Annotated in this window: 44 protein-coding genes and 2 pseudogenes (1 of these 46 running past the window's edge); 14 read left to right on the forward strand and 32 right to left on the reverse strand. The window is 69.7% G+C overall.

The genetic code is table 11. From position 1 onward, the window contains the following. Positions 1-606, forward strand: a pseudogene (locus WAE60_RS15245) (peptidase M56); the annotation flags it as partial. A gap of 138 nt (positions 607-744) precedes the next feature. Here the strand turns inward: WAE60_RS15245 and ligD are convergent. Both ligD and WAE60_RS15255 read right to left on the reverse strand, forming a co-directional pair. Beyond that, entirely contained in the window at positions 745-3,390 is a 2,646-nt protein-coding gene (gene ligD / locus WAE60_RS15250) for a DNA ligase D (RefSeq protein ID WP_337687428.1), read from the reverse strand. Positions 3,391-3,442: 52 nt separating this feature from the next. Continuing rightward, positions 3,443-3,817 carry an MmcQ/YjbR family DNA-binding protein gene (locus tag WAE60_RS15255; RefSeq protein ID WP_337687429.1) on the reverse strand — a complete coding sequence of 125 codons (375 nt, stop codon included), beginning with the start codon at positions 3,815-3,817 and terminating at the stop codon, positions 3,443-3,445. A gap of 151 nt (positions 3,818-3,968) precedes the next feature. Here WAE60_RS15255 and WAE60_RS15260 point away from each other — a divergent pair, with 151 nt between their 5' ends. From WAE60_RS15260 to WAE60_RS15275, 4 genes are all read left to right on the forward strand, one after another. Then, positions 3,969-4,784 carry a fumarylacetoacetate hydrolase family protein gene (locus WAE60_RS15260; RefSeq protein WP_029912615.1) on the forward strand — a complete coding sequence of 272 codons (816 nt, stop codon included), beginning with the start codon at positions 3,969-3,971 and terminating at the stop codon, positions 4,782-4,784. 146 nt (positions 4,785-4,930) lie between these two features. Continuing rightward, a complete protein-coding gene (locus WAE60_RS15265) occupies positions 4,931-6,205 on the forward strand; it encodes an MFS transporter (RefSeq protein WP_029912612.1) in 1,275 nt (424 codons plus the stop codon). Between the two features lie 240 nt (positions 6,206-6,445). Next, positions 6,446-7,483: an oxidoreductase gene (locus WAE60_RS15270; protein ID WP_337687430.1), complete on the forward strand. Its 1,038-nt coding sequence runs from the start codon at positions 6,446-6,448 to the stop codon at positions 7,481-7,483. Beyond that, positions 7,480-7,947 (forward strand): heme-degrading domain-containing protein, encoded by a 468-nt coding sequence (locus WAE60_RS15275; RefSeq protein ID WP_029912608.1) that lies wholly within the window; start codon positions 7,480-7,482, stop codon positions 7,945-7,947. Before WAE60_RS15270 ends, WAE60_RS15275 begins: the two co-directional genes overlap by 4 nt. 159 nt (positions 7,948-8,106) lie before the next feature. On the opposite strand, the gene mrdA is transcribed toward WAE60_RS15275, so the two are convergent. The 3 genes from mrdA to WAE60_RS15290 all read right to left on the reverse strand — a co-directional run bounded on the left by mrdA (position 8,107) and on the right by WAE60_RS15290 (position 11,435). Then, positions 8,107-10,089 (reverse strand): penicillin-binding protein 2, encoded by a 1,983-nt coding sequence (mrdA, locus tag WAE60_RS15280; protein WP_029912605.1) that lies wholly within the window; start codon positions 10,087-10,089, stop codon positions 8,107-8,109. A gap of 196 nt (positions 10,090-10,285) precedes the next feature. Beyond that, positions 10,286-11,062: a hypothetical protein gene (locus WAE60_RS15285; protein ID WP_337687431.1), complete on the reverse strand. Its 777-nt coding sequence runs from the start codon at positions 11,060-11,062 to the stop codon at positions 10,286-10,288. Positions 11,063-11,243: 181 nt separating this feature from the next. Next, a complete protein-coding gene (locus tag WAE60_RS15290) occupies positions 11,244-11,435 on the reverse strand; it encodes a hypothetical protein (protein WP_029912599.1) in 192 nt (63 codons plus the stop codon). A 237-nt stretch (positions 11,436-11,672) separates the two neighbouring features. On the opposite strand from WAE60_RS15290, the gene WAE60_RS15295 reads away from it, so the two are divergent. Both WAE60_RS15295 and ppk2 read left to right on the forward strand, forming a co-directional pair. Next, positions 11,673-12,935, forward strand: a complete 1,263-nt coding sequence (locus WAE60_RS15295; protein WP_337687432.1) for a DUF4010 domain-containing protein — start codon at positions 11,673-11,675, stop codon at positions 12,933-12,935. Positions 12,936-12,946: 11 nt separating this feature from the next. After that, positions 12,947-13,798, forward strand: coding sequence for a polyphosphate kinase 2 (gene ppk2, locus WAE60_RS15300; RefSeq protein ID WP_337687433.1), 852 nt, complete (start codon positions 12,947-12,949; stop codon positions 13,796-13,798). A gap of 17 nt (positions 13,799-13,815) precedes the next feature. Here ppk2 and WAE60_RS15305 read toward each other — a convergent pair whose 3' ends face one another. The 9 genes from WAE60_RS15305 to WAE60_RS15345 form a co-directional block, all read right to left on the reverse strand. Beyond that, positions 13,816-15,732 (reverse strand): polysaccharide lyase family protein, encoded by a 1,917-nt coding sequence (locus WAE60_RS15305; protein WP_337687434.1) that lies wholly within the window; start codon positions 15,730-15,732, stop codon positions 13,816-13,818. Between the two features lie 56 nt (positions 15,733-15,788). After that, positions 15,789-17,429, reverse strand: a complete 1,641-nt coding sequence (locus tag WAE60_RS15310; protein ID WP_337687435.1) for a DUF5597 domain-containing protein — start codon at positions 17,427-17,429, stop codon at positions 15,789-15,791. A 1,013-nt stretch (positions 17,430-18,442) separates the two neighbouring features. Next, positions 18,443-19,549 (reverse strand): sugar kinase, encoded by a 1,107-nt coding sequence (locus tag WAE60_RS15315; protein ID WP_029912585.1) that lies wholly within the window; start codon positions 19,547-19,549, stop codon positions 18,443-18,445. 6 nt (positions 19,550-19,555) lie between these two features. Then, on the reverse strand, positions 19,556-20,230 hold the full coding sequence (locus WAE60_RS15320) for a bifunctional 4-hydroxy-2-oxoglutarate aldolase/2-dehydro-3-deoxy-phosphogluconate aldolase (RefSeq protein WP_029912584.1): 675 nt from the start codon (positions 20,228-20,230) through the stop codon (positions 19,556-19,558). A 572-nt stretch (positions 20,231-20,802) separates the two neighbouring features. Beyond that, on the reverse strand, positions 20,803-23,538 hold the full coding sequence (gene ppc / locus WAE60_RS15325) for a phosphoenolpyruvate carboxylase (RefSeq protein WP_337687436.1): 2,736 nt from the start codon (positions 23,536-23,538) through the stop codon (positions 20,803-20,805). 195 nt (positions 23,539-23,733) lie between these two features. Continuing rightward, positions 23,734-24,504 (reverse strand): 2-dehydro-3-deoxy-D-gluconate 5-dehydrogenase KduD, encoded by a 771-nt coding sequence (gene kduD, locus WAE60_RS15330; protein WP_029912580.1) that lies wholly within the window; start codon positions 24,502-24,504, stop codon positions 23,734-23,736. Between the two features lie 153 nt (positions 24,505-24,657). After that, positions 24,658-25,500: a 5-dehydro-4-deoxy-D-glucuronate isomerase gene (gene kduI / locus WAE60_RS15335; protein WP_029912577.1), complete on the reverse strand. Its 843-nt coding sequence runs from the start codon at positions 25,498-25,500 to the stop codon at positions 24,658-24,660. Positions 25,501-25,518: 18 nt separating this feature from the next. Continuing rightward, the gene (gene uxaC / locus WAE60_RS15340) at positions 25,519-26,985 is read right to left on the reverse strand and encodes a glucuronate isomerase (RefSeq protein ID WP_337687437.1); all 1,467 of its coding nucleotides are present in this window, start codon (positions 26,983-26,985) and stop codon (positions 25,519-25,521) included. A 117-nt stretch (positions 26,986-27,102) separates the two neighbouring features. Then, positions 27,103-28,158 carry a LacI family DNA-binding transcriptional regulator gene (locus WAE60_RS15345; protein ID WP_029912571.1) on the reverse strand — a complete coding sequence of 352 codons (1,056 nt, stop codon included), beginning with the start codon at positions 28,156-28,158 and terminating at the stop codon, positions 27,103-27,105. Between the two features lie 200 nt (positions 28,159-28,358). Here WAE60_RS15345 and WAE60_RS15350 point away from each other — a divergent pair, with 200 nt between their 5' ends. Both WAE60_RS15350 and WAE60_RS15355 read left to right on the forward strand, forming a co-directional pair. Then, positions 28,359-29,867, forward strand: a complete 1,509-nt coding sequence (locus WAE60_RS15350) for an altronate dehydratase family protein (RefSeq protein WP_337687498.1) — start codon at positions 28,359-28,361, stop codon at positions 29,865-29,867. Next, positions 29,864-31,306, forward strand: a complete 1,443-nt coding sequence (locus tag WAE60_RS15355) for a mannitol dehydrogenase family protein (protein ID WP_337687438.1) — start codon at positions 29,864-29,866, stop codon at positions 31,304-31,306. Before WAE60_RS15350 ends, WAE60_RS15355 begins: the two co-directional genes overlap by 4 nt. On the opposite strand, the gene WAE60_RS15360 is transcribed toward WAE60_RS15355, so the two are convergent. The 3 genes from WAE60_RS15360 to WAE60_RS15370 all read right to left on the reverse strand — a co-directional run bounded on the left by WAE60_RS15360 (position 31,303) and on the right by WAE60_RS15370 (position 35,203). Continuing rightward, on the reverse strand, positions 31,303-31,863 hold the full coding sequence (locus WAE60_RS15360) for a sugar transferase (RefSeq protein WP_337687439.1): 561 nt from the start codon (positions 31,861-31,863) through the stop codon (positions 31,303-31,305). The two genes, WAE60_RS15355 and WAE60_RS15360, sit on opposite strands and share 4 nt — an antisense overlap. A 1-nt stretch (position 31,864) precedes the next feature. Then, the gene (locus tag WAE60_RS15365; RefSeq protein WP_337687440.1) at positions 31,865-34,828 is read right to left on the reverse strand and encodes a polar localization protein TipN; all 2,964 of its coding nucleotides are present in this window, start codon (positions 34,826-34,828) and stop codon (positions 31,865-31,867) included. Positions 34,829-35,002: 174 nt separating this feature from the next. Beyond that, a complete protein-coding gene (locus WAE60_RS15370; RefSeq protein ID WP_156035765.1) occupies positions 35,003-35,203 on the reverse strand; it encodes a hypothetical protein in 201 nt (66 codons plus the stop codon). Positions 35,204-35,493: 290 nt separating this feature from the next. Between WAE60_RS15370 and cysD the strand changes: the two genes are divergently transcribed. Both cysD and cysN read left to right on the forward strand, forming a co-directional pair. Continuing rightward, complete coding sequence (cysD, locus tag WAE60_RS15375; RefSeq protein ID WP_029912553.1) at positions 35,494-36,411, forward strand: sulfate adenylyltransferase subunit CysD; 918 nt, start codon at positions 35,494-35,496, stop codon at positions 36,409-36,411. Next, entirely contained in the window at positions 36,412-38,325 is a 1,914-nt protein-coding gene (gene cysN / locus WAE60_RS15380) for a sulfate adenylyltransferase subunit CysN (protein ID WP_337687441.1), read from the forward strand. 97 nt (positions 38,326-38,422) lie between these two features. Here the strand turns inward: cysN and WAE60_RS15385 are convergent, their stop codons facing one another. The 7 genes from WAE60_RS15385 to recO all read right to left on the reverse strand — a co-directional run bounded on the left by WAE60_RS15385 (position 38,423) and on the right by recO (position 49,223). Next, positions 38,423-39,607, reverse strand: coding sequence for an MFS transporter (locus tag WAE60_RS15385; protein ID WP_337687442.1), 1,185 nt, complete (start codon positions 39,605-39,607; stop codon positions 38,423-38,425). Position 39,608: 1 nt separating this feature from the next. Continuing rightward, positions 39,609-41,318 (reverse strand): methionine--tRNA ligase, encoded by a 1,710-nt coding sequence (metG, locus tag WAE60_RS15390; RefSeq protein ID WP_337687443.1) that lies wholly within the window; start codon positions 41,316-41,318, stop codon positions 39,609-39,611. A gap of 1,067 nt (positions 41,319-42,385) precedes the next feature. Next, complete coding sequence (locus WAE60_RS15395; protein WP_337687444.1) at positions 42,386-42,736, reverse strand: UrcA family protein; 351 nt, start codon at positions 42,734-42,736, stop codon at positions 42,386-42,388. Positions 42,737-42,890: 154 nt separating this feature from the next. Further along, complete coding sequence (locus tag WAE60_RS15400; protein WP_337687445.1) at positions 42,891-44,261, reverse strand: serine hydrolase domain-containing protein; 1,371 nt, start codon at positions 44,259-44,261, stop codon at positions 42,891-42,893. Positions 44,262-44,344: 83 nt separating this feature from the next. Further along, positions 44,345-46,621, reverse strand: a complete 2,277-nt coding sequence (gene parC, locus WAE60_RS15405) for a DNA topoisomerase IV subunit A (protein WP_029912539.1) — start codon at positions 46,619-46,621, stop codon at positions 44,345-44,347. A gap of 88 nt (positions 46,622-46,709) precedes the next feature. Next, on the reverse strand, positions 46,710-48,299 hold the full coding sequence (locus WAE60_RS15410) for an alkaline phosphatase D family protein (RefSeq protein ID WP_337687446.1): 1,590 nt from the start codon (positions 48,297-48,299) through the stop codon (positions 46,710-46,712). Positions 48,300-48,491: 192 nt separating this feature from the next. After that, complete coding sequence (recO, locus tag WAE60_RS15415; RefSeq protein WP_337687499.1) at positions 48,492-49,223, reverse strand: DNA repair protein RecO; 732 nt, start codon at positions 49,221-49,223, stop codon at positions 48,492-48,494. A 162-nt stretch (positions 49,224-49,385) separates the two neighbouring features. On the opposite strand from recO, the gene WAE60_RS15420 reads away from it, so the two are divergent. Both WAE60_RS15420 and WAE60_RS15425 read left to right on the forward strand, forming a co-directional pair. Then, positions 49,386-50,378, forward strand: a complete 993-nt coding sequence (locus WAE60_RS15420; protein ID WP_337687447.1) for a hypothetical protein — start codon at positions 49,386-49,388, stop codon at positions 50,376-50,378. 210 nt (positions 50,379-50,588) lie between these two features. Continuing rightward, on the forward strand, positions 50,589-51,830 hold the full coding sequence (locus WAE60_RS15425; protein WP_337687448.1) for an MFS transporter: 1,242 nt from the start codon (positions 50,589-50,591) through the stop codon (positions 51,828-51,830). On the opposite strand, the gene WAE60_RS15430 is transcribed toward WAE60_RS15425, so the two are convergent. Next, positions 51,827-52,702, reverse strand: coding sequence for an arylamine N-acetyltransferase (locus WAE60_RS15430; RefSeq protein WP_337687449.1), 876 nt, complete (start codon positions 52,700-52,702; stop codon positions 51,827-51,829). The two genes, WAE60_RS15425 and WAE60_RS15430, sit on opposite strands and share 4 nt — an antisense overlap. Before the next feature lie 47 nt (positions 52,703-52,749). On the opposite strand from WAE60_RS15430, the pseudogene WAE60_RS15435 reads away from it, so the two are divergent. Next, positions 52,750-52,896, forward strand: a pseudogene (locus WAE60_RS15435) (hypothetical protein); the annotation flags it as partial. A gap of 12 nt (positions 52,897-52,908) precedes the next feature. On the opposite strand, the gene era reads toward WAE60_RS15435, so the two are convergent. From era to pyrE, 7 genes are all read right to left on the reverse strand, one after another. Beyond that, positions 52,909-53,865, reverse strand: a complete 957-nt coding sequence (era, locus tag WAE60_RS15440) for a GTPase Era (protein ID WP_029912524.1) — start codon at positions 53,863-53,865, stop codon at positions 52,909-52,911. Positions 53,866-53,909: 44 nt separating this feature from the next. Then, positions 53,910-54,191 carry a hypothetical protein gene (locus tag WAE60_RS15445; RefSeq protein ID WP_337687450.1) on the reverse strand — a complete coding sequence of 94 codons (282 nt, stop codon included), beginning with the start codon at positions 54,189-54,191 and terminating at the stop codon, positions 53,910-53,912. Between the two features lie 5 nt (positions 54,192-54,196). Further along, positions 54,197-54,898, reverse strand: a complete 702-nt coding sequence (gene rnc / locus WAE60_RS15450) for a ribonuclease III (protein WP_337687451.1) — start codon at positions 54,896-54,898, stop codon at positions 54,197-54,199. Beyond that, a complete protein-coding gene (lepB, locus tag WAE60_RS15455; RefSeq protein ID WP_337687452.1) occupies positions 54,895-55,743 on the reverse strand; it encodes a signal peptidase I in 849 nt (282 codons plus the stop codon). Before lepB ends, rnc begins: the two co-directional genes overlap by 4 nt. A 378-nt stretch (positions 55,744-56,121) precedes the next feature. Continuing rightward, positions 56,122-56,523, reverse strand: a complete 402-nt coding sequence (acpS, locus tag WAE60_RS15460) for a holo-ACP synthase (protein WP_029912514.1) — start codon at positions 56,521-56,523, stop codon at positions 56,122-56,124. Continuing rightward, positions 56,520-57,275, reverse strand: a complete 756-nt coding sequence (locus WAE60_RS15465; protein WP_029912511.1) for a pyridoxine 5'-phosphate synthase — start codon at positions 57,273-57,275, stop codon at positions 56,520-56,522. Before WAE60_RS15465 ends, acpS begins: the two co-directional genes overlap by 4 nt. Before the next feature lie 5 nt (positions 57,276-57,280). Next, positions 57,281-57,671 carry the 3' portion of an orotate phosphoribosyltransferase gene (gene pyrE, locus WAE60_RS15470; protein ID WP_029912509.1) on the reverse strand. It continues 194 nt past the right edge of the window, so only the last 391 of its 585 coding nucleotides appear in the window; the start codon falls outside the window, past its right edge; it ends in the stop codon at positions 57,281-57,283.

The following is a 57,671-nucleotide window of genomic DNA, read 5'->3' on the forward strand; positions in this document are numbered from 1 at the left end:
CTTCCGCCGCCGCCTCCGCCCCCTCCTCCGCCGCCGCTGAACGCGCCCGAACCGCCGCTTCCGCCGCTTCCGCCCGCGCCGCCGCCGCCCCCCGCCCCTCCCGCGGGCGCCGCCTACAGCTACAGCTACTTCCGCTACGCCACGCCCGAGGAGCAGCAGGCCGCGACCGAGGCCCGCGCGGCCGCCGCCGAAGCCCGACGCCAAGCGGCCGACGCGCGCCGCGAAGCCCGCCACGCCGCCGAGCGGGCGCGTGTGGACGCGGAACAGGCGCGGGCCAACGCCGAGCAGGCCCGCGCCGACGGCGAATGGGCCCGCCGGATCGGCGAACAGGCCCGCGCCGAGGCCGCCCGCGCCATGGTCAAGGCTCGCGCCCAGATGGCCCAGGGCGCCGTCCAGATGCGCCAGGGCGCCCAGCAGATGCGAGAGGAAGCCGCCCGCCTGCGCGACCCGGCCTATCGCGCCAAGCAGATCGAGGACAACCGCGCCCGCGGCAATACGGTGACCGACGCCGAGCTGCGGGACCTGTCGAACCGCCTGCCGGAACAGGCCGATGACCTGGAGCGCCAGGCCGACAAGCTGGCCGCGGAAGCGCGGCAGGCCAGCTGAACTGTCGTTGTCATCCCGGAAAGCGCGCAGCGCTTGTCCGGGACCCAGGTGAGCCGCAAAGCGCCAACCCAGTCCCCTGCGTCCCGGACAGCCCCTGCGGGGCTTCCGGGATGACACCTGTTTGGGAATGCGGTGAGTTCACCCCAGCCGCTTGATCGCCGCCTTCAACGGCTTGGCGGCGTCGAAATAGTCCTCCCAGGCCGTGCTCTTGGCGATCAGGTCCGGGGCGGTGCGGATCGTGTACTTCTTCGGGTCCAGCCCCGCCTTCACCTGGGTCCAGTTCAGCGGCATCGACACCGTGCCGCCGGGCCTGGCCCGGGCCGACAGGGGCGCGACGGCGGTCGAGGTGCGGTCGTTGCGCAGGTAGTCCAGGAAGATCCGCCCCTCCCGCGCCTTCTTGCTCATGGTGATCAGGTACTTGTCCGGCGCGTCGGCGGCCATGCGGGCGCAGACCTCGCGGGCGAAGGCCTTGGCCGCGTCCCACGGGACCTTGTCGGACAGCGGCGTGACCACGTGCAGCCCCTTGCCGCCGGTGGTCTTGCAGAAGCTGACCAGGCCCAGCTCCTCCAGCCGGTCGCGGATCTCGCGGGCCCCGGCGATGACGTCCTCGAAGGTGACGCCCGGCGCCGGGTCCAGGTCGAACACCAGCCGGCCGGCGACCTCCGGATCGTTCGGCTGGCAGTTCCAGGGATGGATCTCGACGGCGGCGATCTGGGCGGCGGCGACCAGGGCCTCGACCCGGTCGAACCGCAGGTAGGGCTGCTTGTCGCCCTTCACGTCGACCTGCTCGATCAGGGACGACATGCCCCGCATGGCGTGGCGCTGGAAGAAGGTCTGGCCGCCAATCCCGTCCGGGACCCGGATGATCGAGGCCGGCCGGCCCTTGACGTGCGGCAGCATCCATTGGCCGACGGCGGCCATGTAGCGGGCCAGGTCGATCTTGCTGGCCGGCGCGCCGTCGACGTCGGGCCACAGCGGCTTGTCGGGGCTGGAGATCGTCACGCCCAGCACGACGCTGTCGACTTTGGCGGTGGCAGACGCCTTGGCCGCCTTGGCCGCGCGCGGCGTCGGTTCGGCCAGCTCGGCGGTCTCGGCCGACGCCGGGACCTCGGCCTCGACCTCGGCGGCGGGCTTGTCCTCGCGCAGGCCCTTGAACGCCGCCTGGCGGATCGCGCCGTCGCCGGTGAAGCCGGCATATTCGATCTCGGCCACCAGCTCGGGCTTCACCCAGTGGATGTTGTCGGCCTTGCGCGGCGCGTCCTTGCCCTCGAACGGCGACTTGGTCGTCTCCAGCGCCTTCAGCCGGGGCAGCAGCCTGGCGACCTTGTCGCGGCCGAAGCCGGTGCCGATCCGGCCCACATGGGCCAGCCTGCCGTCGCGATAGACCCCGGCGATCAGCGAGCGGAAGGCCGTTCCGGTCGTCGTCCAGCCGCCGATCACCACCTCGTGCCCCGCCCGGCACTTGGACTTGACCCAGGTCTCGCTGCGGCCCGAGCGATACGGCGCGTCCAGCCGCTTGGAGATGATGCCCTCCAGCTCCAGCTTGCAGGCCGACATCAGCACCGCGTCGCCGGCGGTCTCGAAGTGGTCGACGAAGCGCAGGCGCGGCTCGTCCTGGCCCATCAGCGCCTTGAGCCGCGCTTTGCGCTCGCGAAGCGGCAGGCCACGCAGGTCCTCGCCGCCCTGCGCCAGCAGGTCGAAGGCGAAGAAGATCAGGTCGCCGCTGTCGCCGTCCGACAGGGCCGCCTGCAGGCCGGCGAAGTCGGGCTGGCCGGCGGCGTCCAGGGCCACGACCTCGCCGTCCAGGATGGCGTCGGGCAGGTCGGCGGCGGCCTCGGCGATGGCGGCGAACTTCTCGGTCCAGTCCAGCCCCTTGCGGGTGCGAAGCACCGCCCGGCCGTCCTCGATGCGCAGCTGCACGCGATAGCCGTCGAACTTGATCTCGTGCGCCCAGCCGGGTCCCGACGGCGGACGCTCCACCGACTTGCACAGCTGGGGTTCGATGAAGTCAGGCAGTACGGCGGGCTTGGCGGCCTTCTTGGCGGGAGCCTTGGGCTCGGCGAAGGTCCGCGTCTCCAGCGCCTCCTTCTGCAAGGCCTCGCGTTCGGCCTTGGTCCGGCTCTTCCACACGGCGTCCCCCTTGCCCTTGGACTTGAGGATGAACGGCTTGGGTCCCCGGCCCTTCCCCTCGGCGATCTGCGCCATGGTCCGGCCCGAGGCGATCGAGGCGTCCTCCTCCAGCACCAAGGTCCCCTCGCCCGGCCGCGCGGCCTCGTCCTTGTGCTTGATCAACAGCCAGTTCGACCGCTTGCCCTTCCCGTCCTTGGCGTTGCGGTCCCAGTTCATCCGCACCAGCACCCACGAGCCGTGCAGGCGCTCGCCCTCCAGCACGAACTTCAGCTCGCCCTTCTTCAGCGCCTTGGCCACGTCCTCGAAGCCCGGCTCGGGCGACCAGTAGCCGCGGTCCCACAGCTGCACCGTGCCGCCGCCGTACTGGCCCTTGGGGATCGTGCCCTCGAAGTCGCCGTAGTCGAGCGGATGGTCCTCGACCTCGACCGACAGCCGCTTGTCGGCCGGGTCCAGCGACGGGCCCTTGGTCACCGCCCACGACTTCAGCACCCCGTCCACCTCCAGGCGGAAGTCGTAGTGCAGGCGGGTGGCGTCGTGCTTCTGGATCACGAACCGGGCGTGCGGCGCGGAGGCCACGGCGGTGTCGCCGCTGGGCTCGGCGGTCTTCTGGAAGTCGCGCTTGCGGCGGTATTCGGCGAGCTGTCCTTGGGCCATGGGAAGGCTCCTGTCGTGCCTGGATGAAGGCGCGCGACGGGCTGGCGGTTCCTTAAGCCCCCGCGTCGAAACGCTTGACCAGGCTCTTTGGCGCGACCACCCGCCAGGCGTCTTGAAGCAGCGCGCTCAATTCGTCGGTCTCGACCGCGTCCAGCCGCACCAGCACCGCCGGATAGCCGCGATAGTGGTCGTCCTCGAAGAAGGTCTCCGGCGCGGCCTCGAGCAGCAGCTCCTTCTTCTCCATCCGGCAGCGCACGGCCAGGACGCCGGGCACCAGCTGGCGCGGCCCCTTCGGCGTGGCCCGCGCCAGATAGGGCCAGGACAGCCCTTTGCCGCGCACCGAAAAGCTCAGCGAATCCTCGGATTCGCCCGCCTCGGCCTCGGGCAGGGCCAGGACGGCGCGGCGGATTTTGGGATGATCGATCATGGAACCGGATGAAATCCCTACGACAGGGGCATGACAATCCATTGTCACCGGTGTCGCGGGACCGATTGTCAATGACACCGGTTTCCATTATGCACGACCAAAGCCCGTTTAACGGGACTGTAGTGTGTTTTCGCGAGGGAGGATTCGCGGCGTGACCGTTTCCGAGGCCGAGAGCGAGGTGTTCGCACCGGCGTCCATCGCCCCACAATTCGTCGAGGCGCGTCTGAAGGGCGTGTCGGTTCCTGGTTATCCCGGCGGCGTGCTTCCCCAATCCATGGCCGAGGGCTACGCGGTCCAGGACCTGGCGATCGACCTCTGGCCCGACGAGCTGGTCGGCTGGAAAGTGGGCCTGGTGCCCCCGCAGCACCGCGAACGCCTGGGCGCCGAACGCCTGGCCGGCTGCATCTTCAAGACCAAGGTCTGGGATGCGGGCGACCAGCCCACCCCCTTCCGCGCCATCGCCGGCGGCTTCACCGCGGTCGAGGCCGAGTTCATCATCCGCCTGGGCAAGGACGCCCCGGCCGACAAGACCGAATGGACCGCCGAGGAAGCCGCCGAATACGTGGGCGAGCTGATCGTCGGCATCGAGATCGCCGGCAGCCCCCTGGCCACCATCAACCAGCTGGGCCCGCCCATCGTGGCGTCGGACTTCGGCAACAACGACGGCCAGATCCTGGGCCCGGTGATCGAGAACTGGCGCGAGATCGCCTGGGAAGACATGCCGGCCGAGACCTTCATCGACGGCGTGTCCGTCGGCAAGGGCGGCGCGGCCTCGATCCCCGGTTCGCCCCTGGCGGCCCTGGCCTTCCTGCTGGGCCACGTGGCCTCGCGCGGCCGACCGCTTAAAAAGGGAATGCTGGTGACCACCGGCGCCAGCACCGGCATTCATGACATTGCCGCCGGCGAGAGCTCCCGCGTAGACTTCGGTCCGTTCGGAAGCGTCGCCTGCGTGGCCGTGCCGGCCTAAAGCCAAAGTCGTGCTTCAGGGCCGATTATTCTATACGCGTAGCCTTCGAGCGAGCCGGTATCCGGTTCGCCTGAAGGTGTCTAACGATCGGAAACCGGCGGGGGCGTCGGAATAACTACAAGCCTAAGGGTGAGGATGTGACGTCCATGGACGCTCCAACGATGCCGGCTCCGTCCGCGAAGATCGGCCGGTACCGGTGGGTCATTGTCGGCCTGCTGTTCCTGGCGATGGTGATCAACTACGTCGACCGCCAGACCATCGGCCTGCTGAAGGCCGACCTGAGCAAGGAATTCGGCTGGGACGAGACCCACTACGCCGACCTGGTGTTCTATTTCCAGCTGGCCTACGCCGTGGCTTACCTCGCCTGGGGCAAGATCATGGACAAGATCGGGGCCCGCTGGGGCTTCGGCATCGCCTTCCTGATCTGGCAGGGCGCCCACATCGCCCACGCCCTGGCGCGCAGCTTCGGCGGCTTCGCCTTCGCCCGCATGGGGCTGGGCATCGGTGAGGCCGGCGGCTTCCCGGGCGGCATCAAGGCCGTGGCCGAGTGGTTCCCCAAGAACGAGCGCGCCCTGGCCACCGGCATCTTCAACGCCGGCACCAACATCGGCGCCATCGTCACTCCGCTGGTCGTGCCGGGCATCGTCATCGCCTTCGGCTGGCAGATGGCCTTCATCGTCACCGGCGTCGCGGGCCTGCTATGGCTGCCGCTGTGGCTGATCGTCTATCGCCGCCCGCGCGAGCAGAAGCGCCTGTCGGCCGCCGAACTGGCCCACATCGAGCAGGATCCGGCCGATCCGGTCGAGAAGATCGGCTGGGTCAAGCTGCTGGGCAAGAAGGAGACCTGGGCGTTCGCCCTGGGCAAGTTCCTGATCGACCCGATCTGGTGGATGTTCCTGTTCTGGCTGCCCGACTTCCTGGGCAAGCGCTATCACCTCGACCTCAAGAGCTTCGGCCCGCCGCTGATCGCCATCTATCTGATGAGCGACGTCGGCTCGGTGGCCGGCGGCTGGCTGTCCTCGCAGCTGATGAAGATGGGCTGGAGCATCAACAACGCCCGCAAGACCACCATGCTGGTCTGCGCCCTGCTGGCCATGCCCGTGATCTTCGCGGCCAATGTCGACAACCTGTGGACCGCCGTCCTGATCATCGGCGTCGCCACCGCGGCCCACCAGGGCTTCTCGGCCAACCTCTACACCCTGCCGTCGGACGTGTTCCCGCGCGGCGCGGTGGGCTCGGTGGTCGGCATCGGCGGCATGCTGGGCGCCGTGGGCGGCATGGTGTTCTCCAAGTACATCGGCCAGGTCCTGGACCGGATCGGCACCTACACGCCGATCTTCATCGTCGCCGGCAGCGCCTATCTGGTCGCCCTGCTGGTCATCCACCTGCTGAGCCCCAAGATGGAGCCGGCGAAGATCTAGGTCTTCGTCAGCCCCTGGACAGACGAGCCCCCGATCGAAAGGTCGGGGGCTTTTCTTTGCGCCCTCTCTCAGAGGGAGAGGGGATCCGCGTCCGCAGGACGTGGGAGGGTGAGGGGTTACGCCCTTACCGCTTTCCCGCAAACGCCCTGCCGGCACGTCGTCGAGCATTTTACCCCTCACCCTCCCACGACTTCGTCGCGGGCCCCTCCCTCTCCCCATGGGAGAGGGTTATAAGCGGCCATGTCCTCTCCCCTCCCCTTCAAGGTCGCCCTGGTCGGCTACGGCTTCGTCGGCAAGGTCTTCCACGCCCCGCTGATCGCCGCCACGCCCGGCCTGCTGCTGCACACCGTGGTCTCCAGCGACCCGGCCAAGGTCCATGCCGACCATCCGAACGTGAAGGTCGCGCCCGACCTCGACGCCGCCCTGGCCGACGCCGAGATCGACCTGATCGTCATCGCCACCCCCGACCCGCTGCACGCGGCCCAGGCCCACGCGGCCCTGGACGCCGGCAAGGCCGTGGTCATCGACAAGCCGTTCGCGGTCACCCTGGACGAGGCCCGCGCCGTCGCCGAGCACGCCCAGCGGGCCGGCAAGCTGCTGAGCATCTTCCACAACCGGCGCTGGGACAGCGACTTCCTCACCCTCAAGGCCCTGATCGCCGACGGGACGCTGGGCGACATCGTGCAGTACGAGAGCCATTTCGACCGCCACCGCCCGGTGGTCCGCGACCGCTGGCGCGAGAAGCCGGGCGCGGGCGTGTTGCTGGACCTGGGCCCGCACCTGATCGACCAGGCCCTGCAGCTGTTCGGCCGACCGGACGCCGTCTACGCCGACCTGGCGGTCCAGAAGGACGGCGGCCAGGCGCCCGACTACTTCCACCTGGTGCTGCGCTATCCGCGCCTGCGGGTGCTGCTGCACGCCAGCCAGATGACGATCGACTCGCGCCTGCGGATGGCCGTGCACGGGACCAGGGCCAGCTTCCATAAGGAAGGCCTGGACGAGCAGGAGAACGCCCTGAAGGCCGGCGTCGTCCCGGGCTCCGAAGGCTGGGGCGCCGATCCGCGTCCCGGGACCCTGACCGTCCCCGACGGCGAAGGAACCGCCAGCCGCGTGGTGCAGGGCGTCCCGGGCGACTACCTGGCCTACTACGCCGCCATCCGCGACGCCCTGTCGGGCCACGGCCCCAACCCCGCCTCGCCCGAGGAGGCCCTGGCGGTGATGGAACTGATCGACCTGGCCGCCCGCAGCGCCGCCGAAGGCCGCGAGCTGTCGCTGTGACCGATAGCGAGCTGCTGGCCGCCATCGCCGCCCAGGAGAAGGCCCTGGTCTTCCCGCGCTTCACCCTGGACGACGCCTGGACGCTGGGGACCGCCCTGCGCGACGCCGCCCTGGCCCGCCAGGCGCCGGTGGCCATCGACATCAGCCTGCCGGGCCGCCCGCTGTTCCACGCCGCCCTGCCGGGCGCGGGTCCCGACAACGCCGAGTGGGTGCGCCGCAAGCGCAACGTCGTCCTAACCCTGGCGACCAGCACCCTGGCCGTGGGCCTGAAGCTGAAAGCCTCGGGCGAGACCCTGGAGGAACGCTACGGCCTCCCGCCCCGCGACCACGCCGCCCACGGCGGCGGCTTCCCGCTCAGCCTGGAGGGCCTGGGCTGCATCGGCGCGATCACCGTCTCGGGCCTGCCGCAAGTGGAGGACCACGGGCTGGTGGTCGAGGTGCTGGAGCGGGTGCTGAAAGGCTAGATCACCGCCCAAAACTCCGCTCATCCCGGCGAATGCCGGGACCCAGATGGAATGGCGGTGTGGTTGACGCCCAAAATGCTGAGCCCCTCCAATCAGCCCTCCAGCTCTAGGATCTGGGTCCCGGCATTCGCCGGGATGAGCGGTTGAAAGGGAAAGGGCTCACCCCTCCGGATCCACCGTGATCGGCGCATCCGCCGCCCCGGCGTCGCCCTCTTCAACGTCCGTCTCCGGAGCCTCCGGCAGCGGCATCGGCCGCTCGATCCGCGCACGGATCTCCGGGTCCTTCAGCAGCGCCACCCGCATCACCTCGCGCGCCCTCGGCGCGGCGGCGCTGGAGCCGAACTGGCCGCCGTGCTCGATGATCACCGACAGGGCGTAGCGCGGGTCGTCATAGGGCGCGAAGGCGATGAACAGGTTGTGGTCCTTCAGCTTCCAGGCGATGCCCTGGTTGCTGCGCGACGCCCCGGCCGCGTACTGGCGCACCTGGGCCGTGCCGGTCTTGCCGGCCATCTTCACGTCGCCCAGGCCGAGCTGGCTCTGCTTGAAGGCGCCGCCGGTCGGGTCGTTGGCCACGGCCGCCATGCCGGCGCGGACGATCTCCAGGTGCTCCTGCGGGAACGGCAGGTCGGGCACGGCGTCGCCGTGCGGCTGCTCGACCCCGCCGACCGACTTCACCAGGCGCGGGTTCAGCGCCTTCTTGCCGTTGGCCAGGCGCGCGGTCATCACCGCCAGCTGCAGGGCGTTGACGTTGATGTAGCCCTGGCCGATGCCGTACGGCACGCTGTCGCCGGGATGCCAGACCGGGTCGCGCTTGAAGGTCGTCTTCTTCCAGTCCCGCGAGCCCACCAGGCCCTTCTTCTGGCCGGGGATGCCGATGTCGAAGGTCCCGCCGTAGCCGAAGGCCTTGGCCGCGGCGGCGATCGGGTCGGGGCCGATGCGCAGGGCCATCTGGTAGAAATAGACGTCGCAGCTGTTCTTGATGGCCGCGTGCATGTCCTGCACGCCGTGGCCGCCCTTCTTGTGGCAGTGCCAGACCCGGCCGCCGAACGCCCAGCCGCCGGTGCACAGCACCCGCTCGGTCGGATCGACGCCCGCCGTCAGGGCCGCCATGGCCACGGTCGGCTTGAAGGTCGAGCCCGGCGGATAGGTGCCGGTCATCACCTTGTCCAGCAGGGGCTTGCGCTCGTACTCGGCCAGGGCCCTGTACTCGGGACCGGACAGGCCCTTCACGAAGCGGTTGGCGTCGAAGCTAGGGGCCGAGGCCATGGCCAGGAGGTCGCCGGTGCGGCAATCCATGACCACGATCGCCCCGCTCTCGTCGCCCATCACCTCCAGCGCCCGGTTCTGGATGTCGGCGTCCAGGGTCAGGCGGATGTCGGCGCCGGCCTTGGCGGGGATGTCGCCCTCGGGGTCCAGGCGCACCGTGCGGCCCTGGGCGTCGACCTCGGCCTTGTTGGCCCCGGCCTGGCCGCGCAAGGCCCCGTCGAACGCCTTCTCGACCCCCAGCTTGCCGATCCGGAAGCCCGGATGGTGCAGCAGGGCCTGGTCCTGGCCCGGATCGGCCTCGGCCTTCTTCAGGTCGCGGTCCGAGACCTTGGCGACATAGCCGATCACGTGGGCGAAGGCGCCGCCGAACGGATACACCCGCACCTCGCCCATGTCGGCCGTGACGCCGGGCAGCTCCGGGGCCCGGATGTTGACCCGCGAGAACTCCTCCCAGGTCATGTCCTCCATCACGGCCACCGGGGCCTTCTTGGGGGCGCGGGCGATGTCCTTGATCAGGCGGGCGCGGCGCGTGCCGTCGATGGGCACCAGCAGGGCCAGCTCGTCCAGGGTGGCCCCGGCGTCGAAGTCCTTGGACTCCTTGCTGACCATCAGCCGGAAGTTCGGGCGGTTGGACGCCAGCACGACGCCGTTGCGGTCGTAGATCGCCCCGCGCGGCGGCGCGACCAGGCGGTAGTTGAACTGGTTGCCGGCCGACAGCTTCTGGTACCGACGGGCCTCGATCAGCTGCAGCTGGGCCAGCCGCCCGCCCAGGGCCAGCAGGCCCGCGCCCGCCAGGCCGCCCATCAGGAACGCCCGGCGGTGGAACATGCCCTGCCGCTCGTTGACCTCGGAGAAGAAGATCGTCGGTTCGCTCATCGCGCCGCCCCGGCGGGGGCCGTCGATCGACGGCGCGACGGCGTCGCGGCGGCCAGGGAAATCATGATGTCGGGGTGGCCGCAGGCTAGGGTTGATCCGTCGCCAGATTGAGCCGCGCCGCGCCGCCGTCAATGGCCCCGCTTGAGGTGACCGCGAACATTTCCGTGAACGGCGGAAAGGCCTGCCGGAACAGGCCTTACAGGTTACGCCCAGGATCCTGGAAATTGAACAGGGTCAGGGCGAACACCGCCACCGCGTCGCGGTCGGGCGCGCTCTTGGGCGGCAGGTAGAAGACCGGGGCCAGGCCGTTGAAGTCCACCCCGCCCACCTCGACGCCGTCGCGGGTGATCACATAGCCCATCACCCCGCCCCGGCCCGCGCCGCCGAACGGAAGGCCGCCCAGGCGCTTGGTCTGGGCCCGCAGGGTGATCCCCTGGTACTGCATCTCGCCCGCCCGCTGCGGCTGGCTGAGATTGCCCAGGAACGAGCCCTTCGACAGCGCCAGGCTCATGGCCGCCTTCAGCGGCGCGCCGCCCTGCGAATAGGTGCAGACATACAGCAGGTCGTCATGGTCGAAGGTGATCCAGCCCAGGCCGATCCGCCCTTGGCCGCCCTCGCACGAGCCCTCGACCGGCGCGGACCAGTCCGGCGCGGCGACCGAGAACGACGCCTTCATGCTGTCCTTGGAATAGGACCCCAGGGCCTTGACGCTCTTGCCCACCGCCTTGGCCGAGCCGGTGTACTCGCCCACGGCGTAGCCGGGCCGCAGCAGGCTCTCGCCGCGCCGCCCCTGCAGCTTCAGCTTCTCGGTGCGCTGGACCATCGGCACGGCCGGATCGGGCGCCGCCGGATTGGACGCGGCCGGCTTGGGCGTGGCCGGCTTGGGCGTGGATTGGGCTTGCGCCGCCCCGGCCGCCCCAGCCGCAAGAGCGGCCGAGACGCAGAGCGCACGGATCGTGGATTTCAGGATCATGACGTCGCCTCCCCCAAGGCAAGGGCTACGGCGAGCGTGATCCTGGAGCTGTCAGCGGTCAAGCTGCGGGCGGCGTTCGCGAGCCGTCAGCGGGGCGACGACCCCGCCGTGCGCCCGACAAAACGGCCGTCGGAGCGATCCGGCGGCCGCTCTGCATCCCCGCCTACGCGGGAAAACGCGATCAGGTGCTGCCGCCGACCCTCAGGCTGATGCCCCAGCCCAGCACCAGTCCGCAGATCGACACGACGAGCGCCGCCAGCCCCGCCACGGAGACCAGGACGGTGACGAAGGTGATCGGCTGGATCAGGATCCAGGGAAGCACCGTCACGGCGAGCGAGATCAGTATTGCCACGATGTACAGGAAGATACGCATGAAACGCCCCATTCCTTGTTGAGAAGAAACGTTGACACAGAAGCCGCCGATTCACAACCTTTGTGAGAACTAGCAGCAAAGCTCGCGAATTAGGACGCCTGGACCCGCGAAACGGACGGCGCCGTTCGACCCCGCGGGGCCTTCGGGTTTTTTCGGATTGTCCGATCCGGCCACGGCGCACAACACTCGCGGGCGAGCGCCGGCGAGCCGGCCGGAAGCGCTCGGGAGTCAGACGCCTTGCCAGACGCCTCCGGTGCGCCCCTGCTGAATCTTCTGGTCGCCCTGGGCGTGGGCCTGCTGATCGGGACCGGACGCGAGCGCGCCCTGGACGACCCCGCCGGTCCGGCCGACGCGGGCGTGCGCACATTCTCCATCGCGGCCCTGGCCGGCGCGGTGGCCGTCGTCTGCGGCGGCGTGGTCCTGCTGTCGGTCCTGGCCGTCGCCGTCGCCGCCCTGGCCGGCCTGAGCTACTGGCTCAACCGCGACCGGGACGGCCCCGGCCTGACGACCGAGTTCGCGATCCTGCTGACGGTGCTGACCGGCGCCCTGGCCATGAAGGCCCCCTCGGCCGCCGGGGCGGTGGCCATCGTCGCGGCCCTGCTGCTGTCCAGCCGCAAGCGCCTGCACCACTTCGTGCGCACGGTCCTGACCGAGGACGAGGTGCGCTCGGCCCTGATCCTGGGCGCGGCCCTGATCGTGATCATGCCGCTGCTGCCCGACCAGCAGATGGGTCCGTACGCGGCGCTCAATCCCAAGTCCGTCTGGCGGCTGGTGGTGCTGGTGCTGCTGATCGGCGCGGCCGGGCACCTGGCCACCCGGATCCTGGGCGCCCGGTTCGGCCTGCCGATCTCGGGCCTGGCCTCGGGCTTCGTGTCCAGCTCGGCGACGATCGGGGCGATGGGCGCGCGGGCGGCCAAGGACCCCAAGGTCATGACCTCGGCCGTCGCCGGCGCGGTGCTGTCCACCGTCGCCACCGTGGTGCAGATGGCCGTCGTCGTGGGCGCCACCAGCCCCGCCGCCCTCCAGGCCATGGCCGCCCCGCTGATCGGCGCCGGCCTGGCCGCCGGCGGCTACGGCGCGATCTTCACCGTCGCGGCCCTGCGCACGCCGCCGCCTCCGGACGAGCAGACCTCGGACAGCGCCTTCAGCCTGACCGGCGCCCTGGTCTTCGCCGCGACCCTGTCGATCGTCCTGCTGGCCTCGGCCGCCCTGCGCGCCAACTTCGGCGAGACCGGCGCGATCCTGGCGGCGGGCGTCGCCGGCTTCGTCGACACCCACGCCCCGGCCATCTCGATCGCCTCGCTGGCGGCCACCGGCCGGATGCAGCCCGCGGAGGTCGTCATCCCCATCCTGGCCGGCTTCACCACCAACACCGTCACCAAGATCGTCGTGGCCGCCACCAGCGGCGGCCGCGCCTTCGCCCTGCGGGTGGCCCCCGGCGTCGTCCTGGTGGCCGTCGCCGCCTGGGCCGGCGCCCTGATCGGTCACGTCTTCACTTGAGGAGCACTTCCATGGCCAAGGCGAAACACGCCGCCGGGGGCAAGTCCTCGGACACGTCCCCAGGCGCTTCCGGCGGCAAGCCCGGGAAGATGAAGGACAAGGTCTATCTGGAGGAACTGGAGACGCTGCAGGTCCGGCTCTGCCACCTGCAGGACTGGGTCAAGGCGACCGGCGCCCGGGTGATCGTCGTGCTGGAAGGCCGCGACGCGGCCGGCAAGGGCGGCTTCATCAAGGCCCTGACCGAGCGGGTCAGCCCGCGCGTCTTCCGCGTGGCCGCCCTGCCCGCCCCCAGCGAGCGCGAGAAGACCCAGCTGTTCATGCAGCGCTACATCGCGCACTTCCCGTCCGGCGGCGAGATCGTGATCTTCGACCGCAGCTGGTACAACCGGGCCGGCGTCGAATACGTGATGGGCTTCTGCTCGAAGGACGAGCACCGCGACTTCCTGGAGGCCTGCCCCACGGCCGAGCGCTGGATCGTCGGCTCGGGCATCATCCTGATCAAGATCTGGCTGGAGGTCGGGATGGAGGAGCAGGACCGCCGCTTCCACGCCCGGGTCAACGACCCGCTGCGCCAGTGGAAGCTGAGCCCGATGGACGTGGAGTCCTATTCGCGCTGGTACGACTACTCCCGGGCCCGCGACCAGATGCTGGCGGCCACCGACCGCGAGGAGTCGCCCTGGTACATCCTGCGCTCGGACGACAAGAAGCGCGCCCGCCTCAACGGCATCGCCCACATCCTGTCCCAGGTGCCCTACGAGCGCGTCGACCGCCCGAAGATCGAACTGCCCAAGCGCTCGGACAAGCACAAGTACGACGACCAGAGCATCCTGGTCGGACGGCGGATGGTGGCGGCGGTGTATTGAACGCCGCGGTCCAGCGGCTAGGTCGGGCCGGCGGCCAATCCCGCGCCCGCGGCCTCTAGCCGGAGGTAGTCGTACTGGGTGGTTCCCGTCTTGCCCTTCGCCAGGACCTGCGAAAGAGCGATGGTGTTCGCGCCCTTCCTCAGCACCCCGGGCGGGATGGCGATGCGGGTTTCCGCGAACGGACCATGGCTGCCCAGGCGGACGGGCGCGTGATCGGGGTGCGGAGCCTTGTAGCGGCCTACCTCCGTTCCGTTCACGCTGACCGCCAGGGTGGTCTCCGAGGACGCCAGGGCGATATACAGCGAGGCGGCCTCGGCGGGGGTCTGGGTCAGTGAGAATCTGATCGTCCACGGGGCCGAGCCGAACTGCGCGTAGTTCCAATCCTTGCGCCAGTCGTCCTTGCCGACCGTGTAGGTCAGTCCCTTGTCGGCGTCAGCCAGGGCTGCGGCGTAGGTCGCCCACTGGGTGTAGTTGAATGCGCCGTCGTGGAACTCCTTGGAGTCCCGGTCGGGAACGCCGATTTCCCAGACCGTGTCGGCCGTTCGCGACGGGGTCCACCGCAGGGCGCCGAGATCCAGGGCGCGGCCAGGGCGGACCACCACATCGGCCTTGTGGAAGGCGCCGATGGCGCCCGCGCCGAACGCCCAGAGATGGTAGGCGCCGGGCAGCACGTGCGGGATGCTGAAGCGGCCGTCAGCGTCGGTCTTGACCCAGAACTGGTAGGTCCGGCCCTGCAGCTGGAAGTCGGTTCCCTGGTCGTCGGGCGCCAGGCCGATCCAGGCCCCCGCCGCGCTGGTCGCCCGCTTGCCCCGGTCGTCCACCGTCAGGGTCCCTCGAACCGCGCCGCGTCCGGACTCCGGGACGTAGTCGGCGCTCTTGAACCAGCCGTAGGGCCAGGCCGACTGCTCGGCCGCCGCCTGCGCCTGGGCGTCGGCCCAAAGCGCCTGGACGACCTTTGACGACGCGTCGTCCGCCGCGCCCCGGTAGCTGTTGGCGTAGACGAAGTACGGCCCCCAGGTTTTCTTGAACGAGACGCCCGCCGCCATGGAAAGCTGCGTGCCCTGGCTGTAATGCGAGCCGTTGAGCATGTTGAGCAGCGTGTGGTCCATGTGCGCGGTCAGCTCCCGTTTCATGGGGCCGCCGTTGTAGTATTCGTGGCTGGGGACGGTCATCCAGATGCCCAAGCGCTTGGTCGTGCTGCTCCAGCCCCAGACATTCAGGTCGCCCAGGTCGGCGCTGTAGGAATATTTGCATTCGAACTGACCAGCATACTCGCCCGTGGTCAGTTGGCGCACTTCCTTGGGCGCGCCCGACACGGGGATCGAGGCGGCCATATCCTTCACGGTCGGCATCTTTCGCTGGCGCAGGGCGTCGACGCTGAGCCAGTCAAAGATCGGGCTGACATAGGCGTTGGAGCGCCATTCACCGACGTCGGTCCGGGGATATGATGCCGGGTGGTCCAGTCTGGCGGTGACGTAGTAGCCCTGCGCGCCGCGCCGGAGGCTGTAGTAGACGTCGACATCCATGGCCGCGTCGGTCGCCTGGCCCGACCACGGACTGTGAATCCGGACCTCCGCATAGTCGCCGTGGTTGGACGCCGGATCGACGCTCAGGGTCGCGGTTCCGCGCGGCCCGCCATAAGCGGGCGTGTTCCAGCTCCAGTAGAACCGGCCGCCGCCATGACCGCCCTCGAACAGGTTCAGGCCCTTGTAGGTGAAGCGGCTGATCGAGGCGTCCGTCTTGTCGATGCGGATCGCCACGACGCCGTTGTCGAGCACAAGGCTGTCGCCGTCGTCCTTGACCGACACGTCGGGACCCTTGCCATCGCCGCCGCCTGGCACGTTGGCCAGGGCGGCGCTCGAAGCAAGCGCGCACGCGACGGCCAGGAGAACACCGACGGCTTGGGTCGATAAGCGAAGGCGCGGGCGTTTCATGCTGGCTCCGTTCGGACAGGTCGCGCGAAGTCGTCTCAGACCCGGCGACCTTCGGACTATTGGTAGCGATAGACCTTCAGCTTCTGGATGCTGAAGCGGTCCGGCGGCAGGCGCAGGTAGCGGCCCTGGCCGCTTTCGTCGCCGTTCAGCCAGCGACCGCCGACCCATCGGCCATCGACGAACTCCCCATCGACGATCTGCTCGACGCCGACCTGGTCGCCGGACTTGGCTGCGTCGGCGAAACGCAGGATCACGCCACGGCCGGCGACCAGGAACTCGTCCTTGCCGGTCTGGATGATCAGGCCGCCGTGAGCGGCGATCGTCTGAGTGGCCTTGGGGGTCCTGGAATCGACCATGGAGGCGGTGATCGTATAGCCGCCCAGATCGAAGGTGCGTGGGGTCTCGTCCACCACGCCCTCGTAGCTGAGCGGCGCCTTGAAACCGCGCATCGTGCCCTTGCCCTGGTTGGCCAGGACGAGCGGCGCGATCTGGCGCAGCACCCGGTAGGCGTCGGTCAGGGAATCGGTTTCGGGATGGGCCAGGGTCTCGATGGCGAAGGGGCCAAAGCCGATGCCGTCCAGTTCGCCCAGGGTGTAGAAGGCGTTGCCGCCGGCGTCGATCTGGCCGGCGCGATTGGCTTCCGGAACGAAGACCGGATTGTCGGGCCGCCTGAACTGGTCGGCCCAGTGGACGTAGTCGGGGAAATAGGCGTCCAGGCCGATCAGGTCGATGGCGGGGCCGCCGGCCTTCCAGATGTCGAACAGATGCGGCAGCGGGCCGCCGCTGGGATATTGGCCCGGCTTCTGGTCGGGACGATTGAGCGCCACATTGACGTACATCGGCAGGTCATAGGCCGCCTTGCCGGCCTTGGTCAGGTCATTGGCGAAGACCGAGAACCCCCAGGCCTGAAAGATCTGCTGGCCCTCGACGCCGTCGCCGAAGACTTCCGACCAGGTTCCCGCGATCCTGGAGCCGTTGGCGGTCCAGGCGTCGCGGACATAGGGGTGAAGCGTCGCCTTGTTCCGGCGCAGATAGTCGATCAACGCCTTGGGAACGGACCCTTCGAACGCCGCCTGCGCCTGGGGGCCGTAATCGCGGACCACCGGCAGCATGCCGATCTCGTTCTCGACCTGCACCATGACCACGGTGTGGCTTTTGTCGAACGCCTTGATGTGCGCCATCAGGGCGGCGAACGCGCGCTGGTCCGCCTTCAGGGTGTCGGGGTCATAGGGGCTGAGAATGTCGCGCGGCACGTCCTTGTCGTCCCGAGCCCGCGCATAGGTCCTGTAGTCGTGCTTGATGTAGGGCGGCGCGTAGCTGGACATCGAATTCTTCCAGGCGCCGAACCACAACACCACCAGCTTCATATGGTTGGCCTGCGCCTGCTGGATCAGGCCCTCGACCGGGGCGAAGTCGTAGACGCCTTCGCTGGGTTCGATCTGGTCCCACTCGACCGGAGCTACGACGGTATTCAGGCCGATGGTCTTAAGCGTCGGCCATTGGGCGTTCAGGTATTTGAGGTCCGAGGCTGTCGAATTGGCCAGTTCGCCACCCAGGATCAGCATGGGCCTGCCGTCGACGATCAGCTGGGTGGCCTCACCCTGCCGTTTCAGATGCGGCGCGTCCTGGGCGGCGGCGTTGAACGACGCGGCGGCGCCCAAGGCGACGAGGACGGCCGTCAAGCTCTTCCGGTTCATGCGATCCCGCCCCGCCGCTTCCTGGCCCGATCGCACAAGGCGCGGCTCCATTTATCGCACTAATGACTAAAGTCTCACATATTAAATCGTCAAGTCATATTTTGAGATTATATTACACTTCACGACAGGCGGGACATACGCCAAGAAAAACTTATCCCCCTCTTTCCCGGCGTGTTTCCTGAACGAAAACAACGCTCCGAAATCACTTATCCTCCCCCTCTCACGCCACCGCATAATCAGACCACCTCGAGGCGATGGGGAGGGCGCTAAGGCCTGCGACCTTCGCGGCCTTGGGGGGCGGTCGAGCGGGCGTGCTCGTCGGCGGCGGTCTCGTGAGGGGCCGCGTCTCATCCATCTGGTGCCGGCCGGGCGTGGTCCACAGATACGGCGTTGGATGAGGGTCGGCGGCGCGACAGGCGCGGAGTGATCCGTGCGTTCCGGGACCGGGCTTCGTGGGCCCGGCCCGCCCGTCGGGGGCTAAGACCGGCGAGGTCCGAACAGGGCCGATCGCCGGGCGCTCCCGGACAACGATCGCGCGGAGCGTCGGTCCTGGTCGAAACGGTATTTCTACAAAAGCTTCCGGGCCTGGCCCGACGCTCCGCAGCCCTCCCCGACCTTCAGCGGCTTTCCGCGTGAAGTGGCCAAGCCGTGCCCGAAAAGGAGAGCAGCCATGCCCCGATCCCGGACCCGCGCCCGCGAGCGCCGCGCCAGGTTGGCGGCCGGTCTCATCCAACCCGATCCGGAACGGACGCCGGCGCGCGTGCAAGCTTTTTGGCGCGAGGTCTGGAAGAAGGCGGCCGCGCACGAAGACTACCCTCGCCCGTGGCTGGCTCCTCGCAGCCGCGCCGAGCGAGCCCGGGCGATCCGCGCCAGGTTGACGAAGATGCTGGCCGCCGCCTTCGCCGAAATCGCCGAGCAGGACGCGGCGACCGACCGTGGCCGCGAGCCGCCCAGCAAAAAGCCCCCGGTCTCGCGACCGGGGGCTCTGCTTGTTCAGCCGACGAGGGCGAAGACTAGCGGATGACCCGCGCGCCCTTGCCCTTCATCACGGCCTCGACTTCCGCCTGGCGCACCATCGAGGTGTCGCCCGGGGTGGTCATGGCCAGGGCGCCGTGAGCCGCGCCGTACTCGACGGCGGCCTGGGGGCCCTTGCCTTCCATGAAGCCGAAAGCCAGGCCCGAGGCGAAGCCGTCGCCGCCGCCGACGCGGTCGTAGATCTCGAGGTTCTCGCGCATCATCGAGGCGTAGAACTCGCCGCCGGCGTACAGGATCGCCGACCAGTCGTTGACCGAGGCGGTCTTGGCGTTGCGCAGGGTGGTGGCGGCGACCTTGAAGTTCGGGAACTCCTTCACGGCCGTCTGGATCATCTTCTTGAAGTTGGCCGGGTCGATCGCGCTGATGTGCTCGTCCAGGCCCTCGACTTCGAAGCCCAGGCAGGCGGTGAAGTCTTCTTCGTTGCCGATCATCACGTCCACGTACTGGGCGATGTGGCGGTTGACCTTCTGGGCCCCTTCCTTGCCGCCCTGCGACTTCCACAGGCTGGCGCGGTAGTTGAGGTCGTAGGAGATCACGGTGCCGTACTTGCGGGCCACTTCGACGGCTTCGATCACGGCTTCAGCCGTGTTCGAGGCCAGGGCCGCGAAGATGCCGCCGGTGTGGAACCAGCGCACGCCTTCTTCGCCGAACAGCTTTTCCCAGTTCACTTCGCCGGGGCGGATCTGCGAGGCGGCCGAGTGACCACGATCCGAGCAGCCCAGGGCCGGGCGGACGCCGAAGCCCTTTTCGGTGAAGTTCAGGCCGACGCGGGTGTTGCGGCCCAGGCCGTCGAAGTCGCGCCAGATGATGTGGGAGGTGTCGACGCCGCCCTGCATCATCAGATCCTCGACCAGCCACCCCAGGTCGTTCACCGGCAGGGCGGTGACGGCCGTCGAGCGCTTGCCCCAGCACTTCTTGAAGGCGCGGGCGACGTTGTATTCGCCGCCGCCTTCCCAGACCTGGAACTGACGCGCGTTGCGCACCCGGCCGAAGCCGGGATCGAAGCGCAGCATCACTTCACCGAAGGAAGCGCAGTCCCACTTCGTTTCCGAAGCCGGGCGGATGTTGAGGATGTTGTCAGTCATTGGTCTTTAGGCCTTCCCACGAACCTTCTTGATCAGGTCCACCGTCTCGCGGACCTTCTTGGTGATGCCGGCGTAGTCCCCGGCGTCCAGCAGCTCCTGCGTGATCAGCTTGGAGCCCATGCCGGCGGCGACGATGCCCGCGCCGAACCACTTCTTGACCGAGGCTTCGTCGGGATCGACGCCGCCGGTCGGCATGATGCGGGTCCAGGGCATCGGGCCCAGCACCGCCTTGACGAAGTCGGGACCGCCTACCGACGAACCCGGGAACACCTTGACGATCTCGCAGCCCAGTTCCTCGGCGTACGAGATCTCCGAGGCCGAGCCGCAGCCCGGCGAATACGGGATCTTGCGGCGGTTGCAGACCTTGGCGACGTCGGCGTTGAGGATCGGGCCGACCACGAACTTGGCGCCGTTGGCGATGTAGATGCCGGCGGTCGGGGCGTCGACGATCGAGCCCACGCCCATGATCACGCGCGGATCGGCCGAGGCGAAGTGACGGGTCACTTCGTAGAAGACGTGGCTGGCGAAGTCGCCGCGGTTGGTGAATTCGATGCAGGGCGCGCCGCCGTCGGCGCAGGCCTGGATCACCTTCTTACAGACCTCGACGTCTGGGTGATAGAAAACCGGGATGACGCCCTGGTCCATCAGCGCCGTCAGCACGGCCATGCGGTCTTTCACCATCAGTACTGCTCCTCAAAGGATCGATCTTGCGTGCGGCCCGGCTTGCGGGCTTCGGCGTGGAAGATTTCGCCGCGTTGGGCGCTGGGCGACCGTTTAGACCGCGTCGCCGACCGACGCCACACCCGAGGCTCCCCCAACGTCAATTCGCTTGCTGTCGTCCTTGGTTTCCACCCCTGGGTTTCCACCCCCGCCGGGCCCTTCGCGCAACCCCCTTTTGGTCGCTGCGCGTCGGCCCCTCAAATAAAGGGCGCCGAGCCGAAGCTCGACGCCCTGAAAGTTTGCGCAGGAGCGAACTCAGAAAGAGCCGCGGACGCCTGGAACTGGGTAGGCCAGTTCGAAACGTCAGGTGATACCGGTGTCATTGTGGCCTGGCCACTTTGCCACCGGTGTCATTTAGGAATCTACTCCGAAGCGACGCCTTGTGCAAGCGCCGTCAAAACGTTGTTTTCCGTTTTGACGGCGGTGTTGAAAAAACAGTGGAACAAGGTGGGGACACACACTCACGGCGCGCATTCCGCCAGTCCTGGCGAGGCCATCGTGTGAGTGTGTGTCCCCTAAGCCATCCCCTGCCCTCACCCCGTGTTCCGCAACCCCGCGGCGATGCCGGCGACGGTCAGCTGGATGGCCAGGCGGATGTTTTCGTCCTGGTCCCCTGCCCGCCGGCGGGCCAGCAGCTCCAGCTGCAGGTGGTTCAGCGGGTCGACCGACAGGCCGGCCAGGGCGACCGACTCCGCCAGTTCGGGCTGGTTGTCGAGCAGGGCCGAGCCGCCGCGGATCGCCAGGGCGATCTCCGAGGCGCTGTCGTGCTCGCGGCGGATGGCGTCGAAGATCCGCTGGGCGGCGTCCTTGTCGGGCGACAGGTCCTTGTACCGGGCGGCGATGCCCATGTGGCTCTGGGCCAGGGCCAGCTCCATGTTCGACAGCAGGGCCCCGAAGAAGTCGAAGCCGCCGGCCAGGTCCTGCAGCTGGCTCGTGGACAGCCCGGCCCGCTCGACGCCCGAGGCGAAGCCGTACCAGCCCGGCAGCATGAAGCGGGCCTGCGACCAGCTGAACACCCACGGGATGGCCCGCAGGTCCTCGATCTTGCGGCTGGCGGTGCGGCTGGCCGGGCGGCTGCCGATGTTCAGGCCCACGATCTCGCCGATCGGCGTGGCCGACCAGAAGAAGTCCTCGAACGCCGGGTCGTCGTACACCAGGGCGCGGAAGCCGTGGAACGAGGCCTCGGCCAGAGCGGTCATGGCCGCCTCGACCTTGGGGTCCGGACGGGACGCCTCGCGCTCGCTGGCCATCAGCACGGCGGCGGCCAGGCCGTCGAGGTTGCGGCGGGCGGTCGGCTGGTCGCCGAAGCGGCGGGCGATCATCTCGCCCTGCTCGGTCATGCGGATACGGCCCTGGACGGTGCCGGCCGGCTGGGCCAGCACGGCCTCGGCGGCCGGTCCCCCGCCCCGCCCGACGCTGCCGCCGCGGCCATGGAACAGCTGAAGGCCCACGCCCATGCGCTCGGCCTCGAAGGCCAGGGCCGAAGCGCCGCGCGCCACGCCGCGCCGGCTGGCCACGTAGCCGCCGTCCTTGTTGCTGTCGGAATAGCCGAGCATGATCTCCTGCACCGGCCGGTCGCCCAGGATGGTGCGGGAAAGCGGCAGTTCCAGCCACTGGCGCAGCACGCGGGGGCCGTTCTCCAGGTCGCCGATGGTCTCGAACAGCGGGCTGATCTTGACCGAGGCGCGCGGCGCGGCCCCGCCCCAGACCAGGCCCACCTGCTTGAGCAGGACCAGGGGCTCCAGGATGTCCGACAGGGTCGCGGACTTGGAGATCACATAGGCCCCGAGACAGCCGTGGCCGTAGTCGCGGACCATCTGGGCGGCGGCCTCCATGGTCGCCAGCTCCTTGGTCGTCTCCTCGCCGTAGGCGGTGAACGGCGAGACCAGGGGCCGCTGGTGCGACAGCTCGCCGATCAGCAGCTTGGACCGGGCCTCCTCGTCCAGCTCCAGGTACTTCACCCCGGTGCCGGCCCGCTGGAACAGCTCGTGCAGCGTCCGCTCGTGGACGTCGGCGTTCTGGCGCAGGTCCAGGCTCATCAGGTGGAAGCCGCAGGCCTGAGCCACCTCGACCAGGGTGCGCAGGGCCGAGCCGACCAGGCGCTCGCCGCCCTGCCGCTCCAGGCTGTCGATGACGATCTTCAGGTCGGCGACGAAGGCGTCCGGATGGCCGTACGGCTCGACGTCGGTCGTGCCGTTGGCGAAGGCCACCGGCTGGCCGGTCAGCTTCTGCGAGACGGCGGTCAGGCGGTCGAACACCAGCTCCAGGGCCAGGCGGTACGGCTCGTCCAGGCGATGGACCGACGGGTCCCGGGTCTGGGCGGCCAGGGCCAGCAGTTCCTCGGAGACCGGCGTGTAGGCCGTGGAAACCGCCAGGTTCGACCACAGCTTGCGCACCTCGCCGGCGTACCAGTCGAGGATCACCCGCGACTGCGAGGCGAAGGCCAGCTTCAGGGTGTCGCCGTTGACGCCGGGGTGGCCGTCGCGGTCGCCGCCCAGCCACGAGCCCATCTTCAGCAGCGGGGCCATCCGGCCGTGCTCGCCGATCTGCTGCGACCAGTCGGCGTAGAGGTCGATGACCGCCGGCAGGATCGAGGTGCGGACGATCGACAGGGCGTTGCGGATCTCGTCCTTCACGGTGATCCGCTCGGGACGGTACAGGCGCGTCCGCCACATCAGGGCGATCTCGCGGAACAGGCGCTCGCGGATCTCGGCGTCCATGGCCGGCGGCAGGTGGTGGCGGCGCAGGGCCATCAGGCGCGAGATCTCGGTCTCGCGGTCGACCATGCTGCGGCGGCGCACCTCGGTCGGGTGGGCGGTCAGCACCGGCACCACGTTCATGGCGGCCAGGACCTTGGTCAGCTCGGCCGGCGACTTGCCCTCGGCGACCAGCGCCTTGACGGCGTCGACCAGGGTGCGGGGGCGATCGTCGCCCGGCCCGGCCTCGCCCTCGGCGTGGCGGCGGCGGCCGGCGACGTCCTCGCCGATATTGGCCAGCATCGAGTGGCTGGCCAGGGCGCGGGCCAGGAAGATGGCCTGGTCGCTGGAGACCTCGGAAAACAGGCTGTCCAGCACCGGGGCGTCGCCGTTGGCCACGTCCTCGGCCGAGGCCGCGCGGCGGGCCTTGGCCACCAGGGCGGCGGCCTCGGTCCCGTCCAGATAGGCGATCGCCTCGTTCAGCAGCTCGCTGAGCAGATTGGCGTTCTGTCGCACGTGGCGGCTGGTGGGACGATCCCCCTCACCAAGAGACGAGCCAAGAGACAGAGGCATGCGCGAAGCTCCGCGACCGCCGCGAGCGTGCGACGGTTCATCAGGATGGAAACGTACGAAACGCCAGCCTTGTGCGAGCTCTTCTCGGGGGCCCTTGCTGACGCAGCGGCGCCTCTACCGCGCTTTGCCGACCGCGAAAAGGCGGTCGGCGCAATGGTTGCGGTACCAAATTCGCTTTTGCGCAGATTTCTGCCCCTAGCGGGCCAGCCAGCCCCCGTCGACGGGCAAGGTGATGCCCTGGACGTAGTCGGCGGCCGGCGAGGCCAGGAACACGGCGGCCCCGCCCAGGTCGCCCGGTTGGCCCCAGCGGCCGGCCGGGATGCGGGCCAGGATCGAGGCGTTGCGGTCCGCGTCGTTGCGCAGGGCCTCGGTGTTGTTGGTGTCGAAATAGCCGGGGGCGATGGCGTTGACGTTGATCCCCTTGGCCGCCCACTCGTTGGCCAGGATCTTGGTCAGGCCCGCCAGGCCGCTCTTGCTGGCCGTGTACGACGGCACGCGGATGCCGCCCTGGAAGGACAGCAGCGAGGCGATGTTGATCACCTTGCCGGCCACGCCGTTCACCGGCCCCTGCTTCAGCGCCTGCCGGGCGAAGGCCTGGGTCAGGAAGAAGACGACCTTCAGGTTGGTGTCCATCACCGCGTCCCAGTCGGCCTCGGTGAACTCGATGCTGTCGGCGCGGCGGATGATGCCGGCGTTGTTGACCAGGATGTCGATCTTGCCGAAGGCGGCGACGGTCTCGTCGATCACGCGCTGCACCGGCTCGGTCGAGCCGAAGTCGGCCTTGATCGACAGGAACCTGCGGCCGGTCGCCTCGACCAGGGCCTTGGTTTCCGTGGGCTCGCTGCGGCCCGCGGCGGCGATGTCCGCGCCCGCATTGGCCAAAGCGACAGCGATCCCCTGGCCGATGCCGGTGTTGGCGCCGGTGACGAGGGCGACCTTGCCTTCGAGGCTGAACGGATTGGCCATGGTGCGTGCTTCCTGATCCTGAATCTTGTCATCCCGGACGGCCCGGAAGGCCGGTCCGGGACCGCCGGAAACGCATGCGCGTCCAGCGGTCCCGGCTCTTGGCTCCGCCACGGCCGGGATGACGGCCGCGGCGAAGTGGAGCGGTCCCCGCTCCTACTTCAGCTGGCAGATGTCCAGCACGTTCATGTCGGTGTAGTCGAGGTTCTCCCCGCCCATCGCCCAGATGAAGGTGTAGTTGGCGGTGCCCGAACCCATGTGGATCGACCACGGCGGGCTCATCACGGCTTCCTCGTTGGCGATCACGATGTGACGCATCTCGTCCGGCTCGCCCATGTAGTGGAAGACCCGGTCGTTCTCGCCCAGGCCGAAGTAGAAATAGGCTTCCGAGCGGCGGTCGTGCAGGTGGGGCGGCATGGTGTTCCAGACGCTGCCCGGCTTCAGCACGGTCATGCCCAGCAGCAGCTGGGCCGACTTGCAGGTGGTCGGCACGATGTACTGGTAGATGGTGCGCTCGTTGGAAGTCTCCAGCGCACCGCGCTCCAGCGGGATGGCGTCGGCGAAGGCCAGCTTCTTGGTCTCGAACGCGGCGTGGGCCGGCAGGCTGACCAGGTAGAAGCGCGCGGCCTGGCCGCCCGTGCCTTCGAAGGTCACGTCCTTGGCGCCCATGGTGACGTACAGGCCGTCACGCGGGACGATCTCGTAGGCCACGCCGTCGACGGTGATCTTGCCGGTGGTGTCGCCGACATTGATCACACCCAGCTCGCGGCGTTCCAGGAACGGGTGGCCGGCGGCCGAGGCGGGCTCGGTCTGGTCGGGCAGCTTGACGGCCGAGGTTGCCACCACGCCGCCGACGACGAAGCGTTCGGCGTGGTTGTAGGTCAGGACGATCTTACCGTCCTGGAACAGGCCTTCCATCAGGTAGCGATCGCGCAGGTCGTCGTTGCTGACCGCGAGCATCATGTCCGGGTGAGTGGCGTGGTAGGTCTTGGTGAACATCTGGAAGCTCCGGAAAATCTATTCAGCGGCGTGTTTGAGGGGCGCGACGGGCCGGGCCCAGTCGGGCCGTTGGTCGAGTTTGTAGGCGCGTTTGGGCAGGGTGTAGGTGAGGTCGACGATGAGCTCGGCGGCCTCGACCTCGTCCATGCGGTGCTCGGCGACCATGCGGGCCAGGAAGGCGCTGTCGACGCGGCGGGCCACGTCGTGGCGGGCGGGGATGGAGAGGAAGGCGCGGGTGTCGTCGTTGAAGCCGACGGTGTTGTAGAAGCCGGCCGTCTCGGTGACCTGCTCGCGGAACCGCATCATGCCCTCGGGGCTGTCGTGGAACCACCAGGACGGGCCCAGCTTCAGCACCGGATAGTGCCCGGCCAGCGGAGCCAGCTCGCGGCTGTAGACCGTCTCGTCCAGGGTGAAGAGGATGATCGACAGGCGCGGGTCGTTGCCGAACTTGGTCAGCAGCGGCTTGAGCGCCTCGACATATTCGGTGCGCATGGGGATGTCGGCCCCCTTGTCGCGGCCGTGCGAGGCCAGAAGCCCGACATTGTGGTTGCGGTGCGAGCCGGGGTGGATCTGCATGACCAGGCCGTCGTCCAGGCTCATGCGGGCCATCTCGGTCAGCATCTGGGCGCGGAACAGTTCGGCCTTGGCCGGGGTGACGTCGCCCTTCAGCAGGCTCTGGAACAGGGCCTCGGCCTCGACCGAGCTGAGGTCGGCGGTGGCGGCGGTCGGATGGCCGTGGTCCGAAGACGTGGCCCCGGCGGCGATGAAGGCCTGGCGGCGCACCCGGTGGCCTTCCAGATAGCCCTTCCAGGTCGTGACGTCCTGGCCCGAGACCTCGGCGAAGCGCTCGAACGATCGGCCGAAGCGCTCGTCCTCGAAGTCGATGACCGCGTCGGGGCGATAGGCGGTGACCACGTGGCCGCCCCAGCCGCTCTCGCGGATGGCCTTGTGGTGCTCGAGCCGATCCTGCGGGCCCTCGGTGGTGGCCAGGGTCTCGATGTTGAAGCGGTCGAACAGGGCCCGGGGCCGGAACGCCTCGGTGGCCAGGGCCTCGTTGATGGTGTCGAAATAGAGGTCGGAGGTCTCCGCGCTCAGGAACACCTTGATCCCGAACACCTGGCTGAACACGTGGTTGAGCCACAGCCACGACGGCGTGCCGCGGAAGAGGTGGAAGTTCTGCGCCAGCAGCCGCCAGGCCTCGCGCGGGTCGGTGCTGGGCACCCCGGCCTTGGAGCGCACCTTCAGGGCGTCCAGCGAGACGCCCTGGCTGTAGAGCATGCGGAAGAGATAGTGGTCGGGCGCCAGCAACAGATCGGTGGCGTCCTCGAACGGGGCGTTGGTCGCGAACCAGGCCGGATCGGTGTGGCCGTGCGGGCTGATGATCGGCAGGGCCTTGACCTGGCCGTACAGCGCCCGGGCGATCCCCCGCGTGCGCTCGTCGGCCGGGAACAGGCGGTCGTCGTGAAAAACCAGAGGCCGGGTCATGGCGTCATCTACTCCCTACTCCGCCGACGGCTTCCGCGGGCCGTTTTCGACGCGCTTGGTAACCGGTGTCATGGCGCCATGCAAGCCAAAGGCGCCGCCGCGATCGTGCCTTCCACCCTACCTTGCAGGCGGGGCGCCGGACGAGTCGCGAACCACCAGATAGGGGATCGTGCTGTTGGGGTCACGCTTCTCGCGGACCGCCGCGCCGATCAGTTTCTCGGCCGCGATCCGGCCCACCTCGCGGGTGGGGATGTGGATGGTGGTCAGCGGCGGCCAGACGGCCTGGGCGATCTGGAAGTCGTCGAACCCGACCACGGTCACGTCGGTCGGCACCTGCAGCCCCGCGCGTCGCGCCGCCTGCAGGACGCCGGCCGCCATTTCGTCGTTGCCGGCGAAGATCGCGGTGGGCCGGGGCGTCTTGGCCAGCAGCGTTTCGCCGCAGGCCAGGCCCGACTCGAAGGTGTAGGCGCCCTGGACGACATAGTCGGGCTTCAGCTCCAGCCCAGCCTTGTTGAGCGCGTCCTCGAAGCCCCCTCGCCGCTCGTGCGACGACCGGAAGCTGGGCAGGCCGCTGATGAAGCCGATCTCGCGATGGCCCAGCTCGACCAGATAGGCCCCCATGGCCTCGCCGCCCAGGCGGTCGTGGCCGACGATCATGTGCTCGGGCTTGTCCAGCTCGACCGAGGCGATGCGGATGTACTCGCAGCCGATTTCGCGCAGCAGCTTGGCCACCCGCTCGTCTTCCGACACCGAGGGCGGCAGCACGACGCCGAACAGCTTCTGGCGCTCGATGAAGGTGCGGATGTCCTGCAGGAAGGTGGGGCTGGAGCGGTCGCACGGGTGGACCACCAGCTCGAAGCCCGAGCCGCGGATGCCGTCCAGCAGGCCCAGCTGCATGTTCACGACATATTGCGGGTTGGGGTTGTCGTAGATCATGCCGATCAGGAACGAACGGCGGAACGCCAGGCCCCGGGCCTGGGGATCGGGCGCATAGCCCCACTCGGCGATCACCGCCTCGATGCGCTCACGGGTCTCGTCACGCACGAACGGCGACTGGTTGATGACGCGCGACACGGTCTTCTTCGACACGCCGGCCAGGCGGGCGATGTCGTTGATCGTGGCGCGCTTGCGGCCGCCTTCGAGGCCGCCGTCGAGAGCGGCGTCGTTTTCCATGCCGTCAGTCTCCGGCAACGGGGATTTGGACGAGGTCAAAGCGTTTCCATGCGGCGATCGTTGTTTTGTTTTGTCATACTCTATCGCACGGCGGCGTCGCTACAACTGCACCACCGGGCGTATTTGCCCTATGGTGACACCGGTTTCCCCGCCGTACAGACGGGATGGCAGCACGAAAAGTTCCAATGACCAAGGCTTTGATCGTCGACCCGACCTCCAGTCCTTCCGAATCGATCCACGGCGTCGATCCGCGCGACCACGTGGCGACGGCCCTGCGCGATCTCGTTGCGGGCGAAACCCTGGACCTGCATGGCCAGGCGATCGTCGCCCGCGCCGACATCCCTAAGGGCCACAAGATCGCGGTGCGTCCTGCCAGCGCTGGCGACGACGTGCTGAAATACGGCTGGCCGATCGGCCGGGCCACGGCCGACATCACCGTCGGCGACCACGTGCACGTCCATAACGTCGAGACCCGGCTGTCGGGCGTCGAGGACTTCGTCTACGCCGACGCCCATCCCGAGCCGCACGCTCCGCCGCCGGCCGGGACCTTCCTGGGCTACCGCCGCAAGAACGGCCGGGTCGGCACCCGCAACGAGATCTGGGTGCTGTGCACCGTGGGCTGTGTGGCCAACACCGCCCGAAGGATCGCCGAGAAGGCCAACGCCCGCTTCGCCGGCCGCGTGGACGGCGTCTTCGCCTTCCCCCATCCGTTCGGCTGCTCGCAGCTGGGCGACGACCTGACCCACACCCGCAAGCTGATCGCCGGCCTGGCCGCCCACCCCAACGCCGGCGGCGTGCTCATCCTGGGCCTGGGCTGCGAGAACAACCAGCTGAAGGCCCTGCTGGAGTCCGCGCCGGGCCTGGATCCCGAACGCCTGCGCTCGTTCACCACCCAGATGGTCGAGGACGAGCTGGAGGACGGGCTGGACGCCGTCGAGGCCCTGGTCGCCATCGCCGAGAAGGACCGCCGCGAACCGGCTCCGTTGTCGGAACTGGTCGTCGGCCTCAAGTGCGGCGGCTCGGACGGCTTCTCGGGCGTCACCGCCAACCCGCTGGTCGGCCGCATCGCCGACAAGGTCTCCGACGCCGGCGGCACGCCGGTGCTGACCGAGATTCCCGAGGTGTTCGGCGCCGAGGGCGTGCTGCTGGCCCGCGCCGCGACCCGCCAGGTGTTCGACGAGGCCGTCGGGGTGATCGACGACTTCAAGCGCTACTTCATCGACAACCACCAGCCGATCTACGAGAACCCCTCGCCCGGCAACATCGCCGGCGGCATCACCACCCTGGAGGAGAAGTCTCTGGGCGCGGTGCAGAAAGGCGGCCGCGCGCCGCTGGTCGAGGTGCTGCGCTACGGCGAGCAGGTCGGACCGCACGGCCTGACCCTGCTGGAGGCCCCGGGCAACGACGCCGTCTCGTCCACCGCCCTGACGGCGGCCGGGGCGACGGTGATCCTGTTCACCACCGGTCGCGGCACCCCGCTGGGCTTCCCCGCCCCCACCCTGAAGATCGCCTCGAACTCGGCCCTGGCCGCCCGCAAGCCGGGCTGGATCGATTTCGACGCCGGGGTCGTGCTATCGGGCCAGACCATGGACGCGGCGGCCGACTCCCTGATGGACCTGGTCGTCGCCACCGCCTCGGGGCGACCGACCAAGGCCGAACTCAACGGCGAGCGTGAAATCGCCATCTGGAAGCAAGGCGTTACTCTGTGACCGACACCCTTTCCCGTCCTCTCCGCCTCAACGCCGTCAGCTATCCGGCCGCCGTCCCGGGCGTGGTCCTGCCCGCCTACGACCGCGACAAGGTCACGGTCGGCGTCGTGCATTTCGGTCCCGGCGCCTTCCACCGCGCCCACCAGGCCTTCTATTTCGACCAGCTGCTGGCCAAGGACCCGCGCTGGGGGATCTGCGCCGTGTCGCTGAAGAGCCCCGGCGTCCGCGACGCCCTGCAGCCGCAGGACGGCCTCTACACCCTGGCCCAGCTGGACGCCGAGACCACCTTCCGCGTGGTCGGCTCGATCCTGGAGGTGCTGGTCGCGCCGGAGGACCCGCCGTCGGTCTTCGCCCGCCTCGCCGCGCCGGACACCCGCATGGTCACCCTGACCGTCACCGAGAAGGGCTACTGCCTGACCGGCGACGGTAAGCTGGACACGGCCCATCCCGACATCGTCCACGACCTGGAGCACCCCCGGGCGCCGGTCAGCGCCGTCGGCTACGTGGTCGAGGGCCTGCGTCGCCGCCACCAGGTGGGCCTGCCGCCCTACGCCGTGGTGGCCTGCGACAACCTCGCCGACAACGGCTGGCGCCTGAAGGCGGCCGTCGTCGCCTTCGCCGAGGCGATCGACCCCGCCCTGGCCGCCTGGATCGAGGCCGAGGGCCGCTTCCCGCGCACCATGGTCGACAGCATCACCCCCGCCACCGACGACGCCCTGCGGGCCCGGGTCGAGGCCGCCACCGGCCTGACCGACGCCTGGCCGATCCAGCGCGAGGCCTTCACCCAGTGGGTGGTCGAGGACGTGCTGGGCGACAACGCTCCCGATCTCGCTTCGGTCGGCGTCACCCTGACCGACGACGTGCGCGGCTTCGAACGCGCCAAGCTGCGCCTGCTGAACGGCGTCCACTCGACCATCGCCTACGCCGGCCTGCTGAAGGGCCATGAGACGGTGTTCGAGGCGATCAGCGATCCTGCGCTGGCCAGGATCGCCGAGGACCTGATGGTCCAGGACATCATCCCGACCCTGACCGCGCCGCGCGGCCTGGACCTACAGGCCTATGCCCAGGCGATCCTGGGCCGGTTCCGCAATCCCGAAATCCGCCACCTGCTCAGCCAGATCGCCTGGGACGGCTCGCAGAAGCTGCCGTTCCGCATCCTGGGCACGGTCGCCGACGCCCTGGCCGCCGGCCGCCCCGTCGACCGCCTGGCCCTGCCCCTGGCGGCCTGGATGCACTTCGTCCGCCGCCGCGCCGCCGAGGGCGTCAAGATCGTCGACCCGCTGGCCGACCGCCTGGTCGAGACGGCCGCCGCCTGCACCGGCGACGCCAAGGCCGACGTGGCGCAGTTCCTGAAGCTGGAGCCGGTGTTCAGCCGCGACCTGGCAGGCAACGCGACCTTCGTGGCGGCGCTCGAGAAGGCGTACGGCGACCTCGCCTAGCGCGTGACGCCCCGGCCCGTCACCACGGGCAGGACCGTCCGCAGCAGGATCGTCAGGTCGAACCAGAACCCCTGGCGTCGGAGGTATTCGGCGTCCAGGGCCACCTTCTCCGGAATGGCGATCTCGTCCCGCCCGTTGATCTGCGCCCAGCCGGTGACGCCGGGGCGCAGGGCCTCGACCCCGGCCTCGGTACGCAGCGCCACCAGGTCGTCCTGGTTGAACAGCGCCGGGCGCGGGCCGACCAGGCTCATGTCGCCGACCAGCACGCTCCACAGCTGCGGCAGCTCGTCGATGCTGGTCTTGCGCAGGAAGGCGCCCGGCGGCGTCAGCCAGCGGTCGGGATCGGCCAGCAGGTGGGTGGCGACCTCGGGCGTGTCGATCCGCATGGTCCGGAACTTGGGCATGGCGAACAGGGCGTTGCCCCGCCCCACCCGCTGCGACCAGTAGAGCGCCGGACCCGGCGAGGTCAGGCGCACCACCGCCGCCACGATCAGCAACGGGACCGCCAGCAGCAGCAGCGCCGCCCCGGACGCCGCCGCGTCGAACAGGCGCTTCACCCTAGGCCAGGTCCCCGAAGGCCGCGTCCAGCAGCAGATAGGCGCGGCCGGCGTCGGACGACAGCAGCGCCGCCACCAGGAAGCCCTCGCGGTCCTGCTCGGACGCCTCGTCCATCATGCCGGCGTAGCGGCGCAGGAAGCGCTCGGCGTCGGCCCGCAGCCCCGCGTCGGAGAACAGGCGGCGGACCAGCCGGCGGATGGCGGCCGGGGCCAGCTTCTTGACCACCTCGCGCGATGCGCCCTCGTCGTGGGTCTGGATCGTGGCGGCGATCTCGTCGATGCGGGCGCGGGGCAGCAGGGCCGTCGGATCTATGCCCATGGCCAGGATCTCGCCGGCCATCTTCTCGCCCAGGGCGGCGTCGCCGGGGGCGGCGCTCTCCAGGCCCGACAGCAGGTTGCGCCACGACAGGCCGCCGCCCTGCTGCGGTTCGGCCCGCTCGGCGGGCCCGGACGGCGCGGCGTTGCGGCCGCCGGCGGCGTCGAACACCGAGCGGAACTCGTCGTCGGTGGCGGTCGGCGTCAGGCGCAGGCGCGGCCGCAGCCCGGCCTCCTCGGCGCTGGGCTCGTTGGCGGGCCTGGGGGCCGGCGCGGACTGCGGCGGAGGCGGAGGCGGCGCGGCGGCCTGGACCTGACGGTTCAGCGGCGGCGGCGCGCGGGACGGCGTGGCGGCGGGAGGCTGGACGGCGCCCATCCGGCCGACGGCCTCGCTGAGCATGTCGTAGTTGCGGCGGACCCGCTCCTGGAAGGCCTGGTCGATCGCCGCGGTCTCCTCGGCGGTCCGGCGGGCGGAGGTGCGGAGGTCCTCGATGCCCTGCTCGATCTGGGCCCGGACCTCGTTGGCGCGGGCCAGGGCCTCGGCGGGCAGGTCGGCGGTGCGGCGGCCGACGTCGGCCAGCATGGCCTCCATCTCGGTGATCGTGCCGCGCGCGGTCTCGACCGCTTCGGACAGCTTCTGGGCGGTGCGGGCGCCGGCCTGCTCGACCACCTGGGCCGACTGCTCGATCAGGTCGCGGGCCTCGTCCATGCGGGACTCGAACACCGTGTCGGCCTTCTGGCCGGCGGCGAAGGCGATCTCGTTCAACTGGTCGACGCGGATGCGGGCGGCCTCGACGCGCAGCTCGACGCCTTCGTTGGCCTTGCGGGCCGCCTCGGCCATGGACTCCATGGCCTGGGCCAGGGCCGTTTCCAGGTCGGCGCGCTGGCCGCCGGCGGCGCTGGCCAGGGCCGCGATGGCGCTGGAGGTCTCGGCCGCCAGGGCCTCACGCTCGGCGCGGGCGGTCTCGGCGACCTCGCGCAGCTGCTGGGCCGCCGAACCGATCAGGCCGCGCAGCACCTCGGCCCCCATGGCCGCCATGTCGCTCATCTCGGTGGCGCCGGCGCGGGTGTGGCCGATGAACTCGGTGAGCTGGGCGGTGCGGGTCTCGCTCTCGGCGGCGAAATCCTCCTGGTCGGTGCGCAGCTGCTGGCTGGCGGCGACCAGGGCGGCGCGCTGCGAGGCCAGGGTGCGCTCAACGGCGCCCATCTGGTCGCCGACGCCTTGGCCGGCGGTCTCCAGGCGGGCGATCTGGCGCGACAGGTCCTCGGCCCCGACGCGGGCGGCGTCCGACGCCTCGGCGGCGGCGGCGGCCAGATCGGCGGCCCGGGCGGCCAGGGCGGCTTCGGCCTCGCGCAGCTGGGTCTCGGCCAGGTCGGACGCCTCGGCGACCATGCGCGCCTGGCTGCCGATGGCGTCGACCACCGCCGTGGACTGGGCGTCCAGCGTCGTCGACAGGGCGTGCATGGCCTGGCGCTCGTGGCCCAGGCCCTCGGACAGCTGCTGCACCATGCGGGCGGACTCGCTGGTGGTCTGGGCCAGGGCGAGGGTCTCCTCGGCCAGGGCCTCGCGCAGTTCCTGGACGCGGTTGCGGGCGTCCTCGGCGGCGGCGGTGGCCGCGTCGATCTGGCCGCGGATGCGCTCGACCATGCCGTCGACCCCGGCCGCGGCCAGGGCGGCGGGGGTGACCAGGCGGTCGGTCACGGTCCGGCTGTGCTTCAGCTCGGCGGAGACGCCCATGGCCTGGCGCAGCATGTAGGCGCCCAGCAGGGTGAAGACGGCCGGCCCGACGGCCAGGGCCGCGAACACGGTCAGGGCGAACTGGTCGACCTTCAGGGCGGGCACGCCCGCGCCGTAACCTAGCGCGAAGGCGATCGGGCCCAGGGTCCACAGCGCCGCGGCGGCGACCGCCAGGCTCCAGAACAGCGGCGCCGGCATCGGCTTCTTGCCTTCGCGGGCCGTCGACAGCGTGGTGACGGGCGGCTCGGGCGCGGCCGGCGCCGTCTCGCGCGGCTTGGACACCGCCGCCTCGAACCGCTTGGACGGAGCCGGCGGTTCCGGCTCGACGACCGGGGCCGGCGGCTGGGCCGCCTGGCTGGCGACCGGCGCGGTCAGGAACGACGGCAGCGGAGCCAGGGGCTCGGCCTCGACCGGCGCGCTGCGCCGGCCCCGGGCCGGGGTGAACGGCGCTGGATCGGCTTCCGGTTCGGGCGGCTTGAAGTTCGACTTCGGCGGCGGCGCCGGCTCGATCACCGCTTCCGGCTCGGGATCGACGGCTTCGACCGTCGGCGGTTCGACCGGTTCGAAGGCCTTGGATTCAGGTTGGGCTTCGGGTTCAGGCTCGGACTTGGGCGCCGGCTTGGACGCAGAGCCGAAGAAGCCGCGCCGCGCGCTGGCCCGCGAGGTCTGCGGCGCGGGGGCCGCGGGCGGCTCCGGCGCGGGTTCGGGCCCGAGGTCCAGCGGACCACGGTCGAGAATCGGCGGCGCCGACGCTTCGGGAACAGCGGCTATATCGAGGTCCAGGTCCGGCTCACTGACCGGCGCATCCGCATCGGGTTCGGCTTCCGCCTCGATGGCGCGATCGACGTCATCGACCGACGGCTCCACGGGAATGCCGGTGAAATCAAGCGGTTGGCGCTTCTTGGGCTTCATACGCAGCCATAGTCCCAGGGCGAAACGGCTCGGGGCCGGATGAACATCGCCGCGCGGACGCCCCTCTCGCACGCAACGAATAAACCTAGCGGCGAAAAGCCGGCCCGCATAGCGGGTTCCGCCGGTTTTCCAATCTGGCGAAGGGGTTGGCGCGTCCGGGACCCAGGCGCGATCCTAGGCGCTGACCTCGGTCCGATGCAGCTTGGGACAGCGCTCGATGGTCTGGACGGCCTGCTGGCGGGGCGAGCGGGCGATGACCCGTTCGGCCTTGGGCGGCTCCTTGGCGCGATGCTCGACGGCCATGCCGAACTGGCAAAGCGCCATCGACGACAGCCAGAGCACGATCGCGGCGATGAATTCAGCCAGGGAGGACATCGGGAAGCCCATTTTCCGATAGCGGCGTTATGCGGCGGTTCGTCGCGGGAGGCGAGTGAACTTTTGGTCATGAAAGGCCCCGCTCCCGCCGCCGGGCGCCATCGAAGCTCACAGCGCCTGCAGATTTCCCCGCCTTGCCCGCTCGCCCCCCGGGACCTAGGTCCACGACCAACATCCCCCCTTCCGTCGCCGCGCCTCCGTGCGTCGGCGGAGCTTTCCATTTGCGGATAAGCGTTTTGCCCCCTACCCAAGTCGCTTCGCTGTCGCACGACGCCTTTGCGGACCCGTCCATGAGTGCGCTGTCCCCGGCCCGCCTGACGCACCTGCAGCGCCTGGAAGCCGAAAGCATCCACATCCTGCGCGAAGTGGCGGCCGAGTGCGAAAACCCGGTCATGCTGTATTCGATCGGCAAGGACAGCGCGGTGATGCTGCACCTGGCGGCCAAGGCGTTCTATCCGTCCAAGCCCCCCTTCCCGCTGCTGCACGTCGACACGACCTGGAAGTTCAAGGCGATGTACGAGCTGCGCGACACCATCGCCCAGCAACTCGGCTTCGACCTGCTGGTCCACAAGAACCCCGAGGCCGAGGCGCGCGGCATCAACCCGTTCGACCACGGCAGCGCCCTGCACACCGATCTCTGGAAGACCGAGGGCCTCAAGCAGGCCCTGGCCAAGTACGGCTTCGACGCGGCCTTCGGCGGCGCCCGCCGCGACGAGGAGAAGAGCCGGGCCAAGGAGCGCGTCTTCAGCTTCCGCACCGCCGAGCAGCGCTGGGACCCCAAGGACCAACGGCCGGAACTCTGGAAGCTGTACAACACCCGCAAGCATCCCGGCGAAAGCCTGCGCGTCTTCCCGATCTCCAACTGGACCGAGCTGGACGTCTGGCAATACATCCATCTGGAGAACATCCCGATCGTGCCGCTGTACTTCGCGGCCGAGCGCCCGGTGGTCGAGCGCGACGGCGCGCTCATAATGGTCGACGACGACCGCTTCCGCCTGCGTCCCGGCGAGGTCCCGCAGATGCGGTCGGTCCGCTTCCGGACCTTGGGCTGCTACCCCCTGACCGGCGCGGTCGAGAGCACCGCCTCCACCCTCCCCGAGGTGATTCAGGAGATGCTCCTGGCCACCACCAGCGAGCGCCAGGGCCGGGTCATCGACCACGACCAGTCGGCCTCGATGGAGAAGAAGAAGCAGGAGGGGTATTTCTAGATGACCAAGGTCTACAAGCCCTCCGACCTCGTCGCCGAGGACATCGACGCCTATCTGGTCGCCCACCAGCACAAGTCGCTGCTGCGCTTCATCACCTGCGGGTCGGTGGACGACGGCAAGTCGACCCTGATCGGCCGGCTGCTCTACGACAGCAAGATGATCTTCGAGGACCAGATGGCGGCCCTCGAGGCCGACTCCAAGCGAGTCGGCACCCAGGGCGGCGCGATCGACTTCGCCCTGCTGGTCGACGGCCTGGCGGCCGAGCGCGAGCAGGGCATCACCATCGACGTCGCCTATCGCTTCTTCTCGACCGACAAGCGCAAGTTCATCGTCGCCGACACCCCCGGGCACGAGCAGTACACGCGCAACATGGTCACCGGCGCCTCGACCGCCGACGCGGCCGTGATCCTGATCGACGCCCGCAAGGGCGTGCTGACCCAGACCCGCCGCCACAGCTATCTCGTCAAGCTGCTGGGCATCCGCCACGTGGTGCTGGCGGTGAACAAGATGGACCTGGTCGGCTGGGATCAGGCGGTGTTCGACAAGATCGTCGCCGACTACCGCGCCTTCGCCGACCAGATCGGCCTCCCGACCTTCACTCCCATCCCCATCTCGGGCCTGGGCGGCGACAACATCGCCGCGCGCGGCGAGCACTCGCCCTGGTTCGACGGCCCGATCCTGATGGACTGGCTGGAGGGCGTGGAGGTCGAGGACGACCTGCGGAGCCAGTCGTTCCGCATGCCCGTGCAGTGGGTCAATCGCCCGAACCTCGACTTCCGGGGCTTCTCGGGCCAGATCGCCGCCGGCACGGTCCGACCGGGCGACCGCGTCAAATCCCTGCCCTCGGGCCGCGAGAGCACCGTCGCCCGCATCGTCACCAAGCCCGACGATTTGCCTGAGGCCTACGCCGGCCAGTCGGTGACGATCACCCTGGCCGACGAGATCGACGTCAGCCGCGGCGACATCTTGGTGGCCGCCGACGATCCCGTCGCCGTGGCCGGCCAGTTCGAGGCCACCGTGGTCTGGATGGACGACGAGGCCCTCCCTCCGGGACGCTCGTATCTCCTGAAGATCGGCACGCGGATGGTCGGCGCCAGCGTCACCGAGATCAAGCACCGGGTGAACGTCAACACGCTGGAGCACCTGGCGGCCAAGAAGCTGGAGCTGAACGAGATCGGCCTGGTGAACCTGTCGCTGGACCAGGCGATCCCGTTCGAGCCCTACGCCCAGAACCGCGACCTGGGCGGCTTCATCCTGATCGACCGGATCAGCAACCGCACCGTCGGCGCGGGCCTGCTGAACTTCGCCCTGCGCCGGGCCGACAACATCCACTGGCAGCACACCGACGTCAGCAAGGCCTCGCGCGCCGCCCTCAAGGGCCAGCGCGGCCGGGTCGTCTGGCTGACGGGCCTGTCGGGCGCGGGCAAGTCGACCATCGCCAACCTGGTCGAGAAGCGCCTGCACGCCCTGGGTCGCCACACCTATCTGCTGGACGGCGACAACGTCCGCCACGGCCTCAACAAGAACCTCGGCTTCACCGAGGAGGACCGGGTCGAGAACATCCGCCGGGTGGCCGAGGTCGCCAAGCTGATGGTCGACGCCGGCCTGATCGTGCTGACCGCCTTCATCTCGCCGTTCCAGGCCGAGCGCCGCCTGGCCCGCGAGATCCTGCAGGACGGCGAGTTCGTCGAGGTGTTCGTCGACACCCCGCTGGCGGTGGCCGAGGAACGCGACGTCAAGGGCCTCTACAGGAAGGCGCGGTCGGGCCAGCTGAAGAACTTCACCGGCATCGACAGCCCCTACGAGGCGCCCGAGCATCCCGAGCTGCGGATCGACACGACCAAGATGGACCCGGTCGCCGCCGCCGAACGGATCGTCGCCTGGCTGGAAGGCGAACTGGACTACGAGATCTAGGCCCCGCGGCTGGGGACATGCCCTTGCGGCGTGTCCCCATCGAAGAGCGCCGCGCCCGGTCATGGGGACACGCCGCGAGGGCATGTCCCCGACCACGCTAGCGCCCCGCCCGCTTGGTCAGCATCACCGCCCCGATCAACCCCAGCCCGCCCATCGCCGCCATGGCCAGGTAGCCCCTCGGCCCGAAGGCGTCGAACAGCGGGCCGGCCGCCAGCGTGCCCACGCCCAGGACGAAGCCGGCCGACAGGGCCGAGTTGATCGCCTGGGCGGCCGAGGCGCTCTGGGGCGGCGCCAGGCGCTCGATCAGCCGCAGCGAGGCCATGAAGCTGGCCGCGAAGGTCAGGGCGTGCAGGGCCTGCAGCGGGAACAGCAACCACAGCGGCGGCATGAAGGCGTAGGCGCTCCAGCGCAGCAGCGCCGCCGCCCCGCCCAGCACCAGCAGCTTCTCGGGCCCGACCTTGCGCCGCCACGGCTCGGCGAACCACATGAAGCCGACCTCGACCGCCACCCCGACGCCCCAGAGCACGCCGATCATCGGGGCCGAGATCCCCTCCTTGCGCCACAGCAGGGCCGAGAAGCCGTAGTAGAAGGCGTGCGTCCCCTGGATCAGGCCGGCGGTGACCACGGCCAGCACGAAGGTGCGGTCGCGCAGCAGGCCGCCCAGGCCCTTCCAGCGCTCGGCGGAGCCGAGCTGGGGGGCTCCAGCCTCGTGGACGCGGTCGGCCGGCAGGACCAGGGCCGAGATCACGGCGACGCCGACGGCCGCCGTGGTGATCCAGGCCACGATCACGCTGGGCGCCATGACCGCCAGGATCGCCCCCATGGCCAGGTTGGCGACGATGAACGCCGCCGAGCCCGCGCCGCGCGGCAGGCCGTAGTTGAAGCCGTCCAGCCGCGAGCGCCGCAGGGTCAGGACGTCGATCAGCGGGGTCAGGGTGGTCAGGCAGGTCATGCCCACCAGCCAGCAGGCCAGCAGCCCCCAGAAGCCCGGCGCGACCGGCAGGGCCAGGTAGCCGGCCGCCGCCCCCAGGGCCAGCAGGGCCAGGGGCGTGCGCCGCAGGGCGAAGCCGTCGGCCCACACCGCCAGCACTGGTCCGGTGAACGGCCGCGCCAGCATCGGCACGGCCAGGATCAGCCCGATCTCGGCCCCGCTCAGGCCGCGCGAGCGGAAATAGGTGGCGATGAACGGCAGGCTGACGCCGGTGCCGAGATACGAGACGACGTAGAACAGGCCCAGGCGGGTTTGGGTCGAAAGACGCCCTGCCCCCGCCCCGTCGGTCACCCTATTCCGCCCCGCCGAAGCGCTCGGTCCATTCGGCGATCTGCTCGTCCTCGATCTTCTTGAACAGCACCTCCGGCGCGCGGACCGACAGGCCGACCGGCAGGGTCGACAGCTCGGCGGCCGCGTCGGTGGTCGGCCAGGCGCCCGGATAGGCCTGCGAGAAGGCCTCGGCGATCTTCTCGGCGGCGAACGGGATGAACGGCGCGGAGATGCGGGCGTACAGGGCCGCCAGGTTGAGGGCGGTGCGGACGATCACGGCGGCGCGGTCGCGGTCGGTCTTGATCGCCGTCCACGGGGCTGCTTCCTGCAGGTATTCGTTGCCGACCACCCAGAGGGCGCGCAGGGCCTGGGCGCTCTTGCGCACCTCGATGGCGTCCATCTGCTCGGCCAGGTCCGCCAGGCGCGCGGAGACGTCGGCGAACAGCTTCTCCTCCAGCGGGCCGGGCGCGCCGCCCTCCGGGATCACGCCGTCGAACTTGCTCTCGGTGAACTTCAGGATGCGGTTGACGAAGTTGCCCAGAACGTCGGCCAGGTCGCGGTTCACGGCGCTGGCGAACTGCTCCCAGGTGAAGGCCGTGTCGCTGCTCTCCGGCGAGTTCGAGGTCAGGTACCAGCGCCACAGGTCGGGCGGCAGGATCTCCAGGGCCGCGTCCATGAACACGCCGCGCTTGTTCGAGGTCGAGAACTTGCCGCCGTACCAGTTGAGCCAGTTGAAGGCCTTGAGCATGTCGACGCTCTTCCACGGCTCTTCCGAACCCAGGATGGTCGCCGGGAAGCTGACGGTGTGGAAGGCGACGTTGTCCTTGCCCATGAACTGGACGTAGCGGACGTCGTTCGCGCCCTCGTCGGTGCGCCACCACGACTTCCAGTCGCGGTCCGGCTGGGCCTGCGCCCATTCCTGGGTGGCGGCGATGTATTCGATCGGGGCGTCGAACCAGACGTAGAAAACCTTGTCCTCGAAGCCCGGGCGCGGGAACTCGCCCTTGGTCACCGGGATGCCCCAGGAAAGGTCGCGGGTGATGCCCCGGTCGATCAGGCCCTCGTCCAGGTGCTTGTAGGCGATCGACTTGGCCAGCAGCGGCCAGTCGGCGTGGCCGTCGACCCAGGTCCGGATGCGGTCGGCCATCTTGGTCTGCAGCAGATAGAGGTGCTTGGTGTCGCGCACCTCCAGGTTCCGCGAGCCCGAGATCACCGAGTACGGATTGATCAGGTCGGTCGGGTCCAGCAGGTTGCCGCAGTTGTCGCACTGGTCGCCGCGCGCCTTTTCAAACCCGCAATGCGGACACGTGCCCTCGATGTAGCGGTCGGGCAGGAAGCGCTTGTCGTCGATGGAATAGACCATCTGGTCGACGCGTTCCTCGATCAGGCCGCGCTCTTCCAGCACCTCGCAGAAGTGCTGGGTCAGGCGATGGTTCTGCGGCGAGGACGAGCGGCCGAACCAGTCCCACGACAGGCCGAACTTCACGCCCACCTCGTATTGCAGCACGTGCTGCTCGGCGCAGTAGGTCTGGACGTCCTGGCCCGCGGCGGCGGCGGCCAGCTCGGCGGGGGTGCCGTGCTCGTCTGTGGCGCAGATGTAGAGGGTGTCGTGGCCGCGGGCGCGCTGGAAGCGGGCGTAGACGTCGGCCGGCAGCATCGATCCCGCCAGATTGCCCAGGTGCTTGATGCCGTTGATGTACGGCAGGGCGGAGGTGATCAGGATGCGGGCCATGGGTCTTCCGGGGGAGTCGAGGAGCGGTTGCATATAGAAGGCCCAGGGCGGAAACGAAAGCGCCGTGCCTTCCCCCTCCGGCCCTCCGGGCCACCTCCCCCTGAGGGGGGAGGATCTAGGCCGAGCGGATGCTCCCCCTCAGGGGGAGCTGTCGCGAAGCGGCTGAGGGGGTCTTCACGCGCGGCTTCTCGGCCTCACGCGATCTCTCGCTGAAGGTATGGAAAGGGCTGCGGAGCGCCGGACATCGTCCGGAAGAAATTGAGAATACCGTTTCGACGAAGCCCGTTCGCTCCGCGCGGTCGTTATCCGGAAGCGCGACGGCGCTGAGTTCTCTTAGAACCTCGCCGCCTTGAAGCCTCCGACGGACGGGCCAGGTCAACGACACCCGGTCCCGGACCGCGAGCCTGTCACAGCCCGCCTGCTGCTCAATCGGCCTCCATCCAACGCTGTATCCGTGTTCCGAGCCCAGCCGGCACCAGATGGATGGGGTTTGATCCTTTCGGACCGCCGAAGGAGCTTCCCGCTCGATCGCCCCCCGCCGCCGCATCGGTCGCTGGCCATGCGCCCTTTCCCGCGTCGAGGTGGGACAATTATGCGGCCGCCGGGAAACCCTGCGGGGAATAAAGATTTAGGTCAGCGATATCAGTGGGTTGGTTCGCGATGAGGCGGGGATGCGCGCCCTAAACCCCTCTCTCTTAGAGAGAGGGAGGGGCCCGCCGCCGTCAGGCGGTGGGAGGGTGAGTGGTTTCACCGTTGGCTGGCAAACCCGGAGCCTTCGAGCCTTTTCGAAAGAACCCAGACCGCCGCCGTCCATAGGGCCGCTAATGCAGAACCGTCTTCGTCATCGCTCCACCCTGAAAGACTGTAACCACTCACCCTCCCACCGCTTCGCGGCGGGTCCCTCCCTCTCTCTAAGAGAGAGGGAAAGAAAGGGCGGGAGCCTCGGGGCGTCTCCCTTTGGGGCTGGGAGCATGCGACGCCATTCGAGCGCTCTGAGGGAAAAACGGCCGGGCAAGGGCATGTCCGGCGCTCCCGCCACCTCCCCGGGAGGGGGGAGGATCTCGGGGTCAGCCGCCGACCGAGCGCAGGGCGCGGAGTTGCGGGGCCGACAGCTTGGACGCGACCTCGTCCCGGACATCGATGCGGCAGGCCGCGGCCGACCAGCGGTCCAGCCGCTGGGCCCGGATGCGGGCGTCGCAGACCGCGGCGGTGGCGGTGTCGACCCGGGCCTTCAGCAAGCGGGCGTGGTCGGGACGGGACACGTCCAGGTCGCCGACCGGGATGCGGGCCAGCACGGCCGGCTCCTCCGACCTGGAAGCGACAGGCGCGGCCTGGGCGGCCTGGGTCAGGCCCAGGGCCGGCAGGACCGCCAGCCCCAGCAGGGCGACCGTCGAAAACTTGGCGATGAACTGGCCCATACCGGCCTCCCCTGTCTTGGCGACGCCGTCCGCGCCGCTTTCGAGGGGTAGGATGCCGATACTGCTCTACGAATACTCGTTACGTCTGCTTCATGACGCCGTATTCACAGAGTGAACACCCTGTAATCTTTCGGCGCCCAAATCAGCGCGCAGTTCAGCGGGACGACGTGTTCAGCCGCGCTTCCTTGACCGGCGGCTTCTCCAGCGCCTGGTAGACCACCGTGCGGGTGGTGGCGTCCAGGCCCGAGCCCACGCCGCCCAGGCGCTGGATCATGCCGATGAAGAACAGGTCGTTGCTGGGGTCGATCCAGAACCAGGTGCCGGCGCTGCCGCCCCAGCTGATCGTGCCCGGCCCCACCGGCGCGCCGGACAGGCGCGGGTCGACCGCCACCGCCACGTCCAGGCCGTAGCCCATGCCGGCGCTGAACGGGAACGGCTTCTGGTCGGGGCGCAGCACCCCCGCGGTGCCGTTGGTGGTGACCTGGAAGCTGGGCGGCAGGTGGTTCAGCCGCATCAGGGCCACGCTCTCGGGCGTCAGGATCCGCACCCCGTCCAGCGTCCCGCCGTTCAGGATCATCTGGGCGAAGCGCGCGAAGTCGCCGGCGGTGGACAGCAGCCCTCCCCCGCCCGACGGCGCGGCCGGCGGCTTGGTGACGTCGCGCCAGGGCCCCTCGACGGCCGGGATCAGCTTGCCGGTCGCAGGGTCGCCGTCATACAGCGCCGCCAGGCGCGGCAGCTTCTCGGGCGGGGCCCAGAAGGCCGTGTCCTTCATCTTCAGGGGACGGAAGATCCGCTCCTCCATGAACACCGGCAGGGTCTGGCCCGACAGGCGCTCGACGATCAGCCCCTGCAGGTCGGCGGCCACGCTGTAGCGCCACATCGTCCCCGGCTGGGCGTACATCGGCAGCATGCCCACCTTGCGCGCCAGATGGTCCAGGGTGTCGGACTGCAGGACCCCGGCCCGGAAATAGGCCTGGTCGGCCAGGCTGGCCGGATCGTCGGCCAGGCCGTAGGCGAAGCCGGCCGTGTGGGTCATCAGCTCGCGCATGGTCGGCGGCCGGCTGACCGGGGTCAGGATCGGCCGCCCCGCGGCGTCGACGCCCGAGGCCACGCGCAGCTCGGCCAGCTCGGGCAGGTATTCGGTGATCGGATCGTCCAGCCGCCACCGCCCCTCCTGATAGAGGATCAGCATCGCCACGCCGGTGACCGCCTTGGTCTCCGAGCGGATGCGGAAAAGGGCGTCGGCGGGCATGGCCTCGCCGGTCTCCAGGCTGCGCTTGCCGAAGGTCTTCAGCGACACGACCCGGCCGTGACGGCCCAGCACGGTGACGCCGCCGGCGATCTGCCCCTGGTCGACCAGGGCCTGCATCGTCTCGTCCAGCCTGCGCAGCTTCTCGGCCGAGAACCCCGCCGTCTCCGGCTTGGCCGCCAGGGGCAAGGGCGGCGCGGCGCCCGCGGCCCCGGCGGCGGCCAGGCCGAACAAGGCGGCCACGGCGCCGGCGGTGCGCTTGAGCACCGCATTCATGCGATCAGATCCTGTCATCCCGGATGAAGCCTAGCGGATATCCGGGACCGCCCAAAGCGCGGCGCTCGCGGCGGTCCCGGTCATCACTTCGGCCGGAACCGCTTGGACGTCGGGAAGCCCTTGGGCGACAGCTTGCCGGCCCCGGCCCGACGGCCGATCCAGTCCTTCCACTCAAGCCAGTCGCGGCGACGGCCGGCGGTGTCGATCCAGAAGGCGCCCGTCTCGGTGTTGAACGAGATCGCGTCGCGCAGGCCGCCCTCGCGGTAGGCCTGCAGCTTGACGCCCTTGCCGCGCGGCATTTCCGGCAGCTCCTCCAGCGGGAAGATCAGGATCTTGCCGTTGTCGCCGATCACCGCCACCTGGTCGCCGACGGCTTCCAGGCAGAAGGCCGCGCCGGCCGCGTCGACCGTCAGCACCTGCTTGCCGGCCTTGCGGTTGGCGATCGCCTCCTCTTCCGGCATCAGGAAGCCGTAGCCCTGCTTCGAGGCCAGGAAGCGCTTCCGCCCGGCCTTGAACGGGAACATGTCGATGATCTTCACCTTGTCGTCGAGGTCGATCATCATCCGCACGGGTTCGCCGTGGCCGCGCGCCGACGGCAGGTTGGCGCAGCTGATCGTGAAGAACCGGCCGTCGCTGGTGAACAGCAGCAGCTTATCGGTCGTCTCGGCCGGGGCCAGGAAGCCCAGCTTGTCGCCTTCCTTGAACTTCAGTTCGGACGGGTCTTCGATCTTGCCCTTGGCGGCGCGGATCCATCCGCGGTCCGACAGGATCACGGTGATCGCCTCGCGCACGATCATCGCCTCCATGGCCGCCTCGGCGTCGACCACCGGGGCGTCCGCGAAGATCGAGCGGCCGATCACGCCCGTCGGGCGCGGCTTGTCGTGCGGGTGGGCGATCTTGACCAGGACGGCGCGCACCTGGCGCAGGCCCGTGCCGACCAGGTCCCACTGCTTCTTGTCGCTGGCCAGCATGCCCAGGATGCCGTCGCGCTCTTCCACCAGCTCGGCGTGCTCGCGGCGGATCTCCATCTCCTCCAGCTTGGCCAGTTGGCGCAGGCGGGTGTTGAGGATGGCGTCGGCCTGGATCTCCGAGAGGGCGAAGGCCGCGATCAGCTTCTGCTTGGGCTCGTCCTCGTAGCGGACGATGCGGATCACCTCGTCCAGATTGAGGTAGGCGATCAGCAGGCCGTCCAGGATGTGCAGGCGGGCTTCGATCTTGGCCAGGCGGTGGCGGGCCCGGCGGGTCAGCACCTCGCGGCGGTGGGCCAGGAAGGCCATCAGGCACTGCTTGATGCCCATCACGCCCGGCGTGCCCTTGGCGTCCAGCACGTTGATGTTGACCGGGAAGCGGCTTTCCAGCGCCGAGAGCTTGAACAGGCTCTCCATCAGCACTTCGGGCTCGACGTTCTTGGACTTGGGCTCGAGGACCAGGCGGATGTCCTCGGCGCTCTCGTCGCGCACGTCGCCCAGCAGGGCGGCCTTCTTGCTGTCGATCAGGTCGGCCAGCTGCTCGACCAGGTCGGACTTCTTCACCTGGTACGGGATTTCGGTGACGACGATCTGGTAGGTGCCGCGGCCGGTGTCTTCCTTCTCCCAGCGGGCGCGGGTGCGCACACCGCCGCGACCGGTCTCGTAGGTCTCCAGCAGGCTCTCGCGGCCTTCGACGATCACGCCGCCGGTCGGGAAGTCCGGGCCCGGCACACGCTCCAGAATCTCGGCCGTCGTGGCGTCGGGATTGCTCAGCAGCAGCAGGCAGGCGTCGATCAGCTCGGCCGGGTTGTGCGGCGGGATCGAGGTGGCCATGCCCACGGCGATGCCCGAGCTGCCGTTGGCCAGCAGGTTCGGGAAGCCCGACGGCAGGACCACCGGCTCCTCGTCCTGGCCGTCGTAGGACGGCTTGAAGTCGACCGCGTCCTCGTCGATGCCGTCCAGCAGCAGCATGGCCGCGGCGGTCATCTTGCACTCGGTGTAGCGCATGGCGGCGGGGTTATCGCCGTCGATGTTCCCGAAGTTGCCCTGGCCGTCGACCAGCGGCACCCGCTGGGCGAAGTCCTGGGCCAGGCGGACCAGGGCGTCGTAGATCGACTGGTCGCCGTGCGGGTGGAAGTTACCCATCACCTCGCCGACCACCTTGGCGCACTTGCGCGCGGCGCCTTCGGGGTTGAGGCGCATGTTGTTCATCGCGTGCAGCACGCGACGGTGCACGGGCTTGAGGCCGTCACGCACGTCGGGCAGCGCCCGCGAGCCGATCGTCGACAGCGCATAGGCCAGGTAGCGCTTCGAAAGCGCCTCGCTCAGCGGCTCATCGAGGATGCGGCCGTCTTCCGGGCCGCCGGGGGGAGGTAGGACTGGTTTGTTCATCGGGGAGATTCGTTACGCGTGGCGGCCATCCTAGCCAATCCCGCGCGGCAAATCCCCCCTTCGAACGCGTTTTGTTCCTGTTTGCCCGTCAGGCCTCGACGAGGCGCGGATCGCCCGCCTCGATCGCCATCTTCTTGCGCGTGGTCAGGGCGCCGTCGCGGCGGGTGACGGCGTCCAGCACCTTGAACTCGGTGACCCAGCGCTTGTCCGTCACGTCGCAGATCGCGTAGCCGCGCTGGCTGTTGTTGAACTTCAACTGCGGGTTGGCGGCCTGGATCTTGGCGAAGGTCTCGGTCTGGTCCACGCCGTCGCCGCCCGAGGTGATCGAGGTGGTGACGAACTCGGTGGCGATCGGCCGGCCCTCGGGATGGGCGCCGTCCAGGTGCAGTTCGCCGGCGAAGTTCTGGTGCTCGTCGCCGGTCAGGACCACGGTGTTGGCGATCTTGCGGTCGCGGATCTGCTTGAGCAGCCGGTTGCGCGGCGTGCGGTAGCCGGCCCAGCTGTCGGGATTGACGACCACGCCCGGACCGGGGTCGCGGTCCAGGTCCATCATCATCACCTGCTGGGCCAGGACATTCCAGGTGGCCTTCGAGGCGGTCAGGCCATCGACCAACCACTTCTCCTGCCTCAGGCCGATCACCTCGGCCTCGGGGCGGTCGAGGGTGGCGCAGGCCACCTGCTTGTCGCCGCACGGCTGGTCGGTGCGGAACTGGCGGGTGTCCAGCAGGTTCAGCTCCAGCAGCTTGCCCCAGGCGGCGCGGCGATAAATCTGGATCGAGGTCCCGGCCGGGAACGACGAGGCCCTCAGCGGCATGTTCTCGTAATAGGCCTGGGCGGCGGCCTGGCGGCGCAGGTTGAAGATCTTGGGATCGGTGCCGTCCTGGTCGATGTCGGAGACCCAGTTGTTGTCGGTCTCGTGGTCGTCCCAGACCACGAACCAGGGCGCGGCGGCGTGGGCGGCCTGCAGGTCGGCGTCCATCTTGTACTGGGCGTAGCGGCGGCGGTAGTCGTCCAGGCTGTAGATCTCGCCGCCGAAGTGCTGGCGGGCGTTCTCGCGCGGGCCGTCGGCGCTGTTCCACATCCGGTTGCCGCGGCCCTCGTAGATGTAGTCGCCGTAGTGGAAGACGAAGTCCGGGGCGTCCTGCGCCATCTTGCGGAAGGCGGTGTAGTAGCCCTGCTCGTAGTTCTGGCAGCCGACGACGGCGAAGCGGGCGCGGTCCAGGGCGGCGCCGGCGGCCGGGGCGGTGCGGGCCCGCCCGGTCAGGCTGCGCTCCTTGCCGGCCATGAAGCGGTACCAGTAGTCGCGGCCGGCCTCGAGCCCCGCGACCTCGACGTGGACGCTGTGGCCCAGCTCGGGCGTCGCCACGGCGGTCCCCTTGGCGACCACGGTCTTGAAGCCGCGATCGGCGGCCACTTCCCAGTCGACGGCGACCGGGGCCGTCGGCATGCCGTAGCCGATCTCGAAGGGCTCGGGGGCCAGGCGGGTCCAGATCACGAAGCCGTCCGGCCAGGGATCGCCCGAGGCCACGCCCAGCTGGAACGGGTACTGGGCGAACACCGCCTGGGCGAAGGCCTGCTCGCCGATCAGCGGGATCGACAGGGCGGTGACGGCTGAAGCCCCGAAGGTCTTGAGCAGCCGGCGGCGGTTCAGGGCGTAGCGGTCGAGGACGAGGGACATGGCGGGACTCCGAAACTCGAGTCCCGATAGCCGCGCATTGTGACGGTTCGTCCCTTTAAGCCGCTCATCCCGGCGAATGCCGGGACCCAGATCCAAAGGCGGTGTGGGTGACTGGACGAACTCTACGCTCCTGGCGTCAGCCCCAGACCCATTCCATCTGGGTCCTGGCATTCGCCGGGATGAGCGGAGTTTTTAGAGCCTCCCCGCCTCGCCCAGCCGGTCCAGCAGCCAGACGCGAGCCGGCGGCAGCGGCCGGTTCAGCGGGTGGAACACGAACTGCTCGAGGAAGTGGCCCGTGATGTCCAGGCCCGCCTTGACGTCGCCGTCGGTCAGGCCGCCCTGGGCCGACAGCATGAACGGCGGCAGGGGCAGGAGCTTGTCGTGATAGGGCCGCCCGGCCTCGCGGCTGACCGCCCGGCCGGTGCGCGGGCTGACATAGACCAGGTCGTCCAGCGCGCCGGTGGCGGCGCATTTCGAAAGGTCCAGGCCGAAGCCCAGGTCCTGCAGCAGCCCGGCCTCGAACCGCACATAGACCGCCGGCCAGATCTCCGGGATGGCCAGGGCGGCGATCAGGGCCTCCAGGGCGTGGAACGCGCCGGGATGGGCCTCGCGCTCCGGCAGGGCCCCGGCGGCGACGGCGGCGGCGGCCGACAGGCCCGACAGGGCCAGGGGCTCGTCGAACAGCGAAGCCGGCCCCTCGCCGATCGGTTCGAGACTGGCCGCCCCCAGCTGGTCGCTGACCCGGGCGCGGTAGCGCGCGATGACCTTGGCCCCCGCCTGCAGGAACGGCTTCATCCGCCGCGAGGCCGCGCCCGAGACGTGGGCCGCGAACTTGCCCCGCTCCTGGGTCAACAGCTCGACGATCGCCCCGGTCTCGCCATGGGCGCGCGCCGACAGCACGAAGGCCTCGTCTTCCCACTCCATCAGGCGGTCTTGGTCGCGGAACAAAACATGGACTCTCCATACGACGTCGCGATCCCGGCGCCGAGCCGAAAGTCCGCCGTCACCTCCGGACGCGCGAAGCCTATTGCCTGCCCTAAGGTTGATCCGCTAGCCAGGAGCTCGCACAGCGGGGGAGTGCAGGTCATGAGCGAAGAGTCGCTGGTCGCGTCGCGCGTCTACAGCCGCAAGCTGGACAAGCCGCCGGCCACTTGGCCGGCCCTCGCCGTGACCGTGCTGATCGGCATGGGCCTGGCGATCGCCTACAGCCTGCGCCTGCAAGGCCTGGACGGCGAACGCTTCGACCTGTCGGACCTGATCAACACCCGGTTCCTGTTCAGCATCGTGCCCTGCGCCCTGATCAGCCTGGCGCTGTGGGCCCTGCTCTATTTCGGCTATGTCCGCTCGCGCGACGCCACCCGGGGGCCGATCTATTTCAACATCCTGGCGCCGTGCGTCTTCGCCGCCTCGCTGCTGTCGCCCGTGGTCCTGCACGGCGTGCGCACGGTCGAGCACCAGATCGACCTGCACAAGGCCCGCGAGGCCTGGGCCACCGTGCCGGGCCTGAAGACCGAGCTGGCGGCGATCGCGGCCAAGGACCGGGCCGGCGACACGGCCGCCCTGTCCGTCCTGAACCCTCGGCTGAAGGCCACCGACCAGCGGCTGGTGGTCTCGCCGGTGACCATCGGCTCGCCCGCCGACGTCCGCGCCCTGACCGCCCGCCTGCGCGGGACCCTGGACGCCGTCGCCCAGGCCGAGATCGACGACGCCAGGCGCTGGAAGGAGACCCGGGTCGCGATCGACGAAGCCCTGCGGCGCGCGGACCCGCCGCCGCTGGTCCGCGACTACGTCCTGGCCCGGCTGGACGAGGACACCAAGGTCGCTGTCGCCCGCCACGGCGCCGAGGCCGACCTGCGCGACCGGACCTATGCCGAGACCCTGGCCGCCCTGGACGTCTTCGCCAAGGCCGACGGGCTGTGGCGCTCGGACGGCGACAACCTGATGTTCGCCCGCCAATCCGACGTCGACGCCATCGAGGAGCACCTGAACAACGCCGAGCGCCTGCGGCGGCGGCTGTTCGACTTCCCGCCCGAGCCCCTGCCCCACCAGAGCTGGTCGCGGCCGCCGCCGGGAGTCTAGGCGCGGCCGCACGCTCCATATTCGAATCCCTGAACCCTGACTTGAGCCTCGCTGCTGCGAGCCAGGCCATGCGCCTGGCCACCCAGAAATGCTGGACGCACTCCGGGGAAATTTGGACTCAGGGCGCCCGGGCGGCCGGCTCGGTGCAGCCCTATCTCAGCGGCCACAGTTGCTTGAACCGCCCCAGGGGGGCGGCCGCCGGAGATCGCCATGGACGGCTCGACCATCGCCCGACCCACGCAGGACGCTTCGAGCCCGATCGGCGAGCCTGAAACACCGGCCCTCTGGACCGCGATCGGCGCCCTGGCCCTGGGCGTCTTCGCCCTGGTGACCTCCGAATTCCTGCCGGCCAGCGTGCTGACGCCCCTGGCGGCCGATCTCGGCGTCAGTGTCGGCGCGGCGGGGCAAGCGGTCACCGCCACGGCCGTCGTCGGGGCGATCGCCGCGCCGCTGACGCCGGTGCTGACCGGACGCCTGGACCGGCGGCTGGTGCTGCTGGGCCCGATGGGGCTGCTCTGCGCCTCGAACCTGCTGACGGTCTTCGCCGCCAACCTGCCGACCCCCCTGGTCGCCCGAATCCTGCTGGGCGCCAGCCTGGGCGGCTTCTGGTCGATGGCCGCGGCCCTGGCCATGCGCCTCGTGCCAGCCCGAGCTCTTCCCAGGGCGATGTCGATCGTCTTCACGGGCGTGTCGGTGGCGACGGTCTCGGCCGCGCCGGTCGGCGCCTATGTCAGCGACACCCTGGGCTGGCGGGCGGCCTTCGTGATCGCCGGCGTGGTCGGAGGGCTGGCCCTCCTGGCCCAGGTGCTGACCCTGCCGAGACTGGCCCCGACGGCCCCGCCGCGCCTGCGCGGCCTGCTGGAGGTGGCGCGCCGGCCCAGCGTCGCGGTCGCGCTGGTCGGCGTGCTGCTGGTGATCTCCGGCCACTTCGCGGGCTTCACCTATGTGCGGCCGGTGCTGGAGCAGGTCACGCACCTGGAGGTCGGCGCGATCTCGCTGGTGCTGCTGGCCTTCGGCGTCGCCGGCTTCTTCGGCAACTTCGCCGGCGCCTTCCTGGCCGAGCGAGATCCTCGCCTGGCCGTGCTGGGCGGGGCGGGCCTGGTCGCCGTCGCGGCCGTCGCGCTGGTCACCCTGGGCGCTTGGCCGCTGGTCGCGGCGGCGGCCCTGACCGTCTGGGGCTTCGCCTTCGCCATGCTGCCCGTCGGCTTCCAGTCGTGGGCCACCTCGGAAGCCGCCGACCAGGCCGAGCTGGCGGGAGGCCTGCTGACCTCGACCTTCCAGGTGGCGATCGCCATGGGCGCGGTCTTCGGCGGCGTGCTGGTGGACGGCCTGGGGCCGGTCAGCGCCGCGGCCTACGCCGCCCTGACCGCCGCCCTGGGCGTGGGCCTGGTCCTCGCCGCACGGCGCGAGCGCAAGGCGCCGATCGCCGCCCCGTGCGAGGCCTGCTCCTAGGCCGGCGCGCCCCAGGCCACGATCTTCTCGATCAGCGGCCGCCATTCGGGCTGGACCGGCAGGCCGATCACGTCGCGCAGGGCCGTTTCCAGCTCGTCGGCCGACAGGTCGCGCTGCTCGACCAGGGCGCCGGCCGCGTCGCGGTGCGTCAGGCGGTTGTTCTTCAGGGCGTAGCGCGCGTCGGGCGTCACCCGACCCGCCGTCAGGCTCCAGGTGAAGTGCGAGGCGGGATGGGCGTAGGTGTAGAAATTGGCCTGCTCGTAGTCCTGGTCGGCCCAAAGGCCGCTGGGGGCCACCTGGTAGGTCGCCGCCCACTTGCCCGACAAGTCGGCCTGGACCTGCCGCTCGCCGCCCAGCTCGTCGACCGGCAGGATGCGGAAGTCGCCGTTGGGCGTGGCCTGCACCTCGTCGGAAAACAGCCGCAGGGGCGCGGTCAGCACGCAGCCGCCGAACCCCACGTCGGCCAGCCAGACCGTGTCGTCGCCCGGAACCCGCACGGCCAGCACCATGTGCGAGCGCGGACGCGGCGGCAGGTGCTCGGGGACCATCCACAGCACCCGCGCCATCAGGCCGCCGACCTCGAAGCCCAGGGCCGTCAGCACGCGCTTGAACAGGCCGTTCTGCTCGTAGCAGTAGCCCCCGCGCCGGGCCGTGATCAGCTTGGCGTCGATGGCGGCCGGATCCAGGCTGATCGCCTTGCCCAGCAGGACGTCGATGTTCTCGAAGGCGATGGCGTCCGGGTGCTTCTGGTGCAGGGCGCGCAGCACCGCCAGGGTCGGCTCGCGCGGGCCGTCATAGCCGATGCGGGCGAAATAGGCGTCGAGATCGACCGAAGCGGAAGCGGGCGTGATGGCGGTGTCGAGTTTGGTCACGGCGGCGCTGCTTCCCTGCTTGTTGTCGCGCTGAGATCGGGGCGCGTATCGCCAAATCAAGGCTCGGTCAAAAACGTTGTCATCCCGGCCGCAGCGAAGCGGAGAGCCGGGACCCAGGGGACTGGGCGAATGCGGTGCGGCCGCCCCTGGGTCCCGGACAGCCTCTGCGAGGCTTCCGGGATGACACCCTTTTTGGAGGGCCTTCCCTAGACGTCGAAATCCAGGCCCATGTCGTTGAACAGGCCGCGTTCCTCGGCCCAGTTCTCCTTGACCTTCACGTGCAGGAACAGGTGGACCTTGCGGTCGAGGATGTCCTCCAGCTCCTCGCGGGAGGCCTTGCCGATCCACTTGATCACCTCGCCGCCCTTGCCCAGGACGATGGCGCGCTGGCCGTCGCGCTCGACATAGATGGTCTGCTCGATGCGGGCGCTGCCGTCGGGACGCTCCTGGAAGGCGGTCGTCTCGACCGAGGCGGCGTAGGGCAGCTCCTCGTGGACGCGGAGATAGATCTTCTCGCGGGTGATCTCGGCGGCCAGCAGGCGGGCCGGCAGGTCGGCGGTCTGGTCTTCCGGATAGAGCCAGGGGCCCTCCGGCATCAGCGAGGCCAGCTTGGCCATCAGATCGTCGACGCCCGCGCCCGTGGAGGCGCTGATCATGAAGACTTCCGAATAGGCGCCGGTGTCGAACAGCTCCTGGGTGACGGCCAGCAGGGTGTCGCGCTTGACGCCGTCGATCTTGTTCAGCGCCAAGATCACCTGGCGGCCGGCGGCCTTGATGCCCTCGATGATGGTCTGGACGTCCTGGCTGGAGCGGTGCTCGCCCGGCGTGGCGCGGCGCTCGCGCACGGCCAGCTCGGCCTGCACGTCGACCAGGTGGACGACGACCTCGGAATCCTCGGCGCCGGCCCAGGCGGACCGGACCATGGCGCGGTCCAGGCGGCGGCGCGGGGTGAAGATGCCAGGGGTGTCGACCAGGACGATCTGGGTGTTCCCGGTGATGGCCACGCCGCGCACGGGGAAGCGCGTCGTCTGGACCTTCTGGGTGACGATCGAGACCTTGGCGCCGACCATGCGGTTGACCAGGGTGGACTTGCCGGCGTTCGGAGCGCCGATGATGGCGGCGAACCCGGCGCGGGTGTTTTGTTCGGGGGTATGTTCAGTCATTGCGCGTGCGTGTAGCACCGATGGGGCTCGGGGGCGACCTACGGTTAGGGCAAGCGCTGACAACGCCCGTCGATCCAACTGCCGCTGTTCTCGGCGCAAGCGTAGTGGTTGAGGAAATCGAGGTGGCGCAGGTACAGGGCCAACCCACCGCCGGCGGTTAGGACAGCGAGGATGACCAAGACGATCAGCAGACGAAAGTGAAGGCGACGCTTGGCCCTCCATTTCTCAAACTGTTCATCGAAGTCTGGCGGAAGTGTCACCCCATCGCGGGCTTCCGCCATGCGTCGAAAGTTTTCCTCCCGATCGGCCGCGGAACGGCGCTTCATGTCCGCTAGCCCCCCGCCCCTTCCCGCTCCAGCAGCGCCTTGGCGGCGGCCTTCTCGGCCTCCTGCCGCGACTTGCCCTTGGCGATGGCGGGGTCGACGCCCTTGACCGAGGCCTCGACGGTGAACACCGGCGCGTGGTCCGGGCCCGTACGATCCAGGACGCGATAGGACGGCAGCGGCTTGCCCTTGCCCTGCGCCCATTCCTGCAGCGCGGTCTTGGGGTCGCGGGGCTTGCCCTGGTTGGCGCGCTCGAACTCGTCGGTCCACAGGTCCAGGAACACGCGGCGCGCCGTTTCCAGCCCGCCGTCGCGGTACAGCGCCGCCATCAGGGCCTCCGCGGCGCCGGCCAGGATCGAGTCGGTCTCGCGGCCGCCGATCTTGCTGGACGAGGCCGACAGGCGCAGGGCCGGGCCCAGCTGGGCGGCGCGGGCCACCCGGGCGCAGGTCTCGCGGCTGACCAGGGCGTTCAGGCGCGGGGCCAGCTCGCCTTCCTTGGCCTTGGGGAAGCGCTCGGCCAGGGCCTCGGCGGCCAGCAGGCCCAGCACGCGGTCGCCGATGAACTCCAGCACCTCGTTGTCGCCGGTCTTCTTGGCCCCGTCGCCCACGCTAGCGTGGGTCAGGGCCAGCTCCAGCAGCTGGCGGTCCTGGAACGTGTGACCGATCCGGCGCTCCAGGTCGCCGACGGCGACGGCGCGCCGGTCTGTCACTTGAGGACGCGGAAGAAGCGGCTCGGACGGGCGTCCAGGAACCAGGTCCACGGCTTGAACAGGTGGGCGTCGGCGTTCCACGACAGCAGGATCAGCTGGGCGCGGCCCACCAGGTTCTCGGCCGGCACGAAGCCCACGCCTTCCTGCATGCCGATGTACTGGTCGTTGGCGAAGTCCCACTTGCAGGCGCCCGAACCGGTCTTGAAGGCCGAGACGCCCGGGTCGAAGCGGCTGTCCAGCGAGTTGTCGCGGTTGTCGCCCATGAAGAAGTAGCAGTTCTCGGGCACCGTATAGACGCCGGTGTTGTCGGCCTCGCTGTCGGGGCCGTAGTCCTGGGTGGCGTACTTGCGGCCTTCGGGATTGGTCTCCTCGAAGCGGCCGGCGCGGATGGTGCCGTAGCCGGTGTCGACCAGGGCCGAGGGCAGCTCCTTGCGCTCCAGGGCCTTGCCGTTGATGTAGACCACGCCGCCGCGCACCTGGACCTTGTCGCCGGGCAGGCCGATCAGGCGCTTGATGTAGTCGACGTGCGGGTCGCGCGGCAGCTTGAAGACGATGATGTCGCCGCGCCTGGGCGCCTTGCCGAGGATGCGGCCGTCGAACAGGCCCGGGCTGAACGGGATCGAGTGCTTGGACCAGCCGTAGCTGTACTTCGAGACGATGATGTAGTCGCCCTGGTAGAGGTTGGGCTCCATCGAGGCCGACGGGATCGTGAACGGCTGGAACAGCAGCACCCGCAGCACCAGGGCGATGCCCAGGGCGTAGGCGACCGTCTTGACGATCTCGATGAACTCCTTGACCGCCCCGGCCTTGTCGTCGGGGGTTTCGATGTCGGCGGCTTCGGTCATGCGCTGTAGGGCTCTCGACGGAATGGGCTGCGGGCGAACCCGACGCGCCTAGCTAGACGGGGTTTACGACGGGGGCAAGCGCGGCGCCCGTTAACTCGCCTTCATGGCGAGGGCGTGGCGACGCAGCGCCCCCTCACAGCTTGACCGTGCGATACGGGCTCAAATTGTGGCGAACACCGCCGCCAGCACCAGGGCGAAGAAGCCCCAGCCGACCAGCAGCCAGGCGAACGGCCTTTGCTGCCAGGGCATCAGTTGGCGCCTGCGACGCGCCGGTTGGGCCTGCTTGCCTTCGATATCGCTCCAGATCGCCATGTGGGTCCCCCGTCCCAGAACGGCGCCGTTTCAGGCGCTCCGGGATCGGAGGTGCAAGGCGGGGGCCTAGACCGTCGGCACCGCCTCGATGATCACGAAGGCCTGGGCGTAGGGATGGTCGTCGGTCAGGGACAGGTGGATCACCGGGGTCATGCCCTCGGGGACCATCCTGGCCAGGCGCTCGGCCGCGCCGCCGGTCAGGGCCATGGTCGGCTTGCCGGACGGCAGGTTGACCACGCCCATGCCCGCCAGGTGCACCCCGCCCTTCAGCCCCGTGCCCAGGGCCTTGGAGCAGGCCTCCTTGGCGGCGAAGCGCTTGGCGTAGCTGGAGGCGCGGTCGGGCTTGCGCTCGGACCGCTTGCGCTCGATCTCGGTGAAGACCTTGTTGGTGAAGCGGTCGCCGAAGCGCTCGAGGGACTTCTCGATCCGGCGGATGTCGCACAGGTCCGAGCCGATCCCGATGATCACGCCGCTTGCTCCAGGCGAGCCGCGTCCATGAGCGCCCGCATGCGCTGCATGGCCTGGGGCAGGCCCACGAAGATCGCCTCGCCGATCAGGAAGTGGCCGATGTTCAGCTCGGCGATCTGCGGGATGGCGGCGATCGGCTTGACCGTGGCGTAGTCGATGCCGTGGCCGGCGTGGACTTCCAGGCCCAGGTCGGCGGCCAGGGCGGCGCCGGCCTTCAGGCGCTCCAGGATCGCGGCGGCCTTGTCGGCGTGGCCCTCGCGGGCGGCGTCGCAATAGGCGCCGGTGTGCAGTTCCACCACCTGGGCCCCGGCCTCGACCGAGGCGCGGATCTGGACCGGATCGGCCTCGATGAACAGCGAGACCCGCGCCCCGACGGTGCGCAGGCGCGCCGTGGCGTCGGCGATGCGGTTGGCGCCCTTCACGACGTCGAGGCCGCCCTCGGTGGTGACCTCCTCGCGGCGCTCGGGCACCAGGCAGGCGGCGTGCGGGCGGGCCTGCAGGGCGATGCCGACCATCTCGTCGGTGACCGCCATCTCGAAGTTCAGCGGCTTGCCGCGCTTGAGGCACAGGTCGGTCAGCAGGGCGATGTCGGCGTCGCTGATGTGGCGACGGTCTTCCCGCAGGTGGGCGGTGATGCCGTCGGCGCCGGCCGCCAGGGCCAGTTCGGCGGCCCGCACCGGTTCCGGATAGCTGGACCCGCGCGCGTTGCGGATCGTGGCCACGTGGTCGATGTTGACGCCGAGCCGCAGCATGCCGGTCAGCCCTTCAGACGCCGGCTGCCCGGGTCCTCGATCGGGATGGCGGCCAGTTCGGGCGGCAGGGCGTCGGCCGGATAGGCCGGGACTTCCAGGCTGGCCAGGGCCACCAGCGGCACGCCGACGTCGGCCTTGCCGCCCGAGCGGTCGACGATGCAGGCCGCGGCGATCACCTCGCCGCCGGCTTCCTGGATCGCGGCGATGCACTCGCGCGACGACAGGCCGGTGGTGACGATGTCCTCGACCATCACGACCTTCTGGCCGGGCTCGAGGTGGAAGCCGCGGCGGAACTTGAAGCCGCCGCCCTCGCGCTCGACATAGATCGAGGCGACGTCCAGCCAGCGGGCGGTCTCGTAGCCGGGGATGATCCCGCCGACGGCCGGCGACACCGCC

The organism is Caulobacter sp. CCG-8, assembly GCF_037402475.1.
Classification (GTDB): domain Bacteria; phylum Pseudomonadota; class Alphaproteobacteria; order Caulobacterales; family Caulobacteraceae; genus Caulobacter.

Bases quoted from the DNA above. Each gene is read 5' to 3' on its own strand.
- ligD (WP_337687428.1), bottom strand. From the start codon at position 3,390: ATGGCCCAAGGACAGCTCGCCGAATACCGCCGCAAGCGCGACTTCCAG.
- WAE60_RS15255 (WP_337687429.1), bottom strand. From the start codon at position 3,817: ATGATCGATCATCCCAAAATCCGCCGCGCCGTCCTGGCCCTGCCCGAG.
- WAE60_RS15265 (WP_029912612.1), top strand. From the start codon at position 4,931: ATGGACGCTCCAACGATGCCGGCTCCGTCCGCGAAGATCGGCCGGTAC.
- WAE60_RS15270 (WP_337687430.1), top strand. From the start codon at position 6,446: ATGTCCTCTCCCCTCCCCTTCAAGGTCGCCCTGGTCGGCTACGGCTTC.
- mrdA (WP_029912605.1), bottom strand. From the start codon at position 10,089: ATGAGCGAACCGACGATCTTCTTCTCCGAGGTCAACGAGCGGCAGGGC.
- WAE60_RS15285 (WP_337687431.1), bottom strand. From the start codon at position 11,062: ATGATCCTGAAATCCACGATCCGTGCGCTCTGCGTCTCGGCCGCTCTT.
- WAE60_RS15290 (WP_029912599.1), bottom strand. From the start codon at position 11,435: ATGCGTATCTTCCTGTACATCGTGGCAATACTGATCTCGCTCGCCGTG.
- ppk2 (WP_337687433.1), top strand. From the start codon at position 12,947: ATGGCCAAGGCGAAACACGCCGCCGGGGGCAAGTCCTCGGACACGTCC.
- WAE60_RS15305 (WP_337687434.1), bottom strand. From the start codon at position 15,732: ATGAAACGCCCGCGCCTTCGCTTATCGACCCAAGCCGTCGGTGTTCTC.
- WAE60_RS15310 (WP_337687435.1), bottom strand. From the start codon at position 17,429: ATGAACCGGAAGAGCTTGACGGCCGTCCTCGTCGCCTTGGGCGCCGCC.
- WAE60_RS15315 (WP_029912585.1), bottom strand. From the start codon at position 19,549: ATGACTGACAACATCCTCAACATCCGCCCGGCTTCGGAAACGAAGTGG.
- WAE60_RS15320 (WP_029912584.1), bottom strand. From the start codon at position 20,230: ATGGTGAAAGACCGCATGGCCGTGCTGACGGCGCTGATGGACCAGGGC.
- ppc (WP_337687436.1), bottom strand. From the start codon at position 23,538: ATGCCTCTGTCTCTTGGCTCGTCTCTTGGTGAGGGGGATCGTCCCACC.
- kduD (WP_029912580.1), bottom strand. From the start codon at position 24,504: ATGGCCAATCCGTTCAGCCTCGAAGGCAAGGTCGCCCTCGTCACCGGC.
- kduI (WP_029912577.1), bottom strand. From the start codon at position 25,500: ATGTTCACCAAGACCTACCACGCCACTCACCCGGACATGATGCTCGCG.
- uxaC (WP_337687437.1), bottom strand. From the start codon at position 26,985: ATGACCCGGCCTCTGGTTTTTCACGACGACCGCCTGTTCCCGGCCGAC.
- WAE60_RS15345 (WP_029912571.1), bottom strand. From the start codon at position 28,158: ATGGAAAACGACGCCGCTCTCGACGGCGGCCTCGAAGGCGGCCGCAAG.
- WAE60_RS15365 (WP_337687440.1), bottom strand. From the start codon at position 34,828: ATGAAGCCCAAGAAGCGCCAACCGCTTGATTTCACCGGCATTCCCGTG.
- WAE60_RS15370 (WP_156035765.1), bottom strand. From the start codon at position 35,203: ATGTCCTCCCTGGCTGAATTCATCGCCGCGATCGTGCTCTGGCTGTCG.
- cysD (WP_029912553.1), top strand. From the start codon at position 35,494: ATGAGTGCGCTGTCCCCGGCCCGCCTGACGCACCTGCAGCGCCTGGAA.
- cysN (WP_337687441.1), top strand. From the start codon at position 36,412: ATGACCAAGGTCTACAAGCCCTCCGACCTCGTCGCCGAGGACATCGAC.
- metG (WP_337687443.1), bottom strand. From the start codon at position 41,318: ATGGCCCGCATCCTGATCACCTCCGCCCTGCCGTACATCAACGGCATC.
- WAE60_RS15395 (WP_337687444.1), bottom strand. From the start codon at position 42,736: ATGGGCCAGTTCATCGCCAAGTTTTCGACGGTCGCCCTGCTGGGGCTG.
- WAE60_RS15400 (WP_337687445.1), bottom strand. From the start codon at position 44,261: ATGAATGCGGTGCTCAAGCGCACCGCCGGCGCCGTGGCCGCCTTGTTC.
- parC (WP_029912539.1), bottom strand. From the start codon at position 46,621: ATGAACAAACCAGTCCTACCTCCCCCCGGCGGCCCGGAAGACGGCCGC.
- WAE60_RS15410 (WP_337687446.1), bottom strand. From the start codon at position 48,299: ATGTCCCTCGTCCTCGACCGCTACGCCCTGAACCGCCGCCGGCTGCTC.
- recO (WP_337687499.1), bottom strand. From the start codon at position 49,223: ATGGAGTGGGAAGACGAGGCCTTCGTGCTGTCGGCGCGCGCCCATGGC.
- WAE60_RS15420 (WP_337687447.1), top strand. From the start codon at position 49,386: ATGAGCGAAGAGTCGCTGGTCGCGTCGCGCGTCTACAGCCGCAAGCTG.
- WAE60_RS15425 (WP_337687448.1), top strand. From the start codon at position 50,589: ATGGACGGCTCGACCATCGCCCGACCCACGCAGGACGCTTCGAGCCCG.
- era (WP_029912524.1), bottom strand. From the start codon at position 53,865: ATGACTGAACATACCCCCGAACAAAACACCCGCGCCGGGTTCGCCGCC.
- WAE60_RS15445 (WP_337687450.1), bottom strand. From the start codon at position 54,191: ATGAAGCGCCGTTCCGCGGCCGATCGGGAGGAAAACTTTCGACGCATG.
- lepB (WP_337687452.1), bottom strand. From the start codon at position 55,743: ATGACCGAAGCCGCCGACATCGAAACCCCCGACGACAAGGCCGGGGCG.
- WAE60_RS15465 (WP_029912511.1), bottom strand. From the start codon at position 57,275: ATGCTGCGGCTCGGCGTCAACATCGACCACGTGGCCACGATCCGCAAC.